The organism is Anaerolineae bacterium (assembly GCA_013178015.1).
Taxonomy (GTDB): domain Bacteria; phylum Chloroflexota; class Anaerolineae; order DRVO01; family DRVO01; genus Ch71.
Genome location: JABLXR010000010.1, coordinates 57672 through 99830, shown reverse-complemented (window position 1 = coordinate 99830; position 42159 = coordinate 57672). Strand labels below are relative to the sequence as shown.

Sequence of the window (42159 nt, the reverse complement as noted above, 5' to 3'; positions counted from 1 at the left end):
GATCCCCTCTATGGCGTCCATGGAGATGGGTAAGCGCCAGGGGCCGAGCTGCACCACCAGCCCGTTCCGGTCCAGGTAGTAAGTGAGCGACTGGAAGCCCATCGTGTACAGCCACCCCACGGTGGCCAGGACGAGGGCAGTCAGCGCTAGCAGCAAGAGCACGAATGCTCCTGGGCCCAGAGGCACGCGCACCGCCGCCCAGGCGGCGCCGATGCCCAGCAGCGCAGCTGCTACGCTCGCCCCGGCCAATACCCAGGGGGCGGATCCCGGACGAGGCACGAAAGTCACTGTCCGCCCCCACCGCGCCCCGCTGACAGCGCCGCCAGCAGTCGTCGTCGCCACTCGCCCTCCTTGTTCAGCAAGGGGTAGGCGGTCATGTCCATGTGGATGGGGGTAATGGAGACCAGACCGTGCTCCAGGGCCCAGATATCGGTGTCGGGCTCCGGCTCCCCGGTCGGTGGGTCGCCCCCTATCCAGTAGTACGGACGGCCACGCGGGTCCTCTCGGCGAAGCAGCACGTCGCGATACACCCGGCGGCCGAGACGCGTCAGCCTCACGTCTCGCCGAGCGGCCTCCGGCCCAGGAGGGACGTTGACGTTCAGGAACACGTCAGGCGGGAGCCCGCACACGTGGGCCGTCTCGGCCACGGCGGCAGCCACCTCGGCAGCGGGGCCGAAGTCCAGCTCCGAGTTGTACGAGGCCAGCGAAACGGCTATGGCGGGGAGCCCATTGATGGTGGCCTCCATGGCGCCGGCGACCGTGCCCGAGTAGGTGATGTCCTGCCCCAGGTTGGGCCCCGCATTGATCCCGGACACCACCAGGTCTATGGGCCGCCCCACCACTCCCAGGACCGCCATGGCCACGCAGTCCGATGGCGTCCCGTTGGAGGCCAGGGCGGGGCTGCCGTCAGACAGTTGCACCGATTCCACCCGCAGAGGCTTATGCATGGTCTTGTTGTGGCCGGCGGCGCTCCAGTTGTGATCGGGCGCGAAGACGGTGACTGTGCCCAGCCGACGCAAGGCTGCCCCCAGGGCCACCAGGCCGGGCGAGCTCACACCGTCGTCGTTGGTGACGAGAATGTGCATGGCATCCTTTCCCATCGTCGCTCTTGATTCTAGCACAGCGGCGCCCACAGGCTGAATGGGCAGCTGGGCGGCGACGAGTTCCCCGCATGGGGGCCGATTTTCCCCTGGGCGGGTGGACGTGACTGACGGCTGTGCTATACTGCGCACAGCGCCGGTGGCTGACGCCACGAGCCGCGCCGGGTCGGCCAGGGCTTCTTGCTGCAGCTGCTCCGTTGTAGGTGAAGCTGGTCAGAGCTTCGCCAGTGCGTGGCGTGAGGCGGACTACCCAAGCCCGGGGTGTGAGGAGTGCGGCGATGAGCAGACCGAGGTTGGGACTTCTGGTTCTCGCGGTGCTTCTGGTTCTCGCCGGAGCGTTGCCCGCTGCGGCGGCCGGCCCCAATGAGGTGAGTGACGCCCCTCCCGTGGTGGAGCTCCAGATCGAGGACACGGGAGACTGGTCGATCCTGCTGCCGGATACGCCGGCTCAGGTGGACTCCCGTGCCCTCACTGCGCTCGGCCAGAGGCTGGGCCTGGCGCTTCCCCCTCTGGCGGTAGAGCCAGTCTACGTCCGGATGGCCGGGGACACCGGCGTAGGGCTGCTCGCCCTGGTCAAGCGAGGTGAGGAGACCACCGTCTTTCTCAACGGCATTCCCCTCACGTCCGTTACTGTCACCCGTTCCGCCTTGAGTGCCCTGGCGCAGGAGTGGGTACCGGAGCTGGACCCCCTGGCTGCCTGGGTGAGCGATGTCAGCCTGGCCACGGTGGTGCGATTGCCCATGGGTCGAGAGCAGCCAGTGGACCTGGCCCGGCGGCTGGAGCCTCTGGATCTGGCGGGAGAGCGCCCGAACGTAATCGAGCTTGGCGCCACCGTCGCTCCTGATGGCCGCTTGCTCTCGTTGGGTGGGATAGCAGCCGAAGATCTAGGGCTGAGCCTGGTGCTGTTCGATCCCTCTTTGCTTCAGGGACTGCCGATCTCCGACCTGGGCCTAGATGAGCTCGAGGTGGTGGTCCTGGGCAACGGTACCGGCGTCAGGGTCCACGGCGAGGAATGGCTGCTGCTGGGGTGGAGCCCCGAGGATCTCTTGGCCAACGCCGAGGACTTGGCCGGGATGGCTGGACTGGTCCTCCGTCCCCAGGACCGGCAGATCGCCGAGTTGGCGGCAGAGTGGCTAGCGGACAGCCGAGTCCGGGCGGATCTCTTCTTGGCAGCTGAGCCCCGCGACAAGGACTTGCTCGTCCGTTTGGGCCGTCCGGTAGAAGTCGAAGTACGGGATGGCGGCCTGTACGTGGAGGACCTTGGCACCGGCTTCGTCCTCGATCCTGTAAGTCTGCGGTACGTGGAGCGTCTGGGCCCGGTGGGCCTGGCCTGGGAAGGCGAGAGAATGGAGCTCCGCTCCTCCCTAGGCAATCGGCCCATGCCCGTGCTCCGCTTGGACCCGGCGTTCGTGCCCACGGCTGCTTCGGCTTTCGCGGGGGACATGCTCCCCTGGGATGCCCTGGGGACCCTGCTGGCGCACACCAGCCTCTCCGCTCAGGTGATCTACGAGGGCGCTCCCACGCCGGATCCGGGGGCGCTCAAGCACCAGCCTGAGCCTGCTCGTGCTCTGGGAGAGGTCACCGTGCCCGTTACCATTTGCCGCACGGACGGAAGGCTGGCGGTATACGGCGAGCCCTTGCCGCTGCAAGTGCTGGGGATGGGCATACCGGAGACGATTCGCTACTACGTCGGGCTGCTGGGCGAAGGTGTGCGGGCCCTCTCGGTGGGGATCGGCGCACCCGGGGTGGATCTAGGTATCAATGGTGCCCACGCCCACCTGGAATGGGATGAGACCACCCGCGGCAATGTGCTGGACCTCCTGCTGGACGTGGCTGCCACCGACTTCGGCCTGCCGCCGGTGCTCACTTCGGACGTCGGGCGGAGGGGGGTGGACATGTTGTTCGGTCTCCTCAGCCATTTTGCCGTGGGAGTGGACATCGTCCTCACCGATGAGCCCCTGCCCCCGGGCACGCTGGAAGGCCTGATGGGATTGCGAGTGGCCGCCCCGACCGAACCGCTGGTGGTGGCTCCCTCGGAGACGCCCACTCCCGAACCGACGGTTGCTCCCCCCGCCACGAGCACGCCTACGCCCAGCCCCACGCCGGCACCTACGGCCACACCGCAGCCAACGGCTACGCCGGAGCCGACGGCGACGCCCGAGCCTACCGCTACGCCCACTCCTACGCCGGAGCCGACGGCCACGCCCGAACCTACGGAGACGCCTACCCCGGAGCCTGTGACCTACACTGTGCAGCCAGGGGACAACTTGACCCGCATAGCCCGGCAGCATGGGGTCACTCTGGAAGCGCTCATCGAGGCTAACGAGATCGAGAACCCAGACCTGATCAACGTGGGTCAGGTGCTTATCATCCCACCGGCCGAGTAGGTGAGATAAGCAGAGGAGATCGGGGATGGGTCTCGGCGGTGCGGGCCGGACCGCCTGTGACCTATCCCCGATCTTCCGGAACTTCCACCCAGACGGGTGACGACCATGCCATCTGGCCGTTTAGCTGCGCCACACGCAGGTAGTACCAGTGCCGCCCGGGCGGCACCTCTTCGTCTACAAACGTGAAGGGCACCCGGTACGCGGCCTCAGGCACCGCCAGGTGCGCCTTCATCTTAGCGGAGTTGTGCCACAGGACGTCTCCCAGGTTCTCTACCTCCGAAAGCTGGCCGACTCCCAGTAGCGTCTGTACCTCTTCCCTCGTCTGGTGCTGGAAGGTCACCACCCGCGACCGATGGAAGGCTTCGGAGACGTGAAAGCCCCAGTCCTCATCGCCCACCTGGATGCGAACGTGGGCGCTCAGAGGTGCTTCGATCTCGAAGACCATCCCCTGCACGTTGCTCCGCCCGCTCTCTCGCGGTGGGGTGGTGAGCTGCCAGGAGACCGATCGCTCGCCTTCTTGGGTGAAGGATTGGCCAAAGTCGGTGAAGAGGCCCTCGCAAGAGATGATGCGCCCCCGATCCACCTCGGTGACGCCCCGCCAGGTCCGGGGCTCGGCGCGCACCCCGTAACGGGGACTCAGGCCCCAGCCGCACTGTAGCCGCAGCTTCAGGCGGTGGGGCCCCCCGCCCTGAGGCACTTCCCATCGGTCGGCGTGACACAGGGTGTGCACCACGCGGTTGTCGCGCAGGAGCTCGATCCGGTCAATGGCGTCGCTGCCTACGACGGTGCCGGTGATCTCCATAGGGGGGTGAGCGCGGATATCGCTGCCCATGAAGTGTCCGTTGAGGCGGAACGCTAGGGCCATCCGGTCGCCGGTGACACCGAAGACACGCCGCTGCAGGAACGCCTCCCACAGGGCCGGCCGGGATAGCTCCGCCGCGTACACGCCCATGAGGCCGCTGCCCCAGGGGCCCGGGTAGCCGTTGTGGCTGTCGCTGGAGGCCATGATGCCGATCCGGTAGCCGTGGGCCAGGCCGTCTTGGATAGAGCCTCCGGACACCCGGGGGGCCATGTCCTGGTTCCGCTCGAGGGTGAAGGGCGTGTTGCACCCTTCGGAAGATCCGTGGGAGGAGTAGATCTCGGCGAAGGGGCTGAGGTCGTCCTCGTGGTAGTGCCAGTCTTTGCCCCGCTCGCCCACCTGGTAGGCGGTGTGGTGTGGGATGGCGATGCCGCGCGCCCGCCGCAGGTGGGCGTACAGGTGAGGGAGGGACTGAGCCGCAGTGAGGGGCCCGCGACCGAAGTAGAAGACGTTGTGATCCCCGTAGAACCGGCGGTCGCCGTGCCACTCATAGCCGGCGAAAGTGACGAAGCGGCCCGGGTCGTTGTGCCGCTCCACCTGGCGCAAGACTTCCTCCCAGTCCTCGAGGAACTGGTCCCGCTGGCCGACTGTCTCCACCTGAAGCTTACCGGCGGCCTGGTAGTAGTAGAAGGGGTAATAGGCGATGGGAAAGAAGTCCAGATGAGCGAGGGCGGCGGCGAAGGTATCCTCCAGACTGGGCATGTGGTGATGATGCACGTTGGTGTGCATGTCGCCCCAGTAGAGGTTGAGCCCTTCGTCCATGGGTTCGGTCAAATGATTCCTCCTCGGGCGAGGGGGCAGGTGCGGGCATTATACAGAGGGGGCTGGCAGCCACAAGGCTGGTCCGTCTGGTCCCTGGGGGTGGCCGCGTCCCCAGCGGCAGCCGTGCATGTCCGGCCGCCGCGAGGCGCGGGACTCTCCTCTCGCGCACCCTCCTCGCCTACGGGTCGCTCTGGACGCCTGGGCGCACGGCGCGCCACTCGCTCGCCCTCAGAACGGCGATGACGGACACACTCGGGCGGTTCCCCCTAGGGCGATGCCTGGCTATACTAGCCCCTGCCCTCGAGGGCAGGGCAGCGTCCGAGGGCCGTACGGAGGCAAAGACATGGATCAGACGGAGAGACTCCTCAAAGAGCTGAGCGAAGCCCACGGAGTGCCGGGCTACGAGGGTGAAGTGCGGGCGCTTGTGCGCCGACTGGCCGAGCCCGTCTCCACCATCGAGCAGGACCGCATCGGCTCACTCATCTGCCGGCAAGGCCAGTCCGGCCCGCGGGTGATGCTGGCGGCACACCTGGACGAGATCGGCTTCATGGTGCACCACGTAGGCGACGACGGCATGCTCCGCTTCTTGCCCCTAGGCGGCTGGTGGGACCAGGTACTCCTGGGCCAGCGGGTGACGGTGAAGACGCACAAGGGCGACCTGACCGGCGTCATCGGGGCCAAGCCGCCCCATCTGTTGCCCCCGGACGAGCGCAAGAAGCTGGTCGAGCGCAAGGACATGTACATAGACATCGGAGCCACCTCGAAGGAGACGGCCACTGAGGCCGGGGTGCGCCCGGGGGACCCGGTGGTGCCGGTGGGGGCCTTCGAGGTGCTTGCCGGGGGCAAGGCCTACATGGGCAAGGCGTTCGACGACCGCGCCGGAGTGGCCCTGATGCTGGATCTGCTGCAGCACTTCGCCCAGGCGCCGCACCCCAACGTGCTTTACGCCGTGGGCACGGTGATGGAGGAGGTAGGCACTCGAGGGGCCAAGACCAGCGCCGAACTAGTGGATCCGGACGTGGCCCTGATCCTGGAAGTGGACTTGTGCGGTGACCTGCCCGGCATCCAGCCCCAGGAGGCAGCCACCAAGCTGGGAGGGGGCCCATCTCTGTGGCTGCTGGACGCCCGCATGATCCCCAACCTCAAGCTTCGCGACCTGATCATCGAGACAGCAGGCGAGCTGGGCATACCCTTGCAGTTCTCCGCCTACACCGGGGCGGCAGCCGACGGGGCCATGATTCACATGCACCACGCCGGGGTGCCCACCGTGGTACTGGGGGTGCCGGTCCGGCACGTGCACAGTCAGGCTGGCATCATGCACCGTGATGACTACGACAACATGCTCAAGCTGCTCATCGCCGTGGTAGGCAAGCTGGACGCGGAGACCGTGGCGGCCCTGTGAGAGAGCAGCCCGGTTCGCACATTGAGGCACGGGATGGCTGGCCGGTGAGGAGGAGGCTGGGGACGGTCCTGGCTGCGCTGCTGGCGGGACTGGCAGCCCTCTGGTTGGTGGGGGAACGGGGCCGCTTCCTGCTCCCCTCCAGCCGCCGGAGCATCCGCCTCATGGGCTGGTCGGGAACGTTCAGCCTGACGGCGCTGCACGGCTACGTCTACGGGCGTTGGACCCGCCAGTACATGGCGGTCCTGCGCTGGCTCCTGCCCCGATTAAGGCCTCGGCAGAGCCGATACCTGGCCGACCGGTACCACGCCAAGGTGCTCACCGCCGAGCTGGCCCGGTCCGTCATCACTCTCGATCGAGACATCCCCCTGCGCGACCTGGAGCAGGTGATCCCCTACTCCCAGGCTCGGACTCTGGTGCTGAGCGGATCGCCGGACATCGCGGTGTATGAGTGTGCCTGCCGGCTGTCCCGTACCCGTCACTGCGAGCCCACCCAGGTGTGCCTAATCATCGGCCAGCCCTTCGTGGATTTCACCCTGGACCATCACCCCGGGGGTGCGCGCAGGCTGACCCAGAACGAGGCGCTGGAACTGCTGCGTCAGGAGCACGACCGCGGGCACGTTCACACTGCCTGGTTCAAGGACACAGCCCTGAACCGGTTCTACGCCATCTGCAACTGCTGCGATTGCTGCTGCGTGGGCATGGAAGCCATGATCCGCCACGGCATCCCGGTGATGGCGCCCTCAGGCTACCTGGCCCGGGTGGAGGCCCAGCGATGCTCGGGCTGCGGCACCTGCTGGGGAGCCTGTCCCTTCGGCGCCATCCACGCCAGCGACGGCGTGGCGCAGGTGGAATGGGCCCGGTGCATGGGCTGCTCCGTGTGCGTGGACCGCTGCCCTACCGGGGCCCTCATTCTGGTCCGCGATGAGGCCAAGGGCATCCCCCTGGACGTCCGGACGCTCGCTTAGGACTCACTGGCAGGGCTGGTCCGCCACGGCCACGGGTGCCACCCCTGGCGCAGAGAGAGCCTCACGCCAAGACGCAAAGGCGCGAAGATGAGCTGAGGAAGAGGGGTTTGCCTTGGCGTCTTGGCGTCTCTACGTGAGACCTTATCCTCGCCGCGCTCGACGAACGGAAAGGCGGGTGCCGCTCAGCGTCCTTCGGCGATCTTGCTCTCGGTGTGCTCCCGCAGGCCCTCCTCGATGGGCGTGCTCGGCACTGCCAGCCCGTGAGCCCGCATCTTGTCCAGAGTGGCGACCCGATGGCACAGGAAGGAGACGTGCTCCGGGTGTTCCTCGCGGTAGCGGTCCACCGGGATCTCCGCGATCCGCGCCGTAGTGCCCAGGACGCCGGCGATGATCTGGTAGTAGTCGCGGGACTGGATGATGTCGGGGCCGTACATGTTGTAGATCTGGCCGTAGGAGTTGGCGTTCCCCACCATGCTGAGAAAGAAGGCGGCCAGGTCGCGGACGAAGATGGGCTGCTGGAGGAAGTAGCCGGCGCCCACCAGCTCCAGGGCCTCTCCGTCGCGGATACGACGCAGCAACTCCGGGTCCCGGCCGTGCTTGGGGAGACACCCTAGCTCCGACCCCGGGCCGTAGATGTGGCAGGGGCGGATGATGGTCCACTTCATGTCGCCGGTGTCGCCGTTGATGAGCTCGAGCTCGCAGCGGCGCTTATTGGCCCCGTAGCTATCGTCGGTGAGGTAGTAGGGGGTATCCTCGGGCTGAGGCACCCGCCGGCGGGGCGGGTCGTAGACGAAGTCGGTGGAGATGAAGCCGAGGTGAGGCGTGCGCTGGCGAAAGACTTCTACGTCCTGGCGGGCGTCTTCGGCGAAGTAGCCGATGCAGTCGTACACCACGTCCCACTCGGTGTTGGCCGAGGCGATCGCCTCGGCGAAAGCCGCGCCGTCCTTGCGGTCGGCCACCAAAGCCGTGACGCCGGCGGGGACGTCCTTCTGGCCACGGGTGACGACCCATACCTTGTGGCCGGAGGCCACTGCCATCCGGGCCAGAGTGCCGCTCACGAAGCCGCTGCCGCCGATGATGAGTACCTTAGCGCGCCCATTCTGCCCCATGTCTCAACCTCTCCGCTCTATCTCGCCCCCATCGGAGGCGATGGATGCCGGGCACTATGGGGGCACGGGGGCAGAGTGTCAACAGCCGGAGCAAGCCGGCGCGCCGCGGCCACACCTCCACTCTCAGGAAGCCCAGGTCAGTTCCAGTCTGCCTCCCAGGAAGTGAGCCAGGCTTTCCGCTTCGCGCTCCGCCCCCTGACGCACCCACGGGGGCAGGGGGCGGAAGGGCTCGATGGTCACGCTGACCTGGCTGCGCTTGCGTTCGTGGCGCCACGTTGCTTCCATGCGGCCGTCGGCCAGCAGCACGGGCGAGATCCAAGCCTGCGGCCGATACACGCGGGCGCGCATAGCGGGAGGCAGCAGGAGCTCGGGCGCGTCCGGGGCGGCGCCTATGACGTACTGGTCGAAAGCAGGCACCAGGCGCACGGCACCAGTAGGGCCGGCCGCCAGCAAGTCGGGAAGGTTTTCGACCAGCGCCCAGGCTGAGGTTCCCTCGATGCTCACCGGGACCACCTGCTCGCCCAGCCCCTTGAGGAGGTGCCGAGCACGGGCAGTGCTGATGCCGGTCCACCAACGCACAAGATCCGCCTCCGTGGCCGGCCCCTTGGCACCCAGGTAGCGGCGGAAGACGGCGCCCAGCGCTCCCGCCGGGTCCTGGGGGTGCCAGGCCGGCAGCCACCTGTCGGGCCGGGTGAAGCGGACGTTGTTGCCCACGCTATCGGCGAAGCAGAGGTAGCCCAGATACGAGGCGGGCTTGAGCAGGCTTCCCCAGCCGCCGCGCAGCCTGCTGCCCAGCTCCGGCGAACCGGTCAAAGAAGCGACTGCGTCGGCCAGCTCCTCGCGGGTCAGGGGCGGCCCATCCAGAGCGAGGGGGATGACCTCCAGCAGGCGCTCGAGCTGCTCTGGGGTGACGCCGAAGTAGCGCTGCCAGTAGCCCCTCTCCGGGTGCCGGTAGGTGCTCAGGGCTGCTTGCCACGTGGGGTACTCCGCCGACGGCAGGAGGTGGAGCGTCCCGCGCATGGCCCAGGCCTTCACTAGGGCCCGGTCCTGCCACAGGGCGCGCTGCATGGCCCCACCTTCCAGGTCGGCAACCCGGGCCCAGAGCGCCAGCTCGGCCGAGGACATGAGCTGGGCGTGCAGCCCGCAGATGTCGCCCGCCACGGCCAGCATCTCGCCACGCGGGGCGCGCCGGTCCAGGTGCTGTCGGCGCATGCGCCAGGCCAGCACCTGCTCCCAAGTCAGGGTGGCGGCCGCTGGCTCGCCGTCATCACCCGATCTCGCCGGCACTCCTCCTCCCTTGGCCGTTCGGCACCATACCGGATACGAAAAGTGTCCCCCGCGGCCTGGTGCGATAGCTGCTCACCGCCTTGAAGGACAACACCGAGGGCATGCATCTCTGACTCCTCAGCCGGCAGACCCGCGAGTCTCCACCAGAGGTTGTAGGTAGGCCACGCTCTCTTCTGCCCAACGTTCCTGCTTGGCGACTGTCTCGGCGAGGGACGGCTCGGGTGGGGTCCACAGCTCCACTATCACGTTGACGTCTCGCTCGGCCTGGCGCAATCGGTCCAGGACAGCCGGGACGTCCAGCAGGCCGGCCCCGACGGGGCACCCGCTGATGACGTAGCCGAACTGGTAGTCCAGCCGTCGGATGGTGTAGTCCTTCAGGTGGAGGTTCACCGCCCACGGCGCCAGAACCGCGACTGTCTCCTCGGGCCGCTCCAAGACCCCCAGCGAGTTGGTGGTGTCCAGGCAGATGCCCACGTACAGGCTGCCCACCGCCTCGAGCAAGCGCACCAGACGGGCGGCTGAGTGGCGCCCGTGGTTCTCGATCGCCAGCGATACCCGGGCGGCCTCGAAGGCGGGCGCCACCCGACGTAGCGCGTCCACCACCTCCTCGTCGGACGGCTGCCGGTCGGCAGTGTCGGTCACGGTGCGGACGATGGGCGATTCCAGCCGTCGCGCCAGGTCGAGATAAGCCAGGAGGTGGTCGGGCTGGATGCCCCGAGTGCCCACCTCCAGCGCGATGCCGAGATGGCGGGCCCGGCTTGCCAGCGAATCCAGGGCCGAAGGAGATAGGCGGTGGAGAGGGAGGTTCTCGCAGATCTGGACCACACCGACGCCCAGGTCGTGAGCCCGGTCGAGCAGTTCCGACGCGGTCATGGGGCGGGGCGGCGGGTAACCAGGCACCCCGATGGCCCAGGGAAAGGTGTAGGAGCCGACGCCTAGCCTCATCGTCGCCGTGCTCTGCCCGCCGACTCGGCTTGAGTGATAGCCCGGATGCTCTCCAGCAGGGCCTCGGGCTCGAACACCCGCTTCCAGTCAGGCCGGAACAGCTCCTTCTTGGCGCGGGCCACGGCCAGCTGGGCCCCGTCCGATAGGGGAGTGTCTATGACACCGAAGAACATGGCCAGGTTGATGCGGATGTGGCCGAGCAGGAACTCGCGTGCCGCCTCCGCCGGTACGCCCCGGCGGATGGCTTCGTCCATGGCCTCCCGCACCACGGTGAGGCAGGTAGCAGCCACCGTCTCCGACAGCGCCGGCTCCAGGAGGGCCATCTGCTCCACCGTCACCCGGTAGGCATTGAGCACGGGGGCGAACATGTCCCTCGCCAGGGCCTCGCCCCGGGCGTAGTCGGGCTCGGGGCCCTGCATCAGGGCGCAGACGATGTGCTGAGGAGCCCTCACGCCGCCGAAGTAGTCGTCCAGGACGCTGGGGTCAGCGGAGCGCAAGAAGACAGAGGGATGGCAGGGGTGGGTGACGAAGTAGGTGACATCGCTGCGGGCAGGCAGTACCCCGGCAAAGGGCGCTGCTGGATCCAGACAGACGACCAGCGTCCCCGGACGGGCCAGAGGCACCGCCTGCTCCGAGGCGACGAAGCCGACCAGGGCGTCCGGCACGGCCAGGACGATGGCGTCGGCCTCAGGGACGGACTCAGCGTAAGGCGTGGCCGAGAGGCCCCTCTCCTTGAGCTGCTCCAGGCCGGCCGGTCCCGTCTCGACGTAGAGCATCCGGTAGGCCGGGTGACGCATCAGGTTGTCGGTTATGCGGCACCCCATCTTGCCGCCGGCACCGAACAGAGCTACGGTGGTCATCGGTGTCCTCCTTCCGGTCGAAGTGCAGCGGATGGACCCCGGCGAAACCCTCGACTCCGCCCGGGATCTCAGTTCGGGGTGGCACCCTTCGTGGTGCCAGGCTGCCTCCTCGCTGCTCAGCGTGCCCCGGCTTGGCGGCGGCCGATCTCTACACCAGCAGCGTCACCAGCCAGGCGGCCAGCCCGAGGAACAGTGCCGCCGTGAGCAGCTTCACCGTGGCCGTGTGCCGGGCCAGCAGCAACCGCAGCCGATCCGATCCCACCCCGTAGGCTGTCACCCCAAACACCATCACCAGCGGGGCCACGAACGCCAGGTTGTACGCCGCCAGCAGAGGCACGGCAGTAGCGCGCAGCTCGGGGCGCCCGGCCACGAACATGAGCGTGGGTAGGTAGATCTGGCCGGTGCACGCCAGCTCCACCACTGACACCAATACCCCCGCGACCAGGGCCGCTCCTGCCGCCCTGCCCGGGCCCATGCTCTCCCGGATCACGCGGTTGACCTGTCTCCGAAGGCGGGTCGGGAGCCTCAGGGCCATGTCGGCCGCTTGCCCCTTACGCGCCTGCCAGAAATCGTACAGACTCAGCAGGGCTAGCGCGAGGCATACTACGGCCGTGATGGCGTAGATCACCCGGCCGGCGGTGGCGATGGCGGGGATGGTGGCGAGCAGGCGGTACAGACCCAGGCCGATGAGCAGGTAGGTAGCGAACACCGCCGCCGTGAAGGCGATGCCCGTGGCCAGGATCTGTCGCCGGCCCCGTCCCATCACCGTCAGGTAGGACACGAAGAATACCAGCGTGGCGAAGGCGCAGGGGTTCACCCCGTCCACCAGCCCCGCAGCCACCACCGTCAGAAGGCCGAAGGAACGATACCGATCCACCACCCGAGCCTCGGCGGCGGCCCGCTCCTGCTCCCAACCCTCCCAGGTCCGGGGTGCACCCTCATCCAGGTACTTCCGGATCAGCGCCTCCATCCCCTCGTAGTTGGCTTCGTTCCCCATCAGGTGCTCGCCACCCACGTACACTGCCGGCGCCACCAGCCGTAGGTCTTGTGGAACGCCGTACTGCTCTCCCAGCCACTCCGCCAGGCCGGCGTCGTCCACCGCGGAGTACCGCTCCACCACCAGTTGCGGGTAGACCTGCTCCAGAGCCTTGAGGTCCAGCTCCGCCTGGGAACACACGTCACACCCGGGCTGGAAGAAGTAGGCCAGGTAGATGGGCCTGGGATTGTCGGCGGTCCCGGCCGGGGGCGAGGCCGTGGGCTGACTGGTGGCGGCAGGCGGGGCAGTAGGGGTGGGCTGGGCTGCAGTCGTCGGGGCCGGTGAAGCGGCGCCCTCCGTCGGCGTGGCGGCGGCCGCCTCTGCCTCCAGCATCTGGCGTACCAGCTCCTCCCGGCTGGGTAGCTCGAACCCGCCCCGCTCCAGGTAGTGCTCCACCAGGGGGACGAAGTGCTCTTCGATGTTGTCGCTGCCGATGAGTATGCGCTCACCGATGAGCATCTGGGGGACGCCGCGTTGGTCCCTGGGCACGCCAGCCACAGCATCCACGTACTGCAGCAACCGGTACCCCTCAAGCTCGTCCACCAGGATGCGCTCAACGCGGAGACTGTCCCCATACTGCTCCAGTAGCGGGGGGAGAAACTCATCCCAGACCCTATGGCAGTGGGGACAGGAGTCACTGAAGAACAGATAAGCGTTCACAACCGGACCCTGGGCGCGTCCCGGGACCGGCAGGGCCAGGCCGGCGAGGAGTAACACCACTACGACCATCCGGCGAGCCCATCTCATGCGAGTCGGCCTCCCTCAAGTGGCGATGGCATGAGGGGATTCTACCCGCGTCCGTGCCCCGGTGCACACATAGCATGGCCACCATGGTGCGGTGACTGCCCCGGAGGAGCTGGCCGGACAGCAACTCGACAGCGTGAGACAGGCCGCACCGCTGTTGGCCGAAGGCCGCCAGGCCTACTGGCGTCGAGCGTGGGCGGTGCGCACTGGTGTGCCTCCCGAGATGCAGTTCTAGGAAATCCTGGAGATAAGGGATTGAAGTTGGGCGCAGGTGACGATATAATGCCTAAAGGTATCGTGGCCTTCGGAGAGTCTGTTTGCTGACAAGGAGGTGATGTCTAGTTCTGATTCCGCACCCAGAACCAGGATGGACCAGCCCGGTACCGTGCCTGGTCTCGGCTAGCCCTGGTTGACTGATGCCGCATCAACTCATGGCGACGGGCAGTCACGAAGGAGTGATTCATTCGGTCGTGTAGGCTCGAGGCCTGCAGCGGCAGCCCGAGCCCGTACTCCGGTCATTCGAGGAGGAAAGTCATGGAGATGCGCAGACCGCACCGGAAGGTAAGTCGTCGCGAACTGCTCCGCATCGGCTCACTGGGCCTGGCCAGCATCGGCCTGGGAGCATGTGCAACCCTGACTCCCGCGCCTGCCGCGCCTGGGGCACCAGAGCCCAGCCCTGTGGTACAGCGGCCGACTACCATCAAGTGGGCCCACTACTTTGACCCCCTGCAGAGCCCCGCACAGAAGTTCAACTACGAGTGGATGGAACGGATGGTGTCCTCCTTCGAGGAGAAGCACCCGGAGATCAACGTCGAGCCTGAGTACTTCGACTGGGATAAGATAGACGACCGTTCTGTACTCGACTACGAGGCTGGCATCAAGCACGATGTGATGTTCGGCTCTCCCCAGCTGATGGCCAAGCACTTCGAGGTGGGGGACTTCATTGACCTGACGCCCTACCTGGCCAAGTGGAGCGAAGAGGAGAGGGCGGACTTCAACTGGAGCCCCGTCTGGGCCTCTGGCAGCCAGGGCGATGTGCAGATCGGAATCCCTAGCGGTGTGCACACCCGCAGTGTGGCCTACCGCCGAGACATGTTCTCCGAGGCCGGGCTCGACCCCGATGCTCCACCCACCACTTGGGAGGAGTGCTTGGAGGCCGCCCAGGCCCTGACCACGGACGATGTCTGGGGACTGGGCATGTACTTCGGCCCCTCCCGGGCCACCATCGAGCTGTATTTCGCCCCTCTGATCTGGAACTTCGGCGGCGAACTGTGGGACCCCGAGACCAAGAAGGCGACCTTTGCCTCGGACGCCGGGATGGCAGCGGCAGAAGCCATCTATGACCTGGTCTACACCCAGAAGGTAACCCCGGAAAGCGCAGTCGGTGGAACCTACGACGACGCTATCCTGGTCGCTTTCCTCGAAGGTCGCCTGGCGATGGGCTGGGGATTCGGCAGCTACTGGATCGTGAGCCTGGAGGAGGGAGGCTTCGTCAAAGGATGCTTCCCGGCCACGGAGGCGTGTGCGGAGGACACTGGAGGCGTGATGGTGACGCCCACAGTGCCCGGGGCTCAGTTCACCAACGCCTGGACCCTGTCCATCCACAGTCTGAGCGAGCACCGTGATGAGGCGTTCACCTTCCTCGAGTATCTGCTAGACGCAGATAACCTCTACAACTTCCCTGATGCTGGGCTGCCGGCACGCCTCTCGCTGTGGGACCGGCCTGAGTTCAAGAGCAAGTTCTACCAGACGTGGCTTGAGGCTGCCCGCAAGGGCAGGCCCATGCCGCCAACGGTCCACTACCCCGAGCTGGCCGACACGGCCGCGGCGTGTCTGCAGGAGATCCTGGTGATGAAGGGGTCCATACCAGAGACGCTGAAGAAGTTCGAAGACGAATGGAACGCTAAGTACGCTGGCAAGTAGCTAGAGGATGCTTGCTCCTCGCCGGACTGGTCGGAGCCTGTACTTGCTAAGCAAGTACAGGCTCCCCTACATCCTGCTCCTGCCTGTTGTCCTGGTATTGCTGTTGTTCCTCGCCTGGCCGCTAGGCAGCATCTTCTACTTCAGTCTGCGGCGGACGCCACTGGGTGCCGCATCGGAGCTGGTGGGGCTGGCCAACTTCGCCCTGCTGCTCGGCGAAGGCCGTTTCCTGGGCAACCTGCTGGCCTCCCTCCGCTACCTGATCGGGGTTCTGGCTCTGTCTGTCCCCCTGGCCTACCTGGCAGCCATCCTGATCAGCAGCAAGCTCCGCGGCGCTGGCACGTTCCGCACTATCTTCATGCTTCCCTGGATCATCGCGCCCGTGGTGAGTGCTATCCTCTTCCGCACCATGATTGACCCCTACTCCGGACCGGTGACCCAGCTGCTAGCATGGCTGACAGGCCGAAGGTACCTGTTCCTCGTCGAACCCAACCTGGCCCTGCTCACTATCATCGTCCACAGCGCCTGGCGCTCCTTCCCCTTCGAGATGCTGCTCATAGCCGCCGGCCTCACGGGCATACCGCAGGAGCTGTACGACTCGGCTAAGGTAGACGGTGCCGGGGGCTGGGCTCAGTTCCGTTACGTCACCCTGCCTCTCACCCGCAATCAGCTCTTCGTGGCCGTTCTGCTCATCACTATCTGGACTCTCCAGGACGCTGAAGGAGTGTACTCCCTGACTCAGGGAGGGCCGGGGTACGTGACCGAGGTGGCCGGCGTGAGGCTCTTCAAGGAGGCCTTCATATACTTCAACATCGGAATCGGCTCGGCCATAGGCGTGATTCTGATCGTCCTCAGCATCGTCTTCATGATCCTGTACTTACGTCTCATTGGGGAAGGAGAGACACAGTGAGGTGGCGGGGGATACTAGCCTGGATGGGCATCGTGGCCATCGCTGTAGTGGTGCTCTTTCCCATCGCCTGGGCGATCAAGACGTCTCTGACGGCCCCGCTGGGAGTGGGTAGCCGCACCGTCGGCATCGTACACCTGGAGAGCTACCGCTACATCCTCAGCCAGCCCCTGTTCGTGCTCTACCTGAGGAATAGCCTGCTCGTCTCGCTCGGGGCCATCATCACGGCCTTACCGATGGCCATCATGGGTGGCTACGCTCTGGCCCGGTTCGACTTCCCGGGCAAGCGGCTGAGCGTCCTCCTGCTGGTCTTGCCCCTGCTGCCGGCCATCGCCGTGCTGGTGCCATTGATCGTATACATGCGCCTTCTCGGCCTCTACAACACCCTGTTCGCCGTGGTGCTGGCCAATGTGGTGTTCAACACCCCCTTTGCCGTCTGGATGGTGCGTGGCTTCTTCGTCTCGATACCCATCGAGATCGAGGAGGCGGCAAGGATGGACGGATGCTCCAGACTGGGGAGCTTGCGGCGGATCAGCATTCCGCTGGCGGCGCCGGGCCTGATCGCCGTCTCGATCTTCGTCTTCATCAACTCCTGGAACAACTACCTCTACGCTTTCGCCTTCACCACTTCACCCCACCTCGCCGTGCTGCCCCAGGCGCTGTTGCGGTTCCTGGGGGCATGGGGAACCAACTACGGTGGATTGACGGCGGCGGCCACCCTGGCGCTGCTTCCGCCGGCTCTCTTCTTCCTCTCCTTCCAGAGATGGTTCGTCATGGGCATGCTGGCCGGGACGGGGAAGTAGCCTCGACCGAGGTCGGGGCTAGGGAGCCTGTGGCTGGCCGTCCGCCGGCGGGGACGGGAGAGCGGCGCTGTAGGGGGATGGGGGGTGCGGCAAGCGCTCTGTAGTAGCCCTCGACCGACGTCGGGGCTAGGGAGCCTGCGGCTGGCCGTCCGCCTACGCGGACGGGGGAGGGTCCCCGTGGAGAGGTGTCTGTGGCGGCGGCCGTCCCGTAGCCCGGACGGCGGTCGGGGGCGACTGCTACGCCTTCCGCCCCTCCACCGTGATGCTGGCGAAGCCGTAGCCCTGGCCGCGGAACTGGCCGTACTCCTCCAGGTGGTGCACCCGAACCTGGCCGAACCCCGTTTCCTCGATCAGCCTCAGGTACTCGTCCTTGTCCAGCGCCCCGGCGATACACGAGGCCCAGAGGCCAGCATCCTGCCGCACCTCTGCCGGCACGTCCCCGTAGGAGACGATGTCGGAGAGGCAGAATCGCCCGCCTCTCCGGAGCACCCGGTGGATTTCGCCGAACGCCCTCGCCTTGTCCGGCACTAGGTTGATGACGCAGTTGGAGAGCACCACGTCCACGCTGGTGTCCGCCACTGGCAGAGCCTCGATCTCGCCCAGCCTGAACTCGACGTTGGCGAACCCGGCTCGAGCGGCGTTGGCCCGAGCCCGGGCGATCATCTCCGGCGTCATGTCCACCCCTATGACCCTTCCCTCGGGACCCACGGCCTTGGCCGCCAGGAAGACGTCCACGCCGGCGCCGCTCCCCAGATCCAGCACTACCTCCCCAGGTCTAAGGTCGGCGAAGCGGGTGGGCGTGCCGCAGCCCAGGCCCAGGTCGGACCCCTCCGCCACATCGCGAGCCAACTCGCCATAATCCACCAGGGGCGCGTCCTGAGTGCTGCCGGGCGGGCAGCAACCGCTGCTGCCGCCACCGCCGCAGCAGCAGCCGCCCCCGCGGGCCGCCTCGGCGTACCTGCGTCTCACTTCGCTCTTCACTCCGCTTGCGTCCACTCGCATATCTCCTCAGTTGGTATCAGCGGCTTCCAGAACACCGCTGCCAAATGGGCACCAATCACCTCACCTCGCCTGGGTCCGGGCCCCACGGCACCGCGTAGGCTGCGGTTCCCCGGAGCCCAGATCGGCCCTAACTTCGGGGAATGGCGGCGGCGCCCGCCGCCGTGATGATCGCCTTTCAGCCGCCGTCCAGTACTCGATGAACCGCCGGCTTCACGTGCTTGTCCACGAATTCGAGGGCCGCTTCCTCGTCCTTGTCCAGAAGAATGCGGATGACCTCCTGCAGTTCCTTCTCCGTCAATGAGATGAGGAGAGTGCGCTTCTGCATCGGATGGCCTCCCTCAGGAGGGCCTCCAGCCGCGCTCTCTGCTCTGAGTACTCCTGGCCGGCGAGCGCCGGGCACTCCTCCAGCGATACTAGCCCGGTCGCCAGTTGGTTGGCGAACACGAAGCAGGAGGCCTGGGCGCACGCCTTGCAGTTGGTGCGCGGCAGCAGACGATAGACCTCGAGGGCGTTGGGGCGCCGCCGCTTGTCGTAGCGCGGCTCGATTTCGTGCCGTCGCCGCCAGATCCGGTTGAGCTCGGTCACGAGGTCGCGCACGGCCTCCTCCGCCTCAGCCCGCTCTTGAAAGCCGCTCACGGCGATCATGCGCTCGTGAACAGTCACCGCCCGGCCATCGCGATGCGCTTGCAGGTGCTTGCCCGCGCGGTCATACACGGCACCGGGCCAGACGGCGTTCAGGTAAGGCATCACGTCGCTTATGTCGGTTTCCAGGTGGGCAAAGGCATTGTAGCGTTCCGCCCCGGGGTCACAGGGCGGCGACGTCACCTCCAGCCTGTAGGTGCGAATCAAGTCTTCTTCGTTCATAGTCCGCTCCCTTCCCCTGCAGAGACGGCGATCGTCTCACCCAGGAGCTCGGCCAAGCGTCTAGCTCCCTGTTGATGGGCAGGTTCCTCCAGCCTGGGACACTCAGTGGTCCTGCGCTCCCCCAGTAAGAGGCCGAAGCCGAAGGCCATACAGGTAGCCTCCCCGCACCGCTTGCAGTTCAGGCCGGGGAGGAGGAGGTAGACGTCGAGCGGGCCGAGGAGCTGCCGCCGCTCGTGGCAGGGAGCGATCTGCTCGCGGCGCTGCCAAGTCTCGTCGCACAGGTGGCGAAACCACTCCAGTTGGGCCAGGGCGTCCTCGGCCCCGTCCACCTTGGCCATCACGGCCACGCGCGGGTAGAAGGTGAGGACACGGACGCCACGCTTCACGGTAACGGTGTTGGCCCCGGGATTGTACATGAGGTTGGGCACCACCGCGTTGAGATAGGGGAACACGGCCGAGACGTCGCCCGCGAACTCGGCAATGGCCCGGTTCTTGTTGGGGTCGGCCAGGCAGCCGAGCACGTGAGTGACTCGGAACGAGCGCCAGGGCTGGGCTTATCGTCGTTGCGCATCATCCCCTTGCCAGCCGACGGCGATAGGGCACTGCGCCGAATGCCGTCAGCTCACGCCTCCGCCTGTCTGCGCTCGGCCAGACAGAGCTCGCCGGTGCATCCCTCCGGGCAGCCGCGCGCCGCGGCCGATAGCCGGGCCACCGTAGGCAGGGCCGCCTCAGCATGGAACAGCGCCCGTCGGAACCACAGGGCCACGTACACCAGGCCGATCAGCACCGGCACCTCGATCAGAGGTCCGATCACCGTGGCCAGCGCCTCCCGAGAGGCGATCCCGAAGGTGCCCACGGCCACGGCGATGGCCAGCTCGAAGTTGTTGCTGGCGGCCGTGAACGACTGGGTAGTCGCCATCTCGTAGGAGAAGCCGCGCCAGAGCGAAATGCCGAAGGACACCAGGAACATGGTCACGAAGTACAAGGTGAGCGGGATAGCCACTCGCAGCACCTCAAAGGGCGCCGCCAGGATCTGGTCTCCCTGCATGGAGAACATGACCACGATGGTGAAGAGCAGCCCCACCAGGGCTGTCGGTCCCAGCTTGGGGATGAACTGGTGGTCGTACCAGTCGGCCCCTTTGCGCCGCAAGAGGGTGAAGCGGGTGATAATGCCGCCGGCGAGAGGGATCCCCAGGAAGATGAGCACGCTCCGGGCGATCTCACCCATGCCGATGTGCACCACCGTGGCCTCGGCGCCCAGCCACTGGGGCACCAGCCTGAGGAACAGATAAGCCAGCGGGCTGTACATGAGGATCTGGAACACCGAGTTCAGCGCCACCAGCACGGCGCAGTACTCCGAATCCCCACCAGCCAGCATGTTCCAGATGAGCACCATGGCGATGCACCGAGCCAGCCCCACCAGGATCAACCCCGTGCGGTAGGCCGGGAAGTCGGAAAGAAGCAGCCAGGCCAGCACGAACATGATGATGGGGCCGATGACCCAGTTGAGGGTGAGGGACACCCCGAACTGCTCCAGGGCGCCGGTGATCTTCCCCAGCTCCTCGTACTTCACCTTGGCCAGCACCGGGTACATCATCCACAGCAGCCCAATGGCGATGGGGAGGGACACGGTGCCCAGGGATACTGCTTCGAAGGCGTCCTTGATCCCGGGCACCACCGCACCCAGCCCCACCCCTGCCGCCATGGCGATGAAGATCCACAGGGGTAAGAAGCGATCCAGAAGCGACAGCCTGGCTACCACGCTGCCTCGTGGAGAACTTGACTGACTCATTTCCCTAACCTCTCACACAGCCGACCGCTCGGCGCCTCAGCCGGACGCTGCTGCCTCATTGATGATCCAGACCACGATCTCGTCCTTGCGCGGTATACGGCCCGAGGACTTCACCTCCTCGTTTATCACCAGCGCCGGCGTGATCTCCACCGGGTACTGGAAGATCTCGCCGATGTCCTCCACCTTGGTGATCTTAGCCTCTACGCCGGCCTCGGCCACCGCCTCGCGCGCCAACTGCTCCAACCGCTTGCACTTCGGGCACCCCGTGCCCAGTATCTTGATCTCCACGTCGTACCTCCTATACTAGCGGACAGTGAGTAGTGGCTAGGGGACAGCAGGGGAGTGGCTCGCGAGCCGTGCTCGGCCTTGCTCGCCACTATGCACTGACGACGCCCCCTACCCTGCCTCCGCCGCGCGGTCCGCCCTCGCCGGACGCCGGTGCAGCAAGGTCAGAGATCCGATCAGCGCTGCCAGCCCCAGCAGCGCGTACGCTCCTAGCAAGAGCGGGTCGGCCCCATTCACCAGGGCCCCAAAGCCCAGCCCGGCCAGGGTGCTGAACAGCGCCACCCAGAATACGTACACCCAGGCCCGCTTGCGGCCGATGATGCTGGCGGTGATGAGGATGCTCTGGATGCTCAGCTCCGGGTCGCTCATCAGGTAGGCCAGCAACGGCCCCCGGTGCATGCCCAGGTCGAGGAACATCTTGGCGATGGGCACTTCCACCAGGGTGGGGAAGTACATGAACACCCCGAAGACCACACCCACGAAGTTGGCGGCGATGGTATTGCTCCCGGCGATGGCCTCCACCCACTCCGGGCGAATGATGACGCGCACCACCCCAGCGGCGAACACGCCCACGATGAGCAGAGGGAAGATCTGCTTCACAAAGCGCCACATCTCCCACAGCCACTCCTGGACCTCGAATTCGTCCAGGCCCTTCCAGGCCACTGCCGCCACCGCCCCCAACACCACTACCTCACCCAGGAACCGTCCCGTGAAGTGAAGGGCGATGCCAGCCGGCATGACCTCCACCCGGAGTGCCGCCACCAGCAAGGTCGCTGTCAGCAGGCCTAGGGCCACCCAGGTCCAGCGGTTGAACCGCTCGTCCACCCGGCTCAGGCCCTTCCACGATGCCGCTCCCACCAGAGCCAGTAGCCCGATGAGAAACAGACCCTGGAAGCTCACCCCCTCCTCGCCCCGGCTGGGGTCGAAGGGGATCAGCCGGGCCAGGCCGTCCTCGATGGCGTCGGCACCCCTTACGGGCAGGCTGACTTGAGCGTAAGAGCTGGTGAACAAGCCCACCTGCAGGGTGCCCACCAGGAGTACCGCGAAGAGGAGCAACATCACCGCCCACACGGCCGGGCGGATGGACGCCTGGCCCCCGAACCCGCCTGCCTTCTCGTTCGCCTGGGCCCGGCCGCGGTCGCCGACCCAGAAGATGGCTGCCATGATCAACCCGATGCCGATGCCGAACACGATGGAGAGCACCAACCGGGCTATGGCGATGTCGAAGCCGATGGCGGCCCCGGTGTAGGTCAGGGCCAGGATGTTGATGGCCGGGCCCACGAAGAGGAAGGTGATGGCCGGGCCCAGTCCCGCTCCCCGCTTGTAGATGCCGGCGAACAGGGGCATGATGGTGCAGGAACACACCGCCAATACGAATCCACCTACAGCCGCCGCCGGATAGGATATGAGCTTGGGAGCATCCCGGCCCAGGAAGCGGGTGATAGCCTCCTTGGGAATGAGGGCCGTCATCGCTCCCGCGATTATGAAGGCCGGCACCAGGCAAAGGAGCACGTGCGCCGCCAGGTAGGAGGCCAGGCTCCCCAGCCCCGACTGAATCATGGTCACTGCGTATCCCGCTATGTCCATGGCTCAGTCCATCTCCGCGGAACTCAGCGCCGGGAACATCCCACAGGCACAGGCTCCCTCAGCCGTCCGGCAGGAGGCCGGCACCCGCGACCCGATGCGCTCCGGGTCCAGCAGGTTGTTGCATAGGCGCCTAGCGTCGGTCAGTGCCTCCCGGTTCAGGGAGTAAAGGATCCAGCGGGCATCGGTCGGATGCCGCTGTGCTCCCACCAGCCCCGCTTCCCGGAGCACCTTGAGGTGATGGGAGACCAGGTTGGCCGATAGGCCCAGCTCCTCGCCCATCTCGCAGTTGCAGTAGGTCCCCTGCTGTAGCAGCCGGAATATGGCCAGCCGCGTGGGGTCGCCCAAAACTCGAAACAGAGCCGCGATTCTCTCCTCGTCCAACATCACCCTCCTCCGGCGTCGGCGCCAGATATGCTTCAATCGTCGTTGAAGTATAGCCTTGGCTCTACGTGAGCGCAACTGCTGCCCCTTAGGCTAGCTGCTCGGCTCCCTCCTGTCTGCGCTATCGGCGCCGAAGACCCGGACGCACTCATCTCCGATCCCGTCCCTGCTCGGCGTCCAGCTCCCTCAGCCACTCCAGAATGCGGCGCTCAATCTGGTCCCGGACCTCCCGGAACTTGGCCAGTTTCTCCTCTTCTGACCCCTCGAAGGCCACCGGGTCCTCGAAGGGCCAGTACAGCCGCTTGCCGACGCCCGGGAAGATGGGGCAGGCCGCCTCCGCCTGCTGGCACACCGTTATCAGGTACCCGAAGTGCTCTCTCCCCAGGTACTGGGCCAGCCCCTTGGAGTATTGGCCCTCCAGGCTCACCCCAACCTCTTCCATCACCAGCCGGGCGTAGGGGCTAATCTCCTGGGGCTCGAGCCCGGCGCTGTATACGTCGAAGCGGTCATCGGCATAGCGGCGCAGGAATGCCTCCGCCATCTGGCTGCGAGCAGTGTTTCCGGTACACAGGAACAGCACCTTCGGTTTGGGCACGATCATCCTCCAAATGCAGGCTAACGGGTTCCTTCGGCGCTGAGACTCAGCTCAATGACTATTGGATCAATGTGGCTTGGATTATCGCCCCCTGCGCTGCCATGTCAACCCTCAGTGAGCCCCGCCGGCGCGCCGGCCTACGCTCACCGGTCGCTTGACACGTCCGGCACACACTCATAGGATTGATCAGGAATCCCGCTCGGGAGGTGCGACCTCACATCTGCACGCCCGCGCCCTACACCCACGCTCAGTGCATGCCGACCGGCACCTCATCCAGGGTGCCAACTGCATCGCTGTCCGCATAGGTCGTAGATCTTCGTGTATGGAGGAGGCAACACCATGTCCGATAAGGCAGCGCGCAGGAGCGTTGACCGCCGTACGTTCGTGAAGGGTTCCGTCATCAGCGCCGGCGCTATGGCACTGGCCGGCATGACCACACAGCCCGTGGATGCCCAGGGGCGCCCTATTCATTGGGATCGCGAGACCGATGTGATCGTCGTCGGGTACGGCGGGGCCGGTGCGGCCGCCGCCATCACCGCTCACGACGAGGGCGCTGAGGTCATCATTCTCGAGAAGACCGACGCCGGTGGCGGGTCCACCTACTACTCCGGTGGCTACTTCGTCAGCCCTACAGACGTCGAGGGCGCCAAGGCCTACCTCACCCACTGCGCCATCGCCGGAGCGGGCCAGACCTTCGAGTTGGACGACGCCTTCCTCACCGCCTGGGCCGAGGAAGCCGTCAGGAACGTCGAGTGGATCGAGAGCATCGGCGGAGCCGCGGAAGTCTCTCTGCGGGGCTGGTACTCCGCCTTCGAGGGGGCTGAGTCGTACACTTCCTACCAGCCTGCAGGGAACCGCACCGGTGTGGGGCTGTGGGAGATCCTGGCCACGGCCGTGGAGGAGCGCGGGATCGAGGTCATCTACAACACCGCTGCCACCCGTCTCGTCACCCGCACCGTGCTACGGGCTCTGGAGGATGAGGCCGCGGGCGACGAGGCCGACCTTCGGCCGCGTGAGGCCGATACCGAAGTCCTCGGTGTCCTGGCCAGCACCGACGGCGTCACCACCGCCATCAAGGCGCGCAAGGCTGTGATCCTGACCTGCGGCGGCTTCGAATGCAACGAGACAATGAAGCGCAACTACCTGGGCGTCTACCCCATCTTCTCGGTGGGCACTCCGGCCGCCACTGGCGACGCCATCAAGTTGGCCGCCGACGTGGATGCAGCCCTCTGGCACATGGGCAAGTGTGGCGGCAACCTCTGCCACAAGCTTCCGCGCGTGCCGGTGGCCTTCCCCTCCATGCTGCAACTGGGCGCAGCCGGTAAGTCGGTCATCTTCGTCGACCAGCAGGGCAAGCGGTTCGTCAACGAGACGCTCCCCTACGATGCCATCCTCAAGGCCATCGACTACTACGACCCCGGCCGGCAGGAGTGGCCTCGCATACCGTGCTGGTGCATCTTCGACGAGAAGACCCGGACCCAGGGCCCGGCGGGCCTGTCGGTCCCCATCGGCAAGCCCATCTACACCTGGAGTGCCGACAACAGCGCCGAGATCGCCAGCGGCGACATCATCCAGGCTGACACCATCGAGGAGTTGGCCGAGGCCCTCGGTATGGATCCGGACGCACTCCTGGACACCGTCGACGAGTGGAATGCTGCCGTGGACGACGGGGAAGACGCCGCGTTCGGCCGAGCCCTCGGTCTGATCGCCATCGACGAGCCTCCCTTCTACGCCCTGGCCGGGTATCCCGGGACCTGGGGCACGGGAGGCGGCCCGCGCATCGATGCCCGAGCGCAGGTGCAGAGCGTCCGCGGTCGGCCCATTCCTCGGCTCTACGCCGCCGGTAACGCCTCTGGCGTCGTCTATCCCTTCCTGTATCCGCTCAGCGGCACCATGATCGCTGACGCCTTCGTCATGGGCCGCATTGCCGGCGCCAACGCTGCCGCGGAGGAACCCGCGGAGTAGCCGGTTGCTATCGGGAGGGGGACTCTTCCCCCTCCCGCCGCATCCTCTTCCCCAAGGAGCGTACATGCGCGCCAGACTCATCCTCTGCACGCTTGCTCTCGTCCTCGCGGCAGTCACGGCCCTCAGCCTCGCCTCGACGGTCGGCCCAGCCCTTGCTCAAGAACCCGAAAACTCCGCCCAGGGCTGCGAAGCCTGCCACGAGGACCTGCTGGAGGCCCTCCCCGAAGACCACCCTAGCCTAACCCTGAATGACCTGGCCTACTGCCTGCCCTGCCACGGAGCCCTGGGGGCCGCCCGGGGCCTGGTCTGGATCACCCACCTGAAGCATTACGGCCAGGACGATTTCGCTGGTGACTGCCTCTCTTGCCACCTGATAGCCAACGGTGAGGTCACCCTGGTGGGCGTGCCCACCGAGGCCGAAGCCGAGGACGACGGAGCGACGCCGGAGCCGACAGGCGTTGGCGCCACTCCCGAACCGTCACCCACCGCCGCCGCCACCAAGTCAGCGTCGGCCTTGCCCACCGTCCGTCCCACTCGGACACCGAGGCCAACGCCCACTCCCAGGCCGGTCGACGAGGAGTGGGCCCTGGAGATGACCGAGTACTTCCGGTCTTGGGCGTCGTCGGAGTTCGCGGACCACACTCACGCCCAAGCCTCTGTCACCTGCAATCAGTGCCATGACACCTTCTTCCCAGAGAAGAAGCCGGCCACAGATGCGTGCCTCCGTTGCCATGGCACCTACGCGCACCTGGCCGAACTGACCGAGCCCGAGGCCGAGGGGCCCAACCCGCACGCCTCACACTTGGGCGAGCCCAGTTGCACCTCCTGCCACAACGCCCACAAGAAAGCTGAGCTAATGTGCCTGCAGTGTCACATCTTCGAGCTGGAGATGCCGGAGTGGGATGAGGACTAGGCCGCGCCCGGCCCCACGTCGGGGTCTCCGGCAGACCAACAATCCGATAGCCCGCTCGGTTGGCAGGAGGTGGCACAACCAGACGTCAGTGTCTGCACTACACGTAGGCGAGCCCGGCCGATCCGCGACGGGGTGCCGCACACGTTGCCACTCTGTACGCGGTAGCCCAGGAAGGTGGGGCCGATTCCTGCTGAACACCGCCGCTACCGGACTCGTGCGAGATTCTGAGGAGGGAGTCATCGGCGTCCGGGCGGACGACAACAGCACCAGGGCTTTCATCAAGGCGAACCGGGCGGCAATCCTGACCACGTGCAGTTAGGACCATAGCGAACAGATGGCCCGCGCGTTCTCATCGCAGCAGCTGTGGACTATCGAGACACACTTGGTGGCCACCGCTCCCACCTGCCCAGGCGACGGGATCGAGATGGCCATACAGGTGGGCGCTGCCGCCAGCGGCTCCGGCTAACTCAGCCTGGACCGCCTGACCAGGCACATCCTAGTGGGCGAAGACGGGGCTCGGTTCGCCGATGAGAGACTGGGTCCCCTCAGGTGCGGTCACGTCCTGGTCAAGCACGGCGTCGACGACGAAGGCTTCTACATGGTTGGCAGAGCGCCATCTACGTGGAAGCCCAGGACCTCGTGGAAGAGCCCATGGGTTTCGCCGAGAGTGCGGGGCGGACCTGGTGTACCAGGCCCACACCATCGAGGAACTGGCCGAGGTGGTGGGCATCGGCGGGTACCTGGCCCCTACGGTGACAAAGTTCAACCATGCCTTGGAGGCGGGCACTGCGGCACCGCTTCGAGTCGCCCGCGCCGGCTCGCCCCAGGCCCCGCGCATACCGCGGCTGCGGGAAGGCGACGTGCCCTTTGGGCCGTCCGCCCTCCAGGAGTCCACCAGTCCGGGCGGGTGCCAAGGCGAGGATACAGCCGAGACTGAGCCTGCGTCGCCGCTCGACGACGGCTTGCGGGCCAGAATAGCCCGGGCTCAGCCTAACCGCCTAGCCCGGCGGGTGTCTTCCTCCTCCGTGCCGCGACCTCAGAGCAAGGCGAACCGCATCGGAAAGCCCGGCACCGGTAAGAGCTCAGGATCGGGGGGAAGGTCGTGCGCGGCGGGCAGTCGTCCTGGGCACACCCGCGCAGGTGCCTTCCTCACAGGCTTTCTGGGCAAGCTCTTGGGCTGGCTGCAACGGCAAGGCAGCGGGGTTCAGGTCCCTCTTGACGAGTGAGCGCCCCCAGGCGCGGTAGGCGCTTGGGGACTGGCTGTACCTGCCAGGACCTTGGTGTTGACTACTTATACAGGCTCGACCAAGACTGAATCGTCAAAGCTCATGTGCGACGCCTCGCATAGATAGTCTACAACGTCGCGTTGGCCCCTGATCAACAGGCGGCTTGGTGGAACTCTTCAGAGCAGGAGCATCCACTTGAGGCCGGCACCGTGCTATAATGGGGCCATAGGGCGTTGCTCGACTCGCAGGTGTACCGGCCAACCGCGCAGCTATTCGGGAGGAGCAACCATGCCGAAGAATATCACAAGGCTATTGACGGTCGTGACGGTGCTTTCCCTGGTCTGTGTAGGTATCGTCCCGGTCGTGGCACAGGACGGCGACCGGCCTCCGGATCTTCACCTGGAGGTGGATGAAGCTGGCAATTGGGTACTGACCGTAGAGGGAGTGGAAGAACAGCTACGTTCGGAAGACGTCGAAGCCCTGTCTGCTGCGCTGGGCCTGGGGTTGCCGCGCCTGAGCCTGGGTCCCGACATAGTGAGCAGGGCGTCGAATAGTGGCATCGGCTATGCCGCGCTGGCGAAGGAGGGCGAGCAGTTTACCGTCTTCCTCAACGATTCCGCAGTAGCTGCCCTCGCAGCTCGGGAAGGTATCATCTCTACGCTTACCGATCAACTGGCTCCCCAGATGGCGCAGGCCGTTGCCTTCCTGCTGAGCAATAGCAGCATCGGCATCACTGCCCGTTTCCCCGGCGCAGTGGGCGATCCTCCCGACCTTACCAGCCGCGTGGCCGTGCCCACCGATGTCGAGGCTCGCTCCAACGTCATTGACCTCGGGCTCACCATGTCCCCCGACGGCGAGATCATCTCGATCGCCGGGATAGATGCCGCTACGCTCGGCATGTCCGGCACTCTGGTGGATCTGTCCCCATTCCGTGGCCTCATCGAGCAATGGAGCATCGAAACCGCCGGAGTGGACGTCGTGGCCAACACCGTGGGCCTCTCGGTGAACGGTAGCGACTGGTTGTCCCTGGCCCTGAACCTGGACTATCTGCGCGACAACCTGGGGTCGGTGACCGGTCTGGCCGGCATGCAGCTGGGCGACCGGGAGCAGCAACTGGTAGCCGTCGGCACAGACTGGCTCGCCGACACAGAAGTGCACGTGGATGCCTACCTGGCCTCCCAGTCGCAGGAGGCGCCAGCCAGACTGGCTCTGGGCCGGCCGGTGTCTGTCGCCATCCGAGATAACGCCGTCCTGGTCGAGGGCTTCAACACCGGCTTCGCCTTGGATGCCATGACTGCCGGCTATCTGGAGAAGCTGGGCTCAGTCGCCTTAGTCTGGGATGGCGATCAGAGAGAGGTCCGTTGGCTCGTAGCCCAGGAACCGATGCCGGTGATCGCCTTCGACGAAGGGTTCCTGCAGACGGTCGGCACTGCTTTCATCGGCGAAGCCGTCGCTCCCTGGGGGCTGATTGATGGCCTGCTAGGGAACGTCAGGCTCGCCGGTGACGTTGTGTACGAGGATAACCCCCGCTCGCCCGCTGAAGCTCTGGACTACCAGGTGGCGGCCAGGACTCCTCCGCTGGGGATGCGAGTAGACCTGAAGGTGAGCCGGTCCAACGGCGGGGTGTCGGTCTGGGGCATTCCTTTGCCTCTTTCCAGCTTCGCTCCCGGAGTGCCCGACATGGTGCGCACCTACGCCAACCAGTATGGCGGACTGGGGGGCGTCGTAGTTGATCTCGGACCCTCCGGGGCAACGGTGAACCTGGCCGGTTCCCAGGCGCACGTGCGATGGGATGCGGAGACGAGAGCAAACGCCCTGGCACTGGCGGTTGACACCTTGGGTCCGGACCTAGGCTTGCCCCCGGCCCTCCAGACAGATCGAGCCCGGTCTGCCCTGCAGGGGGTGGTAAGCTTCGTCAATGCTTTCGGCATTGGGATAGACATCACTGTAGTGGATGAGGCGATCGAGCAAGGGCCACTGGACCGGTTGCTCGGTCTGTTCATGTAGCTGCACTCCCTCCGGATGACTTCAGGGGGCTTCCGTCGGACGGGACGGAAGCCCCCTAGCTCTTAGCGGAAGCATCTCAGCCGAGCAATCCCTACCGTACCAGCGTGTTGCCACCCTCCGCCAGGAGCAGCTGGCCGGTGTAGAAGCCCGTCTCCGGCAGGCAGAAGAACACCACTCCCGCGGCCACGTCCTCGGGCTGCCCCAACCGTCCCAGCGGGTGCATCCGCAGCTCGGTCAGCATGGCCTCCTGGGAGCTGAGCCGGTCGCGGGTGGCATCGGTCTCGATGGTAGTGGGTCCCACGGCGTTCACCGTGATCCGGTGCGGTGCCAGCTCCAGGGCCATGGTCCGGGTGAGCTGGATGAGCCCGCCCTTGGCGGTGCAGTAGTGCACCCGGTCGTACTGGGCCTGAACCGAGGAGATGGAGGCGATGTTGATGATGCGCCCGCCGCCATTTCTGGCCATCACCCGCGCCGCCGCCTGAGAGCAGAGGAAAACCCCCTTCAGGTTCAGGTCCAGGCACTCGTCCCACAGCTCTTCGGTGATGTCGAAAAAGGGCGCTGCCCGCAGCTTACCCCCGGCGTTGTTCACCAGGATGTCCAACCCGCCCCATGCCTCCGCGACCGAAGCCACGGTGGCATCCACCTGGTCCTTTCGAGTCACGTCGCAGCGCCAGGCCCGGGCCTCGCCTCCGGCTCGGGCGATGGCGTCCACCACCGCTTCGGCCTCGTCGGCTCGAGAGCGATAGACTACCGCCACTCGAGCCCCTTCTGCCCCCAACCTTTCAGCGATGCCGCGCCCGATCCCCCGCGAAGCCCCTGTCACCATGGCGATCTTGCCTTTCAGCTGCACCGACACCTCCTTGGCCCGCCAACTGAGGGCGTGACGGGCGCTGAGACTCGCCGGCCAGTCTAGGACCGGCATCGCGCCCGGGCAACCGGATGCGGCGGCGCCATTCCCCCAGCAAGAGGGTCAGGCTGTCGCCACTCCGCCGGGGCGTGGGCGGCTGGAGGCTGGCACGGCAGCGAGGAGGGCTGGTGGTAGGGGCACCACCGCGTCCGCCCCGGGCAGCACCGTGGCCTGCCCCTACACCGGCGTGCCGGCGGGAAGGGCGCGGTAGGGCGAGAGCCGCAACAGGCCTGTAGTGACCGGTGACGCCGGCAGGAGAGGAATGACGCCTCTGGCCGCGCTCGCCTCCCTTTGCGTTTCTTTGGGCTCCGGCTCGGCGTCTGCTGAAGGGTCAGGTCCACTGTCGACAGCTTCCCTGCCCTTTGCCCAGCGTGTATCTCGATCTGGGGGCAAGAGACAAGGCGGCACTCGGGGCTGCACCATCGCGCCCAGTCCCTACTCGAGGAGTCCGCGTCCCCAGACGCGGAGGGCACCTCAGCTGCAGGCCGAGGGCGAACACGAGGTTCGCCCCTAGGCCGGGCTCCTGCAGTTGCCCCATTGTGGGACTCCCCCTTCTCCCAAGCTCGTTTGACGCTACCTTTCCCCCAACGGTATACTGTGTTGCTATTGCACCGAAGGACCTTCACCCTCAGTGCATGCGCTGTATGTTAGGGAATCTTTGAAGTTGATCGTACGCGCCCGCCCGGCGGCCCAGCCAGCCACAGATAGGGCAGTGCTTGCGCCTGGGTACGGAGGCGCGGGCCGCCCAGGGAGATTGCTGCATACATGAGCGGCGCCAGCCTCCTGCACGCGCCGGAGACAGTGAGCGAGCGAGAGAGCTCGGATAGCCGAGCCCGGATGCCGGAAGCCCGTAGGGCTCTGGGCCGGGTAGTGGCCGTTCGGGGCAGCGTGGTAGACGTCCGCTTCGACGACCACCTGCCGCAGATGAACAGCCAAATCCGAGCCGGCGCCAACGGCGACGTACGCATCGAGGTGGCCGGCCACCTGGACGACCGCACCGTCCGGGGCATAGCGCTGACCCCCACTCGCGGCCTGAGCCGGGGCGAACCCGCGGTGGACACCGGTGGGCCCTTCCAGGTCCCAGTAGGAGAGGCTCTTCTCGGGCGGCTCTTCAATGTGTTCGGTGAGCCAGTAGACGAGGCCGGGCCGGTCGAGGCCACCGAGTGGCGCTCCCTCCACCAGAAGCCGGCCCCCCTGCACGAGCGTACCACCAAGTCGGAGATTCTCGAGACGGGCATCAAGGCCATTGACGTCCTCTCTCCTCTGGAACGAGGCGGCAAGGCTGGGATGTTCGGCGGTGCCGGCGTGGGCAAGACCGTGCTCATCATGGAGATGATCAACAACATGGTAGGGGAGCACCGTGGAGTGAGCGTCTTTGCCGGGATCGGAGAGCGCAACCGGGAGGCAGAGGAGCTCTACCGCCAGATCCGAGATGCCGGCGTCCTGGACGACACGGTGATGGTCTTCGGCCAGATGGACGAGCCCCCTGGGGCCAGGTTCCGCGTCGGGCACACCGCCCTGACCATGGCCGAGTACTTCCGCGACGACGAGCGCCAGGACGTGCTCCTGCTCATGGACAACATCTTCCGCTTCGTGCAGGCGGGGGCGGAAGTGTCGGGCCTGCTGGGCAGGCTGCCCTCCCGCATGGGCTATCAGCCCACCCTGGGCACCGAGATGGCGGCCCTCCAGGAGAGGATCTCCAGCACCCGACGCGCCGCCATCACTTCGGTTCAGGCGGTCTACGTTCCGGCGGACGACTTCACCGACCCGGCCGTGGTGCACACCTTCGCCCACCTCTCCGCTTCCATCGTCCTCTCCCGCAGCCGGGCCAGCCAGGGGCTCTATCCCGCCATTGATCCCTTGACTTCGAACTCCAGCATGCTGGTCCCCCACGTGGTGGGAGAGCGGCACTACCGGATCGCCCGGGAGATGCGGGAGGTCTTCGCCAACTATGAGGATCTCAAAGACATCATCGCCATGCTAGGATTGGAGGAGCTCACCATCGAGGACCAGCAGACGGTACACAAGGCTCGTCGGCTGGAGCGCTTCCTCACCCAGCCCTTCCACACTACCGAGCAGTTCACCGGCCTACCGGGGAAGACGGTCGCTCTGGACGAGGCTCTGGATGGCTGCGAGCGCATACTCAGCGGCGAGTTCTCCGACTACCCGGAACGAGCCCTGTACATGATCGGCACCATAGACGAGGCCATGCAGCAATGAGATTGCGGGTGCTGACTCCCTCGGAGGTGGTAGTAGACGAAGAGGTGGAGAAGGTATCAGCCGAGGCCCCAAATGGGTCCTTCACCCTGTTGCCCCGGCACATTGACTTCGCCACCGCGCTGGTCCCGGGGCTGCTCACCTTCCGGAGCAAGGATTCCGGCGAGCACTACTTGGCCATTGACGAGGGCATCCTGGTCAAGCGACAGGCCGAGGTGCGCGTCTCCACTCGAGACGCCGTCAGGGGGCCCAGCCTGGAAGGATTGAGGGAGGCGGTGAGAGAGCGGTTCCACCAACTGGACGAGGACGAGCGGCAGGCTCGCACTGCCCTGGCCAAGCTCGAGTTGGGCTTCGCCAGAAGGTACCTGGAGCTGGTCCGGGGGCACTGATGAACCCTGGGGACCGTGACGAACGGCGGCCGGCACCAGACGAACAGGAAGAAGAGAGGCTCTCGCGTACGGTCGGACGCAAGGCCGAGCGGCGCTTGAGAGCCCGGACTGAGAGAGAGGGGACCATTTGGTTCGGTCTTGGTATGTACGGCCTGGTGGGATGGTCGGTGGCCATCCCTACCCTGATAGGTATCGCGATCGGTCTGCTGCTGGACGCCCTGTTTCCGGGAGACCTATCGTGGACCCTGATCATGCTTCTGTTGGGGCTGGTGGCCGGGCTCCTCAACGCCTGGCGCTGGATAGCCCAGGAGCTCCCCAACCACCGCCGCCAGAGGAAGAGACCGGAGGACTGACGTGAGCTCCGCGCTCGGCCTGGCGCTGTCCGGGCTGGCGGGAGTCGTCCTGGGCCTCCTGTTCTACGGCGGCCTCTGGCTCACCCTCGATCGCCTGACGGCCACCCGGTCTCCCGCCCTCCTGGTCCTGACCAGCTTCCTAGTCCGCACCCTTCTGGCCGTGGCCGGGTTTCTGCTCCTCTCCGGCGGCCGCTGGGAGCGGCTGTTGGCCTGTCTCGCTGGCTTCATCGTCGCGCGCCTGGCACTGGTGAAGGCCTTGGGCCCGGCCACGGACCGGGCGGGCAAAGTGAGCGTAGATGACTATCACTCCTGATACCATCATCTGGGGGCAGGTGGGGCCGTTCACCATCAACGCTACCATCGGGTTCACCTGGGTGGTCATGGTCCTCATGACCGTCGGCTCCTGGCTGGTGACCAGAAACCTGTCCACGGGACGGGAGATCTCCTGGTGGCAGAGCCTGCTGGAGCAGGTGGTGGAGATCATAGAGTCGCAGATACGCGAGGTGGCCGAGGAGGACCCTTCTCCCTACGTGGCCTTCATCGGGACGGTCTTCCTGTTCATCTTGGTAAGCAACGTCCTGATGATCGTCCCAGGATTTCAGTCGCCCACGGCTTCGCTCTCGACCACGGCGGCCCTGGCCATCTGCGTCTTCGTAGCCGTGCCCGCTTTCGGCATCGCCCGGAGAGGGCTGGTGGAATACCTGAAGAGCTACCTGAAGCCTTCGGTCATCATGCTTCCCTTCAACATCATCGGGGAGTTCTCGCGCACGTTGGCGTTGGCCGTCCGGTTGTACGGCAACGTCATGAGCGGTGGCATGATCGTGGCCATCCTGGTGACCATAGTGCCGCTTCTCTTCCCGGTGGTGATGCAGGCGCTGGGCCTCATCACCGGCGTCATACAGGCCTACATATTCGCCATCCTGGCAACCATCTACATCGCATCCGCCACCCGCGCTCGCCGGGAGACGGAGCAGACGGGACGACCGAACCCGTGACGGGAGCGCACAGAACATGAACGACGTAGCATTGATAGGGGCCATCTCTATCGTCGTCTCCGGACTGACCATCGCCGTGGGTACCGTCGCCCCTGCCTTGGGCGAGGCCCGCGCCCTTACCCAAGCGCTCGCCTCCATCGCGCAACAGCCCGACGAGGCGAACACCATCACCAGAACCCTCTTCGTCGGTTTGGCCCTGGTGGAATCCACCGCCATCTACTGCTTCGTAGTCACCATGATCATCATCTTTGTCAACCCCTTCTGGAACTACGTCATCGGCCAGGTGGGAGGGTGACCGGTGCTCTTTGACTGGTTTACCGTCGTCGCTCAGATCGTCAACTTCCTCGTACTGGTGTTCCTCCTCCGTCGCTTCTTGTATCAACCGCTTTTGGACGCCATAGGCGGGCGGCGCGAGCGCATAGCGGCCCAGTTCGAGGAGGCGGAGCGCCTGGCTCGCGAGGCCGAGGAGGAAGCCCGGGCCTATCGGAGCCGAGTCGACGATCTGGAGAGGCAGCGGGACCAGTTGTTGGCTGAGGCCAGGGAGGACGCCGAGGCCCTCAGGCGCGAGCTTCGCCAGGAGGCCCAGCGCTCGGTGGAAGCGGAACATGCCGCCTGGTGCGAGGAGTTGCGGCGGGAGAAGGAAGCCTTCCTGTACCAGCTCCGGGAGCGGACGCGCGACGAGGTCCTGGCCTTGAGCCGGCGGGCTCTGAGCGACATGGCGGACGGCGAGCTGGAGCGGCAGATGGCGGCCGCGTTCGTGCGTCGGTTGCGGGAACTGGAGCCGGACAACAAACGTCTGGTGCGAGAGCTCCTCAACGAAGCGGACGAAGCCGTGTCGGTGACCAGCGCCTTCCCTCTGCCGGCAGAGTCACGCCAGGCCATTGAGGAGGCAGTGAGAGAGGAGTTCGGGCGGGAAGATACCGAGGTCCGATTTCGCCTGTCTCCCGATGTCATAGCGGGGGTGGAGATGCTTGCCGGCGGCTACAAGCTCTCCTGGACCATTGCGAGTTATCTGGAGAGTTTGCAGGAGAACATGGGCGAAGTCCTGGAAGCACAACTGCGGCGAGAGGGAGAGCGGGCCGATGGCTGAGGCTACTCCCCCGCTCATCGCAGTCCTCGAGGATACGTTCTCGCTGCTGCGGGAAGCGAGCGAGGCCCGGCGTCCCCAGATCCGCATCAGCGAGGTGGGGGTGGTCACCAGCGTCTCCCAGGGGGTGGCGCAGGCTCGGGGGCTTCCCGGTGTCAGAGCGGAGGAACTGCTCCTCCTGCCCGATGGCCTCCTGGGGTTGGCCTTCAACCTGGACGAGGACCAGGTGGGCATCATCCTCCTGGGACACGGTGAGAGCCTGAGGGCCGGCGCCGAGGTTCGCCGCACCGGACGAGTGCTCGACGTGCCGGTGGGCGAGGCCCTGCTCGGGCGAGTGCTGAGCCCCGTGGGTATCGAGCTGGACGGGTTGGGTCCGGTGCTCGGCGCGGATAGATGGCCGGTGGAGAGGCCCGCACCCCCCATAATGGATCGCGCCCCCGTCTCCCGCCCCTTACAGACGGGCCTCAAGGTGGTGGATGCTCTGGTTCCCATCGGCCGGGGGCAGCGAGAGCTCATCCTGGGGGACCGGCAGACGGGCAAGACGGCTATCGCTCTGGACACGGTCATCAACCAGAAAGGGCGGGATGTGATCTGCGTCTACTGCCTGATCGGGCAGCGCAATGCCGCCGCCGCCAAGCTTCTGGCAGACCTGCGCGAGAACGAGGCCATGCCCTACACCGTGGTCGTGGTAGCCAGCGGAGACGACGCGCCCGGGCTGCAGTTCGTGGCGCCCTATGCAGCCACCACCATCGGCGAGTACTTCATGGAGCAGGGCCGGGACGTGCTCATCGTGTACGACGACCTCACCGCCCACGCTCGCGCCTACCGCGAGCTCTCTCTCCTCCTGCGCCGCCCGCCGGGGCGAGAAGCCTTCCCGGGCGACATCTTCTACATACATTCCCGGCTGCTGGAGCGCTCCACCCACCTGCGGGAGGAGATCGGGGGCGGTTCGCTCACGGCCCTCCCTATCATCGAGACCGAGGCCGAAAGCCTGTCGGCCTACGTGCCCACCAATCTCATCTCCATCACCGACGGACAGGTCTACGTCTCCCCGGACTTGTTCCAGAAAGGAGTGCTGCCCCCGGTGGATGTGGGAGAGTCCGTCTCGCGCGTGGGGGGTCAGGCGCAGCTGCCCGCCTATCGGGCCGTGACCGGGGAGCTGCGGCTGACGTACTCGCAGTTCGAGGAACTGGAAGCGTTCTCCCGCTTCGGCACCCGGCTGGAGCAGGAGACTCGTGCCACCCTAGAGCGCGGCCGCCGCATCCGGGAGGTGCTCAAGCAGCCTCAGTACCAGCCCATCGCTGTGGCGGAGCAGATAGCCGTCCTCCTGGCGGCCAACGAAGGGGTGTTCGATGGGATTTCGCTGAGCGACGTGCGCGAGGCCGAGATGGCCGTACGCCAGGAGACGGCCCAGAGGCTGGTGGACCTGTTCCAGCGAATAGACGCGGGGGAGCCGCTGAGTCAGAGCGACCGCGAGGACCTACTGGAGGTCGCCCGCGAGGTGGTTCGACGTCGGTTCGGGACTGAAGATGGCAGTCACGACTGAGCAGCTCAAAGACCGGATCGCCACAGCAGAAGACCTGCAATCCATCGTCACCACCATGAAGGTGCTTTCCGCCGTCAACCTTCGTCAGTACGAGCGTGCGGTACGTTCGCTGAGGCAATACAACCGCAACATCGAGCTCGGCCTTCGCGTCGTTCTGGGCGGACGCGCCCAGACCGTGACGCTGGCCGAGGAGCCCGGGGGAGGTCGGTTCGGTGGGCTGGTATTCGGCTCTGAGCAGGGTATGGCGGGGCGATTCAACGACCAGATCGTGGAGCACACCCTCCGGGAGGTAGAGCGCCTCCACCCCCCGTACGAGGACTGGGCATTCATCAGCCTGGGGGCCCGGCTCACCGGCCGCCTGCAGGACGTCGACTTGCCAGTGGTGGGCGAGATGGCCATGCCCGCCTCGATCGCCGGCATCAACCGGCTGGTTCAGGAAGCCCTGCTCACCGTCGAGCGCTGGCACTCAGTCATGGGTATAGACCGCGTGTTCCTCTTTCACAACCGGCCCCGCACCAGCGCTTCCTCCGAGCCGGTGACGGTGCAGCTCATGCCGGTGGACCTGGAGTGGCTCCGAAGCCTGGCCGGAGAGCCCTGGCGCTCTCGATCCATTCCCATGCACACCATGGATTGGCAGGCCTTGTTCTCCTCCCTCATCCGGGAGCACCTCTTCGCCGTGCTCTTCCGTGCCTTCGCCGAGTCCCTGGCAGGAGAGAACGCCAGCCGGCTGGCTTCCATGCAGGCGGCCGAGAACAACATCCGGGATCGGCTGGCCCAACTTCGGGCCGAGTACCGTCGCCAGCGTCAGACCGCGGTGACCGAAGAGCTTCTGGATATCATCGCCGGGTTTGAGGCCCTCACAGGGGGCGAGGCGCAAGGGGTCAGAGGCTAGCCAATGGCAGCTGTAGTGACTCTCACTATCAATCCAACCGTGGACAAGAGTACCTCAGTGACTGCCGTAGTCCCCGAACGCAAGCTGCGCTGCACCCAGCCTCGGTCCGAGCCCGGGGGCGGCGGCATCAACGTCTCCCGAGCCATCCTCCGGCTAGGCGGCGAGTCAGTGGCCGTGTACGCTCGCGGCGGGCGCACCGGCGCCGCCCTGGAGGAGTTGCTGGGCCGGGAAGGCGTAACCCAGCAGCCGGTGGCCATCGAAGACGAGACCAGGGAGAATCTGATCGTCCTGGAGGAGTCTTCGGGACAGCAGTACCGCTTTGGCATGCCTGGCCCCCACCTGAAGCCGGACGAAGTGCGTCGCTGCCTGGCGGTGGTGGAGGAATGGGAGCCGGCGCCGGACTACCTCGTGGCCAGCGGGAGCCTTCCTCCCGGTGCGCCGGTGGACCTCTACGCTCGGTTGGCACAAGCCGCTCAGCGCCGCGGCGTCCGCATGGTCCTGGACACGTCCGGCGAGGCGCTCAGAGAGGCAGCTCAGAGTCACGTCTTCCTGCTCAAGCCCAACGTCGCCGAGCTCTCCCAACTGGCCGGCTGCCCCTTCGAGGAGGAGTGCGACCTGGAGAGGGAAGCCCGGCGGCTGGTGGACAGGGGCGTCGCGGAGGTGGTGGTGGTGTCCCTGGGCGCTGCCGGCGCCATCCTGGTCACCGGTGATGATGCCTCCCGCTTGCGCGCCCCAACGGTGCCCATCCGGAGCAAGATTGGGGCGGGTGATAGCATGGTGGCAGGCATCATCTATAGCCTGGCCCGAGGGATGTCCCTCCGCCACTCCGTCATGTACGGAGTGGCAGCCGGCTCCGCTGCGGTCATGACTCCGGGGACGGAGCTCTGCCGACGGGAGGACACGGAGCGCCTCTACCAGCGGCTGCTTTCTCTGGAGACTGCCTGAGCCCCGGAATCGGCACCCGATGAGGTATTCTCAGAGCGGATGTGTGACCTTCCCGCCCTTTTCTGTCACAATGTGGAGGTACGGTAGGGTCCAGGTCGTAACTGAACCGAGAGGAGTTAGCATATGGACGCATTCACCAAAGACGACGTGAAGAACCTTTTGGACAATGAGACCGGCTGGTGCGTCTCCATCTTCCTTCCCACCCGCAGGACTGGCCCCGAGACGGAACAAAACCCCATCAGGCTGAAGAACTTGTTGCAGAAGGCGGAGGAGGCACTGATCTCCCGCGAGATGCGGCGCCCTGACGCCCAGGCTCTCCTGGCCGATGCCCGCGCCCTCTTGCGGGATGCCATGTTCTGGCGCCGGCAGAGCGACGGGTTGGCGGTCTTCATTTCCCCCACCCTCACCTCCGTCTACCGCATGCCGGTGAGCTTCGAGGAACTGGTGGTAGTGAACCGCGACTTCCACCTCAAGCCGCTGCTGCCCTTCCTGGTGGGGGACGGGCGCTTCTACCTCTTGGCCCTCAGCCAGAAGTCGGTCCGTCTCCTGGAGGGTACTCGCGACTCCATCAGCGAGATCGAGGCTGATTCCCTTCCTCCCAGCTTGGCGGAGGCCCTCCGGTATGAGCAGGTAGAGCGACACCTTCAGTGGCATACTCCCGCGGCGGAGCCGTCTGCCCCGGGCGCGCGGCAGGCCATGTTCCACGGCCAGGGCGGCCCGGAGGAGGGCGCCAAGAACCGCATCTTGCGCTACTTCCACGTGTTAGATGAAGGGCTGCGAGAGGTGATCGCGGGCCAGAACGTGCCTCTCGTGCTGGCCGGGGTGGAGTACTTGTTCCCCATCTATCGCGAGGCCAATAGCTATCCGCACCTCCTGGAGAAAGGAATCCCGGGGAACCCGGAGGAGCTGAGCGCCCAGGAACTGCACCGCCGCGCCTGGGAGCTGGTGGGGCCGTACTACGATCGGGCCCGAGAGGAGGCCCTGGAGAAGTACCAGAGCCTTCTAGGAACCGGATTGGCCTCCGCCGACCCTCGCGAAGTGGTGGCCGGAGCCTACTACGGCCGGGTGGAGTCGCTCTTCTTTGCCGTGAACTGCCACATCTGGGGCACCTTTGACCCTCGGTCGGGTGAGGTGGTCCTCACCACCGGCCCGCAAGGCGAGGGGGTGGAGGATCTGTCTGACCTGGCCACCATCCACACCATCCTCAATCAGGGCGACGCCTACCCCGCCTCCCAGGAGGACATGCCCGAGGCGTGCGCCCTGGCGGCGATCTTCCGGTACTGATAGATGGCACGTGATACGCTATGGTTGCGTACGGATGAGGTGATGGCTCGGATCGAGGAGTTCTGGCAGGGCGACCGGCTGGTCCAGGAGCTTGGCATGAAGCTGCTACGGGCGGAGGAGGGCTACGCCCGGGTGGCAGTCACGGTGGAGGACCGCTTCCTCAATGCTCACGGGATCGCCCACGGCGCCCTCCTCTTCGCCGTGGCGGACGCCGCCTTCGGCATGGCGGTCAATTCGCTGGTGGATGCAGTGGGCATTCAGTGGAGCCTGAACGCGTTCCGCGCCGCCAAGCCGGGGGAGGAAGTGCTGGGCGAGGCGCGAGTGATCCACAACGGCCGCCGATCCATGGTGTGTGAGCTGACCGTGACCGGCAGCGACGGCCGCATTCTGGCCCGGGGGCAGTCCACCGCCCTGCCCGTGCCCAGGGACACCTACTCCAATCCGGCCCCGACCGGGAGGCAGTCCTCGACGGCGCGATAGCCAACCGCCCTTTCTGGAACGCCCGTCGAGTATGGCTTGTCATGCTGAACGGAGCGTCTGTTTGCGGAGTGAAGCATCTCCTGCGGCCCTGAGAGGCCTTCTCGAGAGGGCTGGAGATGCTTCACTACGTTCAGCATGACACAAGCCCCGTGGCTAGCGACAGGGCAGTGACCATCTGAGAGGCCTTCTGGAGTGGGCTGGAGATGCTTCACTACGTTCAGCATGACACAAGCCCCGTGGCTAGCGACAGGGCAGTGACTACTTGACCGGTATTCTACTCCCGTACCGTGCCCACCTCCGCCGGGGCGAGCGGGCGGTTTCGGGGACAGTCGTCTGGACACATGGCGGAAGCGGCTGCCGACGGCAGATCGCCGTCGGCAGCCGCTTCTCACTCCCGCCTCCGCGGTCTTGGCGATCCCTGCGGTGCACCTCCTCCTTGTCAGCTCACGTTGCAAAGGGCGAAGGTGTCCCGCAGCGCTTGGATCACGTCGCCCTTAGGCCTGAACTCGTGACCCACGTAGAGGTCATAGCCGGTGGCGGCGATAGCGCGGCAGATACCGGTGTAGTTGAGTTCCTGGGTGTCATCCATATCCCGGCGGCCGGGGTTCCCAGCGGTGTGGAAGTGCCCGATCCACCGAATGCTCTCCCGGATGGTGCGGATGATGTCCCCTTCCATGATCTGCATGTGGTAGATGTCGAAGAGGAGCTTGACCCGCGGGCTGTTGACGCGCTCGCATACGGCCACGCCCCACGCTGTGTGGTCGCACTGGTAGCCGGGGTGGTCCACCTTGGAGTTGAGCAGCTCCATGTTCAGGTTGACACCCTTGCTCTCGGCATAGGGGGCCACCCGCCTGAGGCCGTCCGCCACCGCCTCGATGGCCTCCAGCTCGGTCATGTGTGGCTGGCGGTTGCCGCTGAAGCAGATCACCCCGGGGATGTTATGCTTGGCGGCGACGTCAATGGAATGGCGCAGCTCCGCCTCGATGCGGTCGTGATTGCTGCGCTTGTTGAGCCCGTCTGGCAGGGAATCGTGTCCGCTCATGATGGCCACCGCCAAGCCGTACTTGCGGGCCAGAGACATCACCTCGTCGAAGTCTTCGCCCGGCTTCCACAGCTCCACGGCGGCATAACCTATCTCCTTGCCCGCCCGGAACAGCTCATCCAGGGGCATATCGGGCGGCTTGACCATGGGGTAGCAGATGGATTGTTTGATGGGCATAGTCTCCTCCTAGTAGTTGCACCTTCGCAGGTCGAGCGAGCGACGAGACGGCCGCCTTTCACTCCGCTATCAGCCCGGTGACCAGGGCGACGAACACTCCTGCCGCCAGGGCCAGTACGGTCGAGGCCCGATTCTCCCGCTC

42 protein-coding genes (1 of these 42 cut by a window edge) are annotated in these 42159 nt (G+C 66.1%); 22 read left to right on the top strand and 20 right to left on the bottom strand.

Annotated elements, in window-relative coordinates; genetic code table 11:
- Together HPY83_05535 and surE are read right to left on the bottom strand one after the other, a co-directional pair.
- Nucleotides 1-288 (bottom strand): hypothetical protein (locus HPY83_05535; protein ID NPV07414.1); only part of this gene is annotated, 288 nt, incomplete at its 3' end.
- Nucleotides 285-1085, bottom strand: coding sequence for a 5'/3'-nucleotidase SurE (gene surE, locus HPY83_05530; GenBank protein NPV07413.1), 801 nt, complete (start codon nucleotides 1083-1085; stop codon nucleotides 285-287). The genes HPY83_05535 and surE, both read right to left, overlap by 4 nt.
- A gap of 551 nt (nucleotides 1086-1636) precedes the next feature.
- Here surE and HPY83_05525 point away from each other — a divergent pair.
- Nucleotides 1637-3487: a LysM peptidoglycan-binding domain-containing protein gene (locus tag HPY83_05525; protein ID NPV07412.1), complete on the top strand. Its 1851-nt coding sequence runs from the start codon at nucleotides 1637-1639 to the stop codon at nucleotides 3485-3487.
- 61 nt (nucleotides 3488-3548) lie between these two features.
- Here the strand turns inward: HPY83_05525 and HPY83_05520 are convergent, their stop codons facing one another.
- A complete protein-coding gene (locus HPY83_05520) occupies nucleotides 3549-5120 on the bottom strand; it encodes a DUF3604 domain-containing protein (GenBank protein ID NPV07411.1) in 1572 nt (523 codons plus the stop codon).
- A 331-nt stretch (nucleotides 5121-5451) separates the two neighbouring features.
- On the opposite strand from HPY83_05520, the gene HPY83_05515 reads away from it, so the two are divergent.
- Together HPY83_05515 and HPY83_05510 are read left to right on the top strand one after the other, a co-directional pair.
- Nucleotides 5452-6510: a M42 family metallopeptidase gene (locus HPY83_05515; GenBank protein NPV07410.1), complete on the top strand. Its 1059-nt coding sequence runs from the start codon at nucleotides 5452-5454 to the stop codon at nucleotides 6508-6510.
- A 44-nt stretch (nucleotides 6511-6554) separates the two neighbouring features.
- Nucleotides 6555-7475, top strand: coding sequence for a 4Fe-4S binding protein (locus HPY83_05510; GenBank protein ID NPV07409.1), 921 nt, complete (start codon nucleotides 6555-6557; stop codon nucleotides 7473-7475).
- A gap of 182 nt (nucleotides 7476-7657) precedes the next feature.
- Here the strand turns inward: HPY83_05510 and HPY83_05505 are convergent, their stop codons facing one another.
- The 5 genes from HPY83_05505 to HPY83_05485 form a co-directional block, all read right to left on the bottom strand.
- Nucleotides 7658-8584, bottom strand: a complete 927-nt coding sequence (locus HPY83_05505; protein ID NPV07408.1) for an NAD-dependent epimerase/dehydratase family protein — start codon at nucleotides 8582-8584, stop codon at nucleotides 7658-7660.
- 123 nt (nucleotides 8585-8707) lie between these two features.
- Nucleotides 8708-9871: a winged helix DNA-binding domain-containing protein gene (locus HPY83_05500; GenBank protein NPV07407.1), complete on the bottom strand. Its 1164-nt coding sequence runs from the start codon at nucleotides 9869-9871 to the stop codon at nucleotides 8708-8710.
- Between the two features lie 117 nt (nucleotides 9872-9988).
- Nucleotides 9989-10816 (bottom strand): sugar phosphate isomerase/epimerase, encoded by an 828-nt coding sequence (locus HPY83_05495; protein NPV07406.1) that lies wholly within the window; start codon nucleotides 10814-10816, stop codon nucleotides 9989-9991.
- On the bottom strand, nucleotides 10813-11676 hold the full coding sequence (locus tag HPY83_05490; protein NPV07405.1) for a semialdehyde dehydrogenase: 864 nt from the start codon (nucleotides 11674-11676) through the stop codon (nucleotides 10813-10815). Before HPY83_05490 ends, HPY83_05495 begins: the two co-directional genes overlap by 4 nt.
- Before the next feature lie 148 nt (nucleotides 11677-11824).
- Complete coding sequence (locus HPY83_05485) at nucleotides 11825-13459, bottom strand: hypothetical protein (protein NPV07404.1); 1635 nt, start codon at nucleotides 13457-13459, stop codon at nucleotides 11825-11827.
- 531 nt (nucleotides 13460-13990) lie between these two features.
- On the opposite strand from HPY83_05485, the gene HPY83_05480 reads away from it, so the two are divergent.
- From HPY83_05480 to HPY83_05470, 3 genes are read left to right on the top strand one after another with little or no spacing between them, the layout of a single operon-like run.
- The gene (locus HPY83_05480; GenBank protein NPV07403.1) at nucleotides 13991-15379 is read left to right on the top strand and encodes a sugar ABC transporter substrate-binding protein; all 1389 of its coding nucleotides are present in this window, start codon (nucleotides 13991-13993) and stop codon (nucleotides 15377-15379) included.
- A gap of 43 nt (nucleotides 15380-15422) precedes the next feature.
- Nucleotides 15423-16286 carry a sugar ABC transporter permease gene (locus HPY83_05475; GenBank protein NPV07402.1) on the top strand — a complete coding sequence of 288 codons (864 nt, stop codon included), beginning with the start codon at nucleotides 15423-15425 and terminating at the stop codon, nucleotides 16284-16286.
- Nucleotides 16283-17086, top strand: a complete 804-nt coding sequence (locus HPY83_05470) for a carbohydrate ABC transporter permease (GenBank protein NPV07401.1) — start codon at nucleotides 16283-16285, stop codon at nucleotides 17084-17086. The genes HPY83_05475 and HPY83_05470 overlap by 4 nt, the downstream gene beginning before the upstream one ends.
- A 237-nt stretch (nucleotides 17087-17323) precedes the next feature.
- Here HPY83_05470 and arsM read toward each other — a convergent pair whose 3' ends face one another.
- The 9 genes from arsM to HPY83_05425 all read right to left on the bottom strand — a co-directional run bounded on the left by arsM (nucleotide 17324) and on the right by HPY83_05425 (nucleotide 23592).
- Complete coding sequence (gene arsM, locus HPY83_05465; protein NPV07400.1) at nucleotides 17324-18088, bottom strand: arsenite methyltransferase; 765 nt, start codon at nucleotides 18086-18088, stop codon at nucleotides 17324-17326.
- 175 nt (nucleotides 18089-18263) lie between these two features.
- Nucleotides 18264-18413 carry a hypothetical protein gene (locus tag HPY83_05460; GenBank protein NPV07399.1) on the bottom strand — a complete coding sequence of 50 codons (150 nt, stop codon included), beginning with the start codon at nucleotides 18411-18413 and terminating at the stop codon, nucleotides 18264-18266.
- A complete protein-coding gene (locus HPY83_05455; GenBank protein ID NPV07398.1) occupies nucleotides 18383-18952 on the bottom strand; it encodes a Fe-S cluster protein in 570 nt (189 codons plus the stop codon). The genes HPY83_05460 and HPY83_05455 overlap by 31 nt, the downstream gene beginning before the upstream one ends.
- A complete protein-coding gene (locus HPY83_05450) occupies nucleotides 18949-19473 on the bottom strand; it encodes a hypothetical protein (GenBank protein ID NPV07397.1) in 525 nt (174 codons plus the stop codon). Before HPY83_05450 ends, HPY83_05455 begins: the two co-directional genes overlap by 4 nt.
- A gap of 101 nt (nucleotides 19474-19574) precedes the next feature.
- Nucleotides 19575-20744: an ACR3 family arsenite efflux transporter gene (gene arsB / locus HPY83_05445; GenBank protein ID NPV07396.1), complete on the bottom strand. Its 1170-nt coding sequence runs from the start codon at nucleotides 20742-20744 to the stop codon at nucleotides 19575-19577.
- Between the two features lie 36 nt (nucleotides 20745-20780).
- Nucleotides 20781-21032 (bottom strand): thioredoxin family protein, encoded by a 252-nt coding sequence (locus HPY83_05440; protein ID NPV07395.1) that lies wholly within the window; start codon nucleotides 21030-21032, stop codon nucleotides 20781-20783.
- A 108-nt stretch (nucleotides 21033-21140) separates the two neighbouring features.
- The gene (locus HPY83_05435) at nucleotides 21141-22616 is read right to left on the bottom strand and encodes a permease (GenBank protein NPV07394.1); all 1476 of its coding nucleotides are present in this window, start codon (nucleotides 22614-22616) and stop codon (nucleotides 21141-21143) included.
- A gap of 3 nt (nucleotides 22617-22619) precedes the next feature.
- Entirely contained in the window at nucleotides 22620-23000 is a 381-nt protein-coding gene (locus tag HPY83_05430; protein NPV07393.1) for a winged helix-turn-helix transcriptional regulator, read from the bottom strand.
- A 145-nt stretch (nucleotides 23001-23145) separates the two neighbouring features.
- Nucleotides 23146-23592, bottom strand: coding sequence for an arsenate reductase ArsC (locus tag HPY83_05425; GenBank protein NPV07392.1), 447 nt, complete (start codon nucleotides 23590-23592; stop codon nucleotides 23146-23148).
- Nucleotides 23593-23931: 339 nt separating this feature from the next.
- Between HPY83_05425 and HPY83_05420 the strand changes: the two genes are divergently transcribed.
- The 4 genes from HPY83_05420 (at nucleotide 23932) to HPY83_05405 (ending at nucleotide 29703) form a co-directional block, all read left to right on the top strand.
- Nucleotides 23932-25557: an FAD-binding protein gene (locus HPY83_05420; protein NPV07391.1), complete on the top strand. Its 1626-nt coding sequence runs from the start codon at nucleotides 23932-23934 to the stop codon at nucleotides 25555-25557.
- 64 nt (nucleotides 25558-25621) lie between these two features.
- A complete protein-coding gene (locus HPY83_05415; GenBank protein NPV07390.1) occupies nucleotides 25622-26470 on the top strand; it encodes a cytochrome c3 family protein in 849 nt (282 codons plus the stop codon).
- A gap of 683 nt (nucleotides 26471-27153) precedes the next feature.
- A complete protein-coding gene (locus HPY83_05410) occupies nucleotides 27154-27696 on the top strand; it encodes a hypothetical protein (protein ID NPV07389.1) in 543 nt (180 codons plus the stop codon).
- A 288-nt stretch (nucleotides 27697-27984) separates the two neighbouring features.
- Nucleotides 27985-29703 carry a hypothetical protein gene (locus tag HPY83_05405; GenBank protein ID NPV07388.1) on the top strand — a complete coding sequence of 573 codons (1719 nt, stop codon included), beginning with the start codon at nucleotides 27985-27987 and terminating at the stop codon, nucleotides 29701-29703.
- 91 nt (nucleotides 29704-29794) lie between these two features.
- Here the strand turns inward: HPY83_05405 and HPY83_05400 are convergent, their stop codons facing one another.
- Complete coding sequence (locus HPY83_05400) at nucleotides 29795-30553, bottom strand: 3-oxoacyl-ACP reductase FabG (protein ID NPV07387.1); 759 nt, start codon at nucleotides 30551-30553, stop codon at nucleotides 29795-29797.
- An 894-nt stretch (nucleotides 30554-31447) separates the two neighbouring features.
- Here HPY83_05400 and HPY83_05395 point away from each other — a divergent pair.
- The 12 genes from HPY83_05395 to HPY83_05340 all read left to right on the top strand — a co-directional run bounded on the left by HPY83_05395 (nucleotide 31448) and on the right by HPY83_05340 (nucleotide 40798).
- On the top strand, nucleotides 31448-32830 hold the full coding sequence (locus HPY83_05395) for a F0F1 ATP synthase subunit beta (GenBank protein NPV07386.1): 1383 nt from the start codon (nucleotides 31448-31450) through the stop codon (nucleotides 32828-32830).
- The gene (locus HPY83_05390) at nucleotides 32827-33216 is read left to right on the top strand and encodes a F0F1 ATP synthase subunit epsilon (GenBank protein ID NPV07385.1); all 390 of its coding nucleotides are present in this window, start codon (nucleotides 32827-32829) and stop codon (nucleotides 33214-33216) included. The genes HPY83_05395 and HPY83_05390 overlap by 4 nt, the downstream gene beginning before the upstream one ends.
- The gene (locus HPY83_05385) at nucleotides 33216-33569 is read left to right on the top strand and encodes a hypothetical protein (protein ID NPV07384.1); all 354 of its coding nucleotides are present in this window, start codon (nucleotides 33216-33218) and stop codon (nucleotides 33567-33569) included. Before HPY83_05390 ends, HPY83_05385 begins: the two co-directional genes overlap by 1 nt.
- Before the next feature lies 1 nt (nucleotide 33570).
- On the top strand, nucleotides 33571-33882 hold the full coding sequence (locus HPY83_05380) for an ATP synthase subunit I (protein ID NPV07383.1): 312 nt from the start codon (nucleotides 33571-33573) through the stop codon (nucleotides 33880-33882).
- Complete coding sequence (locus tag HPY83_05375; GenBank protein ID NPV07382.1) at nucleotides 33866-34564, top strand: F0F1 ATP synthase subunit A; 699 nt, start codon at nucleotides 33866-33868, stop codon at nucleotides 34562-34564. The genes HPY83_05380 and HPY83_05375 overlap by 17 nt, the downstream gene beginning before the upstream one ends.
- 16 nt (nucleotides 34565-34580) lie before the next feature.
- Entirely contained in the window at nucleotides 34581-34859 is a 279-nt protein-coding gene (locus HPY83_05370; protein ID NPV07381.1) for a F0F1 ATP synthase subunit C, read from the top strand.
- 3 nt (nucleotides 34860-34862) lie between these two features.
- On the top strand, nucleotides 34863-35654 hold the full coding sequence (locus HPY83_05365; GenBank protein ID NPV07380.1) for a F0F1 ATP synthase subunit B: 792 nt from the start codon (nucleotides 34863-34865) through the stop codon (nucleotides 35652-35654).
- Entirely contained in the window at nucleotides 35647-37197 is a 1551-nt protein-coding gene (locus HPY83_05360; protein NPV07379.1) for an alternate F1F0 ATPase, F1 subunit alpha, read from the top strand. The genes HPY83_05365 and HPY83_05360 overlap by 8 nt, the downstream gene beginning before the upstream one ends.
- The gene (locus HPY83_05355) at nucleotides 37181-38089 is read left to right on the top strand and encodes a F0F1 ATP synthase subunit gamma (GenBank protein NPV07378.1); all 909 of its coding nucleotides are present in this window, start codon (nucleotides 37181-37183) and stop codon (nucleotides 38087-38089) included. The genes HPY83_05360 and HPY83_05355 overlap by 17 nt, the downstream gene beginning before the upstream one ends.
- A 3-nt stretch (nucleotides 38090-38092) precedes the next feature.
- Entirely contained in the window at nucleotides 38093-39034 is a 942-nt protein-coding gene (locus HPY83_05350; protein NPV07377.1) for a 1-phosphofructokinase family hexose kinase, read from the top strand.
- A gap of 123 nt (nucleotides 39035-39157) precedes the next feature.
- On the top strand, nucleotides 39158-40318 hold the full coding sequence (locus HPY83_05345) for a hypothetical protein (protein ID NPV07376.1): 1161 nt from the start codon (nucleotides 39158-39160) through the stop codon (nucleotides 40316-40318).
- Nucleotides 40319-40360: 42 nt separating this feature from the next.
- On the top strand, nucleotides 40361-40798 hold the full coding sequence (locus tag HPY83_05340; GenBank protein NPV07375.1) for a PaaI family thioesterase: 438 nt from the start codon (nucleotides 40361-40363) through the stop codon (nucleotides 40796-40798).
- Between the two features lie 439 nt (nucleotides 40799-41237).
- Here the strand turns inward: HPY83_05340 and HPY83_05335 are convergent, their stop codons facing one another.
- Nucleotides 41238-42017: a TIM barrel protein gene (locus HPY83_05335; GenBank protein NPV07374.1), complete on the bottom strand. Its 780-nt coding sequence runs from the start codon at nucleotides 42015-42017 to the stop codon at nucleotides 41238-41240.
- Nucleotides 42018-42075: 58 nt separating this feature from the next.
- A protein-coding gene (locus tag HPY83_05330; GenBank protein NPV07373.1) for a ZIP family metal transporter crosses the window boundary here: on the bottom strand, nucleotides 42076-42159 show its end. Its footprint extends 669 nt past the window's final position; 84 of the gene's 753 nt are visible here — the last part of the coding sequence; its start codon lies beyond the right edge, outside the window; it ends in the stop codon at nucleotides 42076-42078.

Excerpts from the sequence above, each read along its gene's own strand:
- HPY83_05455 (NPV07398.1), bottom strand. The coding sequence starts at position 18,952 with ATGAACGAAGAAGACTTGATTCGCACCTACAGGCTGGAGGTGACGTCG.
- HPY83_05485 (NPV07404.1), bottom strand. The coding sequence starts at position 13,459 with ATGAGATGGGCTCGCCGGATGGTCGTAGTGGTGTTACTCCTCGCCGGC.
- surE (NPV07413.1), bottom strand. The coding sequence starts at position 1,085 with ATGCACATTCTCGTCACCAACGACGACGGTGTGAGCTCGCCCGGCCTG.
- HPY83_05395 (NPV07386.1), top strand. The coding sequence starts at position 31,448 with ATGCCGGAAGCCCGTAGGGCTCTGGGCCGGGTAGTGGCCGTTCGGGGC.
- HPY83_05355 (NPV07378.1), top strand. The coding sequence starts at position 37,181 with ATGGCAGTCACGACTGAGCAGCTCAAAGACCGGATCGCCACAGCAGAA.
- HPY83_05480 (NPV07403.1), top strand. The coding sequence starts at position 13,991 with ATGGAGATGCGCAGACCGCACCGGAAGGTAAGTCGTCGCGAACTGCTC.
- arsM (NPV07400.1), bottom strand. The coding sequence starts at position 18,088 with ATGCGAGTGGACGCAAGCGGAGTGAAGAGCGAAGTGAGACGCAGGTAC.
- arsB (NPV07396.1), bottom strand. The coding sequence starts at position 20,744 with ATGAGTCAGTCAAGTTCTCCACGAGGCAGCGTGGTAGCCAGGCTGTCG.
- HPY83_05505 (NPV07408.1), bottom strand. The coding sequence starts at position 8,584 with ATGGGGCAGAATGGGCGCGCTAAGGTACTCATCATCGGCGGCAGCGGC.
- HPY83_05525 (NPV07412.1), top strand. The coding sequence starts at position 1,637 with ATGGCCGGGGACACCGGCGTAGGGCTGCTCGCCCTGGTCAAGCGAGGT.
- HPY83_05495 (NPV07406.1), bottom strand. The coding sequence starts at position 10,816 with ATGAGGCTAGGCGTCGGCTCCTACACCTTTCCCTGGGCCATCGGGGTG.
- HPY83_05335 (NPV07374.1), bottom strand. The coding sequence starts at position 42,017 with ATGCCCATCAAACAATCCATCTGCTACCCCATGGTCAAGCCGCCCGAT.
- HPY83_05375 (NPV07382.1), top strand. The coding sequence starts at position 33,866 with ATGACTATCACTCCTGATACCATCATCTGGGGGCAGGTGGGGCCGTTC.
- HPY83_05345 (NPV07376.1), top strand. The coding sequence starts at position 39,158 with ATGGACGCATTCACCAAAGACGACGTGAAGAACCTTTTGGACAATGAG.
- HPY83_05435 (NPV07394.1), bottom strand. The coding sequence starts at position 22,616 with ATGGACATAGCGGGATACGCAGTGACCATGATTCAGTCGGGGCTGGGG.
- HPY83_05460 (NPV07399.1), bottom strand. The coding sequence starts at position 18,413 with ATGCAGAAGCGCACTCTCCTCATCTCATTGACGGAGAAGGAACTGCAG.
- HPY83_05415 (NPV07390.1), top strand. The coding sequence starts at position 25,622 with ATGCGCGCCAGACTCATCCTCTGCACGCTTGCTCTCGTCCTCGCGGCA.
- HPY83_05350 (NPV07377.1), top strand. The coding sequence starts at position 38,093 with ATGGCAGCTGTAGTGACTCTCACTATCAATCCAACCGTGGACAAGAGT.
- HPY83_05405 (NPV07388.1), top strand. The coding sequence starts at position 27,985 with ATGCCGAAGAATATCACAAGGCTATTGACGGTCGTGACGGTGCTTTCC.
- HPY83_05360 (NPV07379.1), top strand. The coding sequence starts at position 35,647 with ATGGCTGAGGCTACTCCCCCGCTCATCGCAGTCCTCGAGGATACGTTC.
- HPY83_05370 (NPV07381.1), top strand. The coding sequence starts at position 34,581 with ATGAACGACGTAGCATTGATAGGGGCCATCTCTATCGTCGTCTCCGGA.
- HPY83_05430 (NPV07393.1), bottom strand. The coding sequence starts at position 23,000 with ATGTTGGACGAGGAGAGAATCGCGGCTCTGTTTCGAGTTTTGGGCGAC.
- HPY83_05420 (NPV07391.1), top strand. The coding sequence starts at position 23,932 with ATGTCCGATAAGGCAGCGCGCAGGAGCGTTGACCGCCGTACGTTCGTG.
- HPY83_05340 (NPV07375.1), top strand. The coding sequence starts at position 40,361 with ATGGCTCGGATCGAGGAGTTCTGGCAGGGCGACCGGCTGGTCCAGGAG.
- HPY83_05390 (NPV07385.1), top strand. The coding sequence starts at position 32,827 with ATGAGATTGCGGGTGCTGACTCCCTCGGAGGTGGTAGTAGACGAAGAG.
- HPY83_05385 (NPV07384.1), top strand. The coding sequence starts at position 33,216 with ATGAACCCTGGGGACCGTGACGAACGGCGGCCGGCACCAGACGAACAG.
- HPY83_05490 (NPV07405.1), bottom strand. The coding sequence starts at position 11,676 with ATGACCACCGTAGCTCTGTTCGGTGCCGGCGGCAAGATGGGGTGCCGC.
- HPY83_05515 (NPV07410.1), top strand. The coding sequence starts at position 5,452 with ATGGATCAGACGGAGAGACTCCTCAAAGAGCTGAGCGAAGCCCACGGA.